We start from the raw sequence: 57,671 nt of genomic DNA on the forward strand, positions 1-57,671 counted from the left end.
ACGGTCCGCATCCTTCAGCCCGCCGCGGCCGAGCGCCTCGATGAGCGCATCGGCCACGGCGAAACCGGTCGCTGACGACGTCCGGCGCGTCAACATGATGCAGGTCAGAAGGTGTCTTCACTGGTCGGCCTCCGTGTGTGCGAGTGCACTCCGACACGCGGCACGAAAAAGTGTCACATCTGACGTGAATCTGTGCGCGAGAGGGGACTTGAACCCCTACGTCCGTGGACACCAGAACCTAAATCTGGCGCGTCTGCCAATTTCGCCACTCGCGCTTGATGGTACGACCGTCCAAACTCTACCGGGCTTGACCGGGATCGCGAAGCTTCTGTGAGGAGTGTCGTACTCACCGGTAACCCGACCTGGGACTATAACGGTTTGATAAAGCTCAATATGAGGAGCACTCATGTTTCGTACGTGTTGGTAACCGAATGGACCAGCGGGTTCAAACATGAGGAAGCGTCATGTTTCCGAATATTCTGGTACTAGCGTACTGAAATACCGGTTGGTAAGTGCCCGACCGCAACCCAAACGTGAGGATTTCCTCATGATTTTGTGGAATCCTCGCCCACATCAGGCCTAGAGGTTGCGGAGTAGCTGCGAACCGGAGGGAGCGGCGTGTCCGTGCCGGGCATGTCGCCAGGAGAAGGAAGTCGAAGCGTCTTGACGATCAACGAGAGCACCGAGACCGGGACCGGACCGAGCGCGAAGGTGACTGCCCAGCGAGATGGGGTGCGGGCACCGTTGTTGGATCGTCTACTGAACGGTGCGCCGTATGCACTCGCGTTCGGGGGGCAGGGCGCGCAGTGGCTGGGTGAGCTGGAGGAGATCGGGCGCGACAGCGCGCTGGAGCCGGAGTTGACCGCGCTGGTCAACGAGGCGGCCGCACTGCTGGAGCCCGTTGCACGCCAACTGCTGGTGGTACGGCCGGTCGGCTTCGACCCGATCGGGTGGATGCTCGAAGAGGAACTGGTCGACGCGGAGAAGGGCGAGACCTCGGCCGCGCCGTCCGACGCGGTGCTGCGCTCGGCCGCGGTGTCGATGCCGGGCGTGCTGCTGTCCCAGCTGGCGGCGCTGCGCGCGCTGCGGCTGCAGGGCCTGGATCCGGCCGAGCACGCGCCGGTCGCGGTTGTCGGTCACTCGCAGGGGCGGCTGGCCGCCACCGCGGTGGAGGCGGGCGGCACGCGGGACGCCGAGCTGCTGGCCATCGCGCAATTGATCGGTGCCGCGGCGGGTTTGGTGGCGCGCCGGCGTGGGCTGATGCCGGTCGGTGAGCGCTCCTCGATGGTCGCGGTATCGAATGTGGATCCCGAGCAGCTGCGCGCGGTGGTGGCGGAGGTGTCGGTGGGTGTGGATCCCCATGCGGCCGCGGTGATTTCGATTCGCAACGGACGCCGCCGGGTGGTGCTCTCCGGTACCCCGAACCAGCTGGATCGGGTGCGTCAGCGCTGCGCGGAGATGCACGATGAGCAGAGCCGGGCGCGCGATGCCAAGCAGCGCGGCGGCGCGGTGTTCGCGCCGGTATTCGAGGATGTGCTGGTCGACGTCGCCTTCCACCATCCGGCCCTGGCCGACACGGTGGATGTGGTGACCGGCTGGGCCAAGCAATGTGGGCTGGATACCGCACTGGCCGAGTCGCTGACGCGGGATATCCTGGTCGACCCGGTCGACTGGGTCGAGGCCGTGGACGGCGTGATCGCCGCGGGCACGCAGTGGATTCTGGACCTGGGCCCCGGCGACCTGCTGAGCCGGATCACCGGCGGTTCGCTGAAGGGCACCGGCGTCGGCATTGTCGCGGCCGCGACCCGCTCGGGGCAGCGCAGCCTGCTGACCCCGGGCGCCGCGCCGGAGGTGGCGCAGCCGTGGTCGGCGTACGCGCCGCGCCCGGTGCGTCTGCCGAACGGGCGCATCGTCGTCGAGACCGCCTTCACCAAGCTGACAGGCCGTTCGCCGATTCTGCTCGCCGGGATGACCCCGACCACCGTGGACGCGAAAATCGTTGCGGCCGCGGCGAATGCGGGCCACTGGGCGGAGCTGGCCGGTGGTGGTCAGGTGACCGAGCAGATCTTCGCCGACCGGGTGGCCGAGCTGAAGCGACTGCTGCACCCGGGTCGTGCGGTGCAGTTCAACTCGCTGTTCCTCGATCCCTACCTGTGGAAGCTGCAGTTGGGCGGTAAGCGGCTGGTGCAGAAGGCGCGCAGCGCGGGCGCCCCGTTCGACGGTGTGATCGTCACGGCGGGCATTCCCGAACTGGAGGAGGCCGTCGCGCTGATCCAGGAGCTCACCGAGGTCGGCATCTCACACGTCGCGTTCAAGCCGGGCACGGTGACCCAGATCCGCGCGGTGCTGCGCATCGCCGACGAGGTCCCGGACTACCCGGTGATCATGCATATCGAGGGCGGCCGGGCAGGCGGGCACCACTCCTGGGAGGACCTGGACGACCTGCTGCTGGAGACCTACGCCGAGCTGCGCAACCGCGCCAATGTCGTGGTGTGTGTCGGCGGCGGTATCGGAACCCCGGAACGCGCCACCGAATACCTCACCGGCGTGTGGTCGACCGGGTACGGCTACCCGGCGATGCCGCTGGACGGTGTGCTGGTCGGCACCGCCGCCATGGCGACGCTGGAGGCGACCACCGCCCCCGAGGTGAAGCAGCTGCTCGTCGACACCCCCGGCACCCCGGACTGGGTCGGCGCGGGCACCGCGACCGGCGGAATGGCCTCGGGCCGTAGCCAATTGGGCGCCGATATCCACGAAATCGACAATGCCGCCTCGCGCACCGGCCGTCTGCTCGACGAGGTCGCGGGCGACACCGACGCGGTCGCCGCGCGCCGGGACGAGATCATCGCGGCGCTCGACGCCACCGCCAAGCCCTACTTCGGCGATCTGGCCACCATGACCTACCTGGAGTGGCTGGAGCGTTACGTCGAGCTGGCCGTCGGCCTGGACCGCCGCAAGGATTTCGACTGCGGCAGCGATCTCGGCGACGCCATTCTCGACGCCACCCGGTCGGTCTGGCTCGACATCACCTGGCGTGACCGATTCGCGGAGATGATGCGTCGCACCGAATCCCGGCTCCACCCGGCCGACCGCGGCGAGATCGCGACACTGTTCGACTCCGACGACCGGTTCGAGCATCCGGTCGAGGCGATCTGCGAGCTGAAGAAGCAGTACCCGGCCGCGGAGCGGACCCTGCTGCACCCGGCGGATGTGCCGTTCTTCGTCACACTGTGCAAAACCCCCGGCAAGCCGGTCAATTTCGTACCCGTGGTGGACGGCGACGTGCGCCGCTGGTGGCGCTCGGATTCGCTGTGGCAGGCCCACGACCCGCGGTACTCGGCCGACCAGGTCTGCGTCATCCCCGGCACCGTCTCGGTCGCTGGCATCACCCGGGTCGACGAACCGGTCGGTGAACTGCTCGACCGCTTCGAGCAGGACACCGCCTACTCGCTGGTGCGTTCGGGTGTGGTGCCGACGGCGGTCGACGCGCGCCGCGCCGCGGACGTGACGAGCGGCCCGCTCGCCGCGGTGCTGGCCGCGCCCGATGTGGAATGGTCCGGCCGCACCACCATCAACCCCGTGCACCGCCTCGGCGATCTCGCCGAATGGACCGTCGACGGCAAGGGCGCGGTGCACCCGCGCACCGGCGCCACGCTGGTCGAGACCACCGGCCCGGAGGCCGAGGACTCCTATGTCGAGCTGACGGTGCCGCTGCTCGGCCGCGATGCGGTGAACATCCGGATCACCGTCCCGGTGTCCGTCTCCAACGGCGGCGCCCCGGTCATCACCGAGGCCGACGCCGAGACCGCCATGTCCGCCCTGCTCGCGGTCGCCGCGGGTCAGTCGCTGCCGGAGGTGAAGGGCGGGACCGCGCACCTCAATGTGGCGTGGACCCCGGACCTCATCGCCGACCATGCGGGTGTGACCGGCTCGGGTCTGCCCGCGTCGCTGAGTACGCTCGGGCGCACCGTGCCCGATGTGCTGGTCGGCGCCTGCTGGCCCGCCGTATTCGCGGTGCTCGGCGCCACCCGTACTGCGGACGGTGCGAGTGTCATCGAGGGCATGCTCGACCTGGTGCACCTCGATCACCAGATCGAACTGGTCGGCGAATTGCCCACCGACACCAGCGTGCTCGTCGTTCGCGCCACGGCGGGGGAAACCGTCGACACCGATATGGGCCGGGTCGTCGAGGTGCGGGTGAAGATCACCGGCATGCTCGACAAGCCCGAGACCGGGCTGTCCATGCCCACCGTCGCGACGCTCACCGAACGCTTCGCCATCCGCGGACGCAACGGCGCGGGCGAGCTGGCCGACCCGCCGCGGGCCGCAGGCGCCGTCTCCGAGACCGCGAGCGACACCCCGCGCCGCCGGCGCCGCGACGTCACCATGGTGGCGCCGCGCGCCATGCACGCCTTCGCCGCCGTCTCCGGTGACTACAACCCGATCCACACCAGCGAGGCCGCCGCCAAACTGGCCGGGCTCGGTAGCCCGATCGTGCACGGCATGTGGCTGTCGGCCGCGGCCCAGCACGCGGTCTCGGCGGTGGATCCGGCCAGCTCGATCCCGGCGCGCACGTTGACGGCCTGGACCACCCGCTTCCTCGGCATGGTGCGCCCCGGCGCGGAGATCGACGTGCGTGTCGAGCGCATCGCGGTCGACGCGGGCGCCGAGATCATCGAGGTCTCCTGCCGCACCGGCGGCGACCTGGTGATGACCGCGACCGGCCGCACCGCCGCCCCGAAAACCGTCTACGCCTTCCCGGGCCAGGGCATTCAGCGCAAGGGTATGGGCCTGGACGCCCGCACCCGCTCGAAGGCCGCCAAGGCGATCTGGGAGCGCGCCGACAAGCACACCCGCGAGGCGCTCGGCTTCTCCATCCTGGCCGTGGTGCGAGACAACCCGACCTACCTCAAGGCGCGCGGCGTCGAGCACCGGCATCCGGACGGCGTACTGCACCTGACCCAGTTCACCCAGGTCGCGATGGCAACCCTCGGTGTCGCCCAGGTCGCCGAGTTGCGCGAGGCGGGCGCCTTCGTGGAAGGCGCGATGCTGGCCGGTCACTCGGTCGGTGAATACAACGCGCTCGCCGCGGTCGCCGGGGTGCTGCCGCTGGAGGCGGTGCTCGAGGTGGTGTTCCAGCGCGGCTCCGCCATGCACGAGCTGGTGCCCCGGGATGCCCAGGGCCGCAGCGACTATCGGATGGCCGCCATCCGGCCCTCGCAGATCGGGCTGCCCGACGACGAGGTCGTCGGCTTTGTCGCGGGCATCGGCGAACAGGTCGGTGAGTTCCTCGAGGTCGTGAACCTGAACCTGCGCGGCTCGCAGTACGCCATCGCGGGCACGGTCACGGGCCTGGAGGCGCTGGAGGCCGAGATCGACCGCCGCCGTGCGGAATTCGGTGGTAAGCGAGCCTTCATCCTGGTGCCGGGCATCGACGTGCCGTTCCACTCCACGGTGCTGCGCAAGGGTGTGCCGGAGTTCCGGCACAAGCTCGAGCAGCTGCTCCCCGCGGATCTGCACCCTGAGATCCTGGTCGGCCACTACATCCCGAACCTGGTGCCCAAGCCGTTCTCGCTGGATCGCGAATTCATCGCCGAGATCGCGGATCTGGTGCCGTCCGAGCCGCTGGCCGCCGTGCTCGCCGACTTCGACAGCTGGTCCGCGCGCCCGACCGATCTGTGCCGTGTGGTCCTGATCGAGCTGCTGGCCTGGCAGTTCGCCAGCCCGGTGCGCTGGATCGAAACCCAGGACCTGCTGTTCACCGATACCGCGCACGGCGGGCTCGGGGTCGAGCGGTTCGTCGAAATCGGTTTGGGCGCGACGCCGACCGTGGCGAATCTGGCCAGCCAGACGCTGAAGCTGCCGAGCTTCGGCACCGCCACCGTCGAGGTGCTCAATATCGAGCGCGAGGCCGGGGTCGTCTACTCGACCGACACCGACCCGGCACCGGTCGACGAGCCGGAAGAGACCGTCGAAACCGCTCCGGCCACCGCGGCTCCCGCCGCCCCCGTGGCCGCGGCGCCGGTGGCGAGTTCGGGCGGCCCCCGCCCGGACGACATCGCCTTCACGGCCGCCGACGCCACCCGCGTGCTCATCGCGCTGTGGACCAAGCTGCGCTTGGACCAGATCGGCCCGGTCGACACCATCGAGGGTCTGTGCGACGGCGTCTCCTCGCGGCGTAACCAGCTGCTCGTCGACCTCGGCTCGGAGCTTTCGCTCGGTGCCATCGACGGTGCGGCCGATGCCGATATGGGCGCGCTGTCGGCCACGGTGGAGCGGCTGGCCCGCACCTACAAGCCATTCGGCTCGGTGCTGTCCGACTCGGTCGGCGACCACCTGCGCAAGGTGTTCGGCCCGTCCGGCAAGCGTCCCGCCGCGATCGCCGAACGCGTCAAGAAGGTCTGGGAGCTCGGCGACGGCTGGGCGCACCACGTGACCGCCGAGGTTTCACTCGGCACCCGCGAAGGCGCCAGCGTGCGCGGCGGCGATCTCGGCGGCCTGGTCTCGGGTTCGCTGGGCGACGGCGCCTCGGTCGATGCGGCCATCGATGCCGCGGTGCAGGCGGTCGCGGCCCGGCGCGGGGTCGCGGTCACGCTGCCTGCCGCCGGTGGTGGCGGTGGCGGCACCGTGGACGCGGCGGCGCTGGGTGAGTTCACCGAGCAGATCACCGGCCGCGACGGCGTGCTGGCGAAGGCGGCCCGGGTGATCTTGGACGAGCTCGGGCTGACCGAGCAGATCTCCGCGGCCGAGGCGAACGACGAGTCGCTGGCCGATCTGGTCTCCGCCGAATTGGGTTCGGATTGGCCGCGTTTGGTCGCGCCCGCCTTCGACGCCAAGAAGGCCGTGCTGATCGACGACCGCTGGGCCACCGCCCGCGAGGATCTGGCCCGCCTGTGGTTGCTCGACGACACCGCGAGTGCTGTTTCGGCCGCGGAGGGTCCGGTGATCACCTTCTTCGGTGCGGGTGAAGCCGTGGCCGCGCAGGCCAACTGGTGGCGCGAGCGGGCCAAGCACGAGGCCCGTTCGGTGCTCGCGCGGCTCTACGAACGCATCGCCGAGGCGGCGCTGAGCACCGAGGAGCCCGGTCTGTGGTCCTCCGATGTCGCGGTGATCACCGGTGCCAGTAAGGGTTCCATCGCGGCGGCCGCCACCGGGCGACTGCTCAGCGGCGGCGCGACCGTCGTGGTCACCACCTCGAGCCTGAACGACGAGCGCCTCGCGTTCTACCGGAAGCTGTACCGGGACAATGCCCGCCACGGTGCCGCCCTCTGGGTGGTGCCCGCGAATATGGCCTCCTACACCGATATCGACGCGCTCATCGACTGGGTCGGCAACGAACAGGTCGACAGTGCGGGCGGCGCCAAGGTCAAGACCAAGGACGCGATGACGCCCACCCTCCTGCTGCCGTTCGCGGCGCCGCGGGTGGCCGGTGACCTCTCCGATGCCGGCGCGCGCGCCGAAATGGAGATGCGGGTCCTGCTCTGGTCGGTGGAGCGCCTCATCGGCGGGCTCTCGGCGCTGGGCGCGGACCATGACGTGGACGCGAAACTGCATGTGGTGCTGCCGGGTTCACCCAACCGCGGCATGTTCGGCGGCGACGGCGCCTACGGTGAGTCCAAGGCCGCACTGGACGCGGTGGTCGCCAAGTGGCGAGCCGAGAAGTCCTGGTCGGCGCGGGTCACCCTGGTGCACGCGCTGATCGGCTGGGTGCGCGGCACCGGTCTGATGGGCCACAACGACCCGATGGTCGAAGCGGTCGAGAAGGCGGGTGTGCACACCTGGTCCACCCTCGAGATGGCCGACGAACTGCTCAAGTGGTGCACCTCGCGGGCCCGTCAGGTGACCGCGGCCGGACCGCAGCAGATCGACCTGACCGGCGGATTGGCCAGGGCCAAGCTGGATCTGCCCGCGCTGGCCAAGCAGGCCGCCGAGCAGGCCGCGGCCGAATCCGAGGAGACCGCCGTGGCGGCCACCATCTCGGCCCTGCCCGCGCCGCCGACCATGAGTTCGGCGCTCCCGGTTCCCGAATGGGGCGAGGTCACCGCCGATCTCGCCGATATGGTCGTCATCGTCGGCGCCGGTGAACTCGGTCCGTACGGCTCCGCGCGCACCCGCTTCGAGGTCGAGGTCGAGGACGAACTCTCCGCCGCGGGCGTGCTGGAACTGGCCTGGACCACCGGCATGGTCACCTGGGAGAACGACCCCAAGCCCGGCTGGTACGACGCCGAATCCGGTGACTACGTACCGGAATCCGAGCTGGCCGAGCGCTATCACGACGCGGTGGTCGCCCGCTGCGGTGTGCGCCGCTACGGCGACGACGGCGCCATGATCGACAATGCCGCGCCGCTGATGACCTCGGTCTTCCTCGACCAGGACCTGTCGTTCACGGTGGGCGGCGAGGCCGAGGCCCGCGCCTTCCACACCGCCGACCCGGAGCACACCGTCATCACCCCGGTCCTCGATTCGGGCGACTGGACCGTGACCCGCAAGGCGGGCACGGAGATCCGGGTGCCGCGCAAGGCGAAGCTCTCGCGCACCGTCGGCGGTCAGATCCCCACCGGCTGGGATCCGACGATCTGGGGCATCTCCGCCGATATGGCGGCCTCGGTGGACCGGGTCGCGCTGTGGAATATCGCCTGCACGGTGGACGCGTTCGTCAGCTCCGGGTTCAGCCCGGCCGAGTTGATGAGCTGGGTGCATCCGAGCCTGGTGGCGAATACTCAGGGCACCGGTATGGGCGGCATGTCCTCGATGCGCTCGCTCTACATCGACAACCTGCTCGGTGAGTCGCGCCCGAACGACATCCTGCAGGAGGCGCTGCCGAATGTGGCGCTGGCGCATGTGGTGCAGTCCTACGTCGGCAGCTACGGCGCGATGGTGCACCCGGTGGCGGCGTGCGCGACCGCGGCGGTCTCGGTCGAGGAGGGCGTCGACAAGATCCGCCTCGGCAAGGCCGACGTGGTGGTCGCGGGCGGCTTCGACGATCTCGGCATCGAGGGCATCGTCGGCTTCGGCGATATGTCGGCCACCGCGGACTCGGCGGTTATGAGCGCCAAGGGCATCAGCGACCGGTACTTCTCCCGCGCCAACGACCGCCGTCGTGGCGGGTTCGTGGAATCGCAGGGCGGCGGCACCGTGCTGCTGGCTCGCGGCGATATCGCGCTGGAACTCGGTCTGCCGGTGCTCGGTGTGGTGGCGTTCGCGCAATCCTTCGCCGATGGCGTGCACACCTCCATTCCGGCGCCCGGCCTCGGTGCGCTCGGCGCCGGTCGCGGCGGCCGTGACTCCCGGTTCGCCAGCGAACTGCGCAAGCTCGGCATCGGCCCGGACGATATCGCGGTCATCTCCAAGCACGACACCTCGACCGCGGCCAACGACCCGAACGAGTCCGAGCTGCACGAGCGGCTGGCCACGGCCATCGGTCGCACGGAAGGCGCTCCGCTGTTCGTCATTTCGCAGAAGAGCCTGACCGGGCACGCCAAGGGCGGCGCGGCCGCGTTCCAGCTGATCGGCCTGTGCCAGGTGCTGGAACACGGTGTGGTGCCGCCGAACCGGAGCCTGGACTGCGTGGACGAGAAGATGCAGGCCTACCCGCACCTGGTGTGGGCGCGTGAGCCGCTGCGTTTCGGCGATCGGTTCCCGCTGAAGGCGGGTCTGGTGACCTCGCTCGGATTCGGGCACGTCTCCGGTCTGCTGGCGGTGGTGCATCCGGAGGCCTTCATCCAGGCGATCGAGCCGGGACGGCGCGAGGAATACCAACGGCAGGCGCAGCAGCGTCAGCTGGCCGGACGGCAGCGTTTCGCCGAAGCCATGTGCGGCGGCGCACCGCTGTACGAGCGGCCCGCGGACCGCAGGCTCGGTGGCGACGGCACGCCCGCCAAGAAGATTCGCCAGCTCGAGGCGGATATGCTGCTCTCGGCCGAGGCTCGTCTCGACGCGGACGGTACCTACCGGGCGAACGGCTTCGGCTGCAACACCGGGCAATTGCCCGTGGACGGTTCGGCCCCGGTCGGCCCCGCCGCGCCGTAGGCTGCCGGTTTGTGACGATCCTCGGTATCGGTTTGGACTTGGTGACAATCTCCGAGTTCGCCGAACAGCTCGAACGTGCCGGAACCACCATGCTCCGGGAGAGTTTCACCGCTGGTGAACGGCGGTACTGCCAGAGCAAGGGAACCGACCCGGCGCGGAGCTTCGCGGCGCGGTGGGCGGCGAAAGAGGCGGTGCTCAAGGCCTGGGCATCGTCCCGGTTCGCCCGCCGCCCGCAGATCGGTGACAATCCGTATCCGCTGATCGAGGTCGTCAACGACGCATGGGGCAGGCCGAGTATCAAATTGCACGGTCTGGCCGCGGAATTCCTGCCTCGCGCACGGGTTCACCTGTCGCTGACCCATGACGGCGATACCGCCGCGGCCATGGTGGTGTTGGAGGACCCGGGCGAGCTGGCCGATCTCATCGAAGGCCGCGAAGCAACCAAATGAGGTAACCGTTTCTGTCGTCCGGCCCGGCCGGGCGGCGGATCGACCCGCCGGTGCGCGACGCTTACTTGTGCGCGGACCCGGGATGGCGGGGGAGACTGGCAGAGCGGGATTCCTTCTCCGCGACCAGCAGATACGCGACCATCAATCGCTTGAGTTCGGAAACTGCTTCGGCATGGCCCTGTTCGTCCTGGACCGAGAAATTCAGCATCGAATAGACCACGTGCACGAGCACTTCCGCCATCATGGTGCGGCGCGCGCGCGGGGTCCGCGGGGTCAGCGGCCGCAGCATCTGCGACACGACCTCGGCGAACTCCTTCTCGTGAATGGCGCCGGTGGCCCGCGTGGACGGGGTCGACTGCATGGCCAGCCAGACCTCGCGCCGGGACGGGTCGGTCATCCACAGACTGGCCAGGTGATCCACGAACTGGTTCATATGTCGCAGCCAGTCCAGCGAGGGAACCTCGCCGTGAAAATCGGCCAGCTCCTGGGAAACCGCAACCAGGTCTTGGCGATTCAGCTCGCAGACGATGACGTATTTGTTGGCGAAGAACTGATACAGGGTGCCGATCGGCACCTCGGCGCGCGCGGCCACCTCTTCACAGGTGAACGATTCGAACCCTACTTCGACCAGAAGTTCCCTGGACGACTGCAGCAGCGCGTCGAACTTGCGCTTACTGCGTTCCTGCGTCGGTCGGCGCCGCGGCATGAGCTCCTGCGGGTCGTCCTGCAGCTCCAACGCGGGGTCCAGGTGACGCTTCGCCCTGGCCTGCGTGTGTACATCCACGCATCAAGGCTAGCGGTACCGACATGCACGCGACACGCGCACTTGGTTCGCGTGTCCAGTTCTGTCACATTTCATCACCCATCCTGAACCGGTGTGGCACCGAACACATAACCGAGCGTGCGTGGATCCGCACGGACGTTTCGGCAGTGTGCTCCCCGTGCACTCGGGGACGATCCGGCCCTGAGGCAGGGCATAGGCGCGGGCGGATGACGTCCGGAAGTCGCACCGGGAAGGCGTATCTGTGGTAGCTCGATCTGTGGTCACCCTTGGCGTTTCCACCGAACGTGGCGCCGTTCACGTGGTAGCTCTGGCCGAATCCGGCGAGCAGATAGCGGAACGTGTTCTGGTCCACCGGGTGAAGAAGACGCACGGCGATAGCAAGGCGGATGTGGCGGCGGCGGTGGAGACGGCGATGGACGAAGTCGCTGCCGAGATCGGCCCGGATCGGGAGATCGGAGGTACCGCGGTGGCCTACCGCGACGCCGCCGAGCGCCGGGCCATCGTCACCAGGCTGGCCTCCGGTCCCTGGCAGAGCGCCTCGCTGGTGTCGACGAAATCCGCGCACCTGAGTGCCGCCGGGGTGATGACCTGGCTCAGTGAGTTCGACGACCTGCTCATCGGTGAAGTGGTCCCCGGACATCAGGCGTTCACGCTCGTCGATCGTGGTCGCAACCGGGTGCTGGCCGCGACCAGCCAGGCGGGTGACGCCACCAAGGAGTCGCTCGGCGCCGCGGTTGCCGCGGTGTGGGATCAGCTCGAGGCGGCCGCGGTGCGTCCGGACGCGGTGGTGCTGATCGGTTCGGGCGCCGCTGCACCCGCGGTGCGCGCCGCGGTGGACGGATTCGGCGCGCCGGTGCTGCCGTGCAGGATCGCGGCGTCCGCGCCTGCCATCGGCGCCGCCCTGTCCGCGATGGCGGATGTGGCGGCGGTATCCGAATCGGTCGAGCAGGCGCATCGCGGCCGCGGGATGGTGGCGATGGTCGCGGCGGCGAGTGTGGTGGCGGGCGGTCTGGTCGCGGGCGGCCTGTACGCCGTGGGCCATGCGTCGGTCACGAATTCGGCCGTGGTCGCAGACGCCCGCGTCACCGCGGATTCCCGTGCGGTCGCCGACGGTGGGCCCCTCGGCGTCGACAGCGGATCGGCGAGCGGTTCCACCGCTGGTATCACGGTGCAGCCAGGATGGGATCCCGGCCGCGCACCGGTGGCGGGCACGGAACCGGTGACCGACCAGCCGACGATGGCGAACTTCGGCACCGGTATGTGGTCCGGCCCCGCGGTGTGGGGTAAGCAGGATCGCCCGCTGACGCTCGATCCGGCCGAGCCGATGCACGAGTCGGAGAGCCCGGCCTCGGCCCCGCTGCTGCCAGGCACCGGAATCCCCGGGCCGACTACCAGGGTCGGCATACCCGACGGCCTGATGCTGTTCCCGGGGGAGACCCTGCCGCCGCCTGCGGGCACCCCGGAGTCCTACACGTGGTGGGACAACCATGTCCGCCTGATGATGCAGTGGGCGGCACAGCAGTTCACTTCCGTCTGATCCGATCGACAGCGGTAACCATGAGGTCCGGCGCCCGTGTGGCGCCGGACCTCACGGTTCTCAGTCGGCGGTCCGCCGCCGGAATATCCGGCCTGCCGCGATATAGCCGACCACTGCGATCCCCACGCACCAGCCGACGGCGAGCGATGCGTTATCCCCGATCGGGGCGCCCATCAGCAGCCCGCGCATGGTTTCGATCACCGGCGTCACGGGTTGGTTCTCGGCGAACCAGTGCAGCCGGCTCGGCATCGACTCCGGCGGCACGAACGCGCTGCTGACATACGGCAGGAACATGAAGGCGAAGGTGAATCCGTTGGCCGCCTCCGAATTGCGGGCCAACAGACCGAGTGCGGCGGCGAGCCAGGAGAGCGCGAGTACGAATATGGCGATCACCCCGAGCGCGGCGAGCCAGCGCAGCGGATCGGCCGTCGGCCGGAAGCCGAGCGCGACGGCCAGGCCGATCACCAGGCAGGTGGTGATCATATTGCGGATCAGGCTCGCCACGACGTGCCCGGTGAGCACCGCGGAGCGGGCGATATCCATGGTCCGGAACCGGTCGACGATGCCGTCGGTCAGATCCGTCGAGATGCTCACCGCGGTAGACGCGGCCCCGAATCCGGCGCACAGCAGGATGATGCCCGGGACTACGTAGTCGATGTAGGGGCCGGGTCCGACGTCCATCGCGCCGCCGAAGACATAGACGAACATCAGCAGGATCAGCAGCGGCAGCGCGACGATCATGATCATGGTGTCGGGGCTGCGCAGGGTATGCCGGACATTGCGGTCCAGCATGGCGGCGGAGTCCTGGGCGGCGCGGAGGGTGCGCAGGGCGGGGGATGGTGTGGTCATCGGAATTGTCCCGTTCATGCGGCGGGTTCGGTCAGGGTCGGATGTCCGGTCAGGGCGAAGAAGACATCGTCGAGATCGGGGGTGTGCACGGTGAGCTGTTCGACGCCGATACCGAGACTGTCGAGGCGGTCGAGCACACTTTTGATATCGCCCGCATTGCCGTTCGACGGCACCTGCACGGTGAGCTGCGCCGGATCCGTTCGACTGCGCCCGGCGGCCGGGAACAGATGGTCGTCGAGGGCGCGGGCGGCGGACGCCAACTGTTCGGCGTCGGCGAAACGCAGTTGGATGTGGCCGCCCGGCGCGAGCTGTTTGAGTTCGGCGGGCGTGCCCTCGGCCACGATGGTGCCGTTGTCCAGCACCGCGATGCGATCGGCGAGCTGGTCGGCCTCCTCCAGATATTGGGTGGTGAGGAAGACGGTCGCGCCGTCGGCCGTGAGTCGCTTGATCACCTGCCACAGTTCGCGGCGGCTGCGCGGGTCCAGGCGGGTGGTCGGTTCGTCCAGGAAGATCAGGGCGGGGCCGCCCATCAGGCTCATCGCCAGGTCGAGGCGGCGGCGCAGCCCACCGGAGTAAGTCGCGGCCCGGCGGTCGGCGACCTCGGTCAGACCGAAGCGGTGGAGCAGTTCGGCGGTGCGCTCCTCGATCCGCCTCCGGTGCAGATGCAGCAGTCGGCCGGTGAGCCGGAGATTCTCGGTTCCGGTGAGTACGCCGTCGACGGCCGAGTACTGACCGGTGACGCCGATGCGGCGCCGCACCGTCCCCGGCTCGTGGATCAGGTCGTGTCCGAAGACGCGGGCTCGGCCGCTGTCGGGTTCGCTGAGGGTGGCGAGAATGCGGACCAATGTCGTCTTGCCCGCGCCGTTCGGCCCGAGAAGGGCGAAGACGCTGCCTGCGGCGATGGTCAGGTCGATGCCGGACAGTACGACGTGCTCGCCGAATGCCTTGCCGAGTCGGTGCACCGCGAGTGCGGGAGGTGGTTCGGGGGTCATGGGTTCTCCGATGAGAGAAACTGTTTATCTAGTCGCGGCCCCAAGCGCGCGCTGACCCTGGACCAGATCATCGAGGCCGCGATCGAGGTGGCCGATGCGGAAGGTTTCGCGGCGCTCTCGATGAATCGGGTCGCCCAGCAACTCGGATTCACCGCGATGTCGCTGTATCGCTATGTGGACAGCAAGCAGACGCTGATCGAATTGCTGCTGGATCGGGTGATCGGGGCGCCACCGGAGATCCCGCGGGGGACGCACTGGCGGGAGGGGCTACAGCGCTGGGCGCTGGCCGAGTACGCGGCCATCGAACGTCACCCGTGGTGGCTCGATATCCCGCTCAATGACCCGCCGATGGGCCCGAACAACATCGCGTGGCTGGAGGTCGGGCTGGGCACCCTCGCGGAAACCGCGGTGCCGGAGCCGATTCGGATGCAACTGGTGATGAACCTGACGTTCTACGTGATGGGCCGGATGCGGATGGCCCGCGGTCTCTCCATCGACGATGCCGAGGACGACGACTACGTCGCGATATCGCAGCGGCTGATCGACCCGCAGCGCTTTCCCAACGTGGCCGCCGCCCTCTCGGTGAACCCGTTCGACGACGAAATCGACTGGAATAAGGCCGATTTCGAATTCGGCCTGGCTCGGATGCTGGACGGCTACGAGAACTTCGTCCGCACCTTCGAGTGAGTTAGACCGACAGATCGCGGCGCAACTTGGCGACGTGGCCGGTGGCCCGCACGTTGTACTGGGCGACCTCGATCCTGCCCTGCTCGTCCACCAGGAAGGTGGAGCGGATGACGCCGGTGACGGTTTTGCCGTACATCATCTTCTCGCCGAACGCGCCCCACTCGGCGAGCACGCTCTTATCCGGATCGGACAGCAGCGGGAAGGTGAGCTGCTCGGCGTCCCGGAACTTGGCCAGCTTCGCGGGTTTATCGGGCGAGACGCCGAGGACGGCGATGCCCGCGTCGTTGAGTTCGGCCAGGTTGTCGCGGAAGTCGCAGGCCTGTTTGGTGCAGCCGGGCGTACTCGCGGCGGGGTAGAAGTAGACGATCACCTTGCGGCCGCGGTAGTCGGCGAGCGAGACCTCCTTGCCGTCGGCGTCGGGCAACGTGAACGCGGGGGCGGTATCGCCCGGGGAGAGTCGTTGGTTGTCGGTCACGCTCTGCACGGTAACCGAAGATCCCGGCATTGAGCGGGCGGATACACTCGTCCGCGAGCCCTGGTGACTCGCGGACGGCCTGCACTTCGCGCCTTGTCCGCGCCCGGCGGCACGCCAATCCGACAGGAGGACATTTACGTGGCTAGGGATACCGAGCGGATCGAGCGGGATATCGAGCAGGCCCGCACCCGGCTCGCGAGCACACTCGACGAGATCGCGGTGCGCGCCGATCCGCAGCGGATCGCGGACGACACCAAGCATATGGTGCTGGCCAAGCTGAACGAGCCGAAGGTGAAGTACAGCCTGATCGGCGCGGGCGCGGTGGTCGTCGGGCTGGTGCTGCTGAAGATCTTCCGCTGACTCCGGCAAACGAAAACACCCGGTGTGGCTCGGCCACACCGGGTGTTTTCGTTTTCAGCGGTATCAGACCGTCGGGCAGGCGAATCCGTCGCCGTCGGGATCCAGGTGCGGACCGTAGCCCGGCTCCCCACGGAACAGGGGTGCGCGACCGGCCCGCTTGGCGTCCTCGCAGTTGTTGAAGGCGCCCCCTGCTGAACCGGTCTGCGACAGACCGGCCGAACCGGTTGCGGCCGAGCCGGTATCGATGGCGGACGAGCCCGTCCCCGCCGACCCGGTGGGTACGGCCATGGCGGCCGGAGCCGCAAGGAGGGTCAGGCCCGCGGCGGCGGCGCTGACGGTGAGCCGGCGAACGTTCATGTATTCCTCTGTGTCTGCTGGGGTGGATGTGGCGTCTTGTCGGGTGACGCCGCATCCACCTTCGTGACGCTCCGGCCAGTTGTCAACCGCATCGGTCCCGAACTAGGGCATTAGGGGGTGCCCCGATGGGCTTGGAATCAGCCGAGCCGAGTGCCGTTCAGGTGCTCCGCTGGAATGTTGCCCATCCGTCCTGACTGGTAATCCTCCACCGCTTGGATGATCTCGGAACGGGTGTTCATCACGAATGGTCCGTACTGTACAACCGGCTCGCGGATCGGTTGTCCGCCGAGCAGCAGTACCTCGAAATCGCCCGTCGGACTATGTTGCTGAGAATCAGCTGAAATGGTGATCGCGGCCCCTGGGCCGAACACCGCGAGCTGCCCTTCGGTGTATGAACGTCGCTGCGCACCCACCGCGCCACTGCCGGATAAAACGTACGCCATTGCTGTAAAGTGTTGCGGCCATGGCATTTCCAGTTGCCCGCCCGGAGCGATCGAGGCGTGCGCGTAGGCGATCGGTGTGTAAGTCGAACCGGGACCGCTGAATCCGCCGATCTCGCCCGCGATGATGCGCACCAGCGCGCCGCCGTCATGCGAGCTGACCAGGGTCAATGTCGAACTGTCCAGATCCTGATAGCGCGGCGCGGCCATCTTGAGCGTCCGCGGCAGGTTCACCCAGAGTTGGATGCCGTGGAACAGGCCGCCGGTAGCGACGAGCTCCTCCGGCGGAACCTCGTCGTGCAGGATGCCGGAGCCCGCCGTCATCCATTGGGTGTCGCCTTGGCCGATGGTGCCGCCGCCGCCGTGGGAATCGTGGTGGACCATGGCGCCGTCGAGCATGTATGTGACGGTCTCGAAGCCGCGGTGCGGATGCCACGGCGCACCCTTGGCCTCATGCGGTTCATACGTCACCGGACCCATCTGATCCAGCAGAATGAACGGATCCGCCGAACGTAGATCCACGCTCGGGAACGGCCTGCGGACCTCGAATCCCGCGCCCTCGAGCTGTTTGTGCGCGGTGACGAGCTGCTTGACCGGGCGTTCCCGCAGGGTCCGGTCCGGTCTGGGCAGACGCGGCAGAACTGTGATGTCGTCAACGGTGATGGCGGGCATGGGCACCTCCTGGAGGCAGTTAGTGTCCATGTCAACCAAATGGAGACTAGGATCATTCCCGTGGTGCAGTGGTTGAGCGATGACGAGCAGGAGACCTGGCAGGCCTATGTGCGGCTGCGCCAGCGGCTGGACGCGGCCCTGGCCGCCGGACTGGCCGGTGACGGACTCTCCCCGGCGGATTACGAATTGCTGGTCGCGCTCTCGGCCGCGCCCGAGGACTGCCTGCGCGCCAAGGAACTCGCCGCGGAGGTCTGCTGGGAGAAGAGCCGACTGTCGAAACATTTGGCGCGCATGGCAACTCGCGGACTCGTCGATCGCCGCCCGGCGGCCGACGATGCGCGCGGCATCATTGTGCGGCTCACCCCGGCGGGGCGGCGGGCCATCGAACGCGCCGCGCCGAACCATGTGCAACTCGTGCGCAAGCTTTTCATCGAGCCGATGACGGCGGGGGAGGCCGAGGCCGTGCGCTCGCTGGCCGACAAAGTGGTGCCGGAGGCGGAACGCGTGACGGACGTGGGCACGGCCTGAGGTCGGTTATTCCGCATGCCACCCTTTGACGGGTGGTTTCACCCAGAGGATCTTCTCGTCGGTATGGCCGCGCCGGGCCGCGGGGTGGTCGGGGTGTCGAGCCGCCCAGGCGTCCTTGTCATCGAGCAGTCGCGCCACGACCGACCATGTTTCGTCGGTACTGGGCGGGTTGATACCCGCGGCGCGCGCCAGTTTGCGGCGAACCGCGGCGGGCAGGTCTCCGAGTTCGGCGGCGGTGACGCCCCGATCCCAGAGGTAGGCGGCCACACGGCGCGCTTTCTCGGCACGGCGGCTGACCGACGCATCGGTATGCGCGTAATCGGCCACCCGAGCATCGTACGCCGAGAAGTCCGGGCCCCGATCGGTGTCGATCGGGGCCCGGACTCCGGTATGCGTCAGAGGATCAGTACGCCGAGTTGACGTTGTCCATCGAGCCGTAGCGGTGGGCCGCGTAGTTGCAGGCCGCGGTGATGTTCGAGACCGGGTTCCAGATGTCGAACGGTGTGCCCTCGACGTGGTACGCGGCGAAGGTCGGGTCGATCACCTGCAGCAGGCCCTTGGAAGGGATGCCCATGGCGGCGTTGGAGTCCCACAGGTTGATGGCCTGCGGGTCGCCGCTGGACTCACGGATGATGTTGCGGTAGATGCCGTCGTAGCTGCCCGGAATGCCGTGGGCGGCCATGATGTCGAGCGACTGACGGATCCAGCCGTCCAGGTTGTCCGCGTAGACAGGCGGGGCGGGCGGCGCGGGCGGGGCCGGCGGCGCGGGCTCGGGCTCGGGCATCGGCGCGGGAGCGACCTCGGCTACGGCTACGGCCACGGGTGCCGGTGCCGGGGCGGGTTCGGCGATGGGGGCGATCGCCTCATTGGCGGCGGCGATCGGCTGCTCGTCGGCGACGATCGCAATGCGAGCGGGGACGCTGTCATCGGCTACCGACACCGCGGACGAGGCTGCGACGGCCACGATGCCCGCTGCGGCGACGGCGAAGGTGAACGCTTCGCGGAGTGTGGTGCGGCGGATACGAGAGATGCGTCGATCAGGCATTGCGTAGATTCCTTCTTCGGGGACAGGACCGATCCGGCTGCCTCGAGGCAGTGCGAATCCATGGCGGGAGCCGTGTGGGCCACTCGCCGGATAAAGAGATGTGCTGTTGTGTGGTTTGGTTGTGAGGGACACTCGGGTCCCCGGACACGACGCGGATCAGGTGTGCGGTGCCGTGGAACGCGCTCTGGCGTGGTCCCGGCCCGCGGCGTCGCGCGGAAGCGGTCGGACTTTCGTCCGGCTGCGCTCATTGGGCGGAAGGTTGGGGATTACGATTCCGTAACCGGATTCGCTCTCCGCCGACTGGAACGGGATCAGATCCCGCCACTGCGGCCGTTTCCCGAAGTGTGTACGTCACTCTTCGGTCTTGCTGAACCTCTGGTCTGTTTGCGACCTGATTGCAGAATGGTCACGAAAGGTGAACGGAAGGTGAACGAAGAGTGAATGGAAGGCGATACCGATCTTGAAAACCCCAGGCCGCGATCGAAATCATGGACATGAGCTGGGAGTTTGCTTCTAAACCGCCTGTGCGCTAGCTCACATAATTTTTCGGCTAACAAACGCGATTTTTGTGCCCGAACCCCGATTTCCGTGTCCGAACCGTGACCGATGGACCCCATAGATCACGACCTCGTGACAATCGAAACCGCCCGAATTGTCCGATCTCAGCGCATCTGCCGAGGCCGTGGCACGCGCCACGCCTCCGCCGCACCGGATGGCCGTTTTCGTGAAAGGTGACGAAACGAACAAGGCCCACGCCTACACGGGCATGGGCCTGGTATGAGTGAAGGTGCGCCATCAGGGACTCGAACCCCGAACCCGCTGATTAAGAGTCAGCTGCTCTGCCAATTGAGCTAATGGCGCTTGCTCCGTGTTCCGGTGCGGGACAAACATTAACAGGAGGAGGCCGCAGAAGTGAAATCGCCTGTTGAGCGGGGTGATCGCGGGTCGTCGGCCGGTGTTAACACGGGGCGGGCTCGCGTGGATCTATCCGGTGGAACCTGATCGTGTGGGGGAGTCTTCGCGTTGGATCGGTCCTGTCGGGCTGGCAGAATGACAGGACGTGGTCTCGACCGATCCCGCCTGCGCGGTGGGTTGAGCAGTGCAATCGGTTGGATCCGAAGCCATCGGCGTGTTCTCCAGGAGCGCCGAGACTTGAAACGGGGTTGAGAATAATGAGTGTTGGTCGCGGTCGTCGTCGGTCGATACGGAAACTAGCCGGACCAGTGGCCATGCTCGCTGTACTCGCTTTCGGGCTTACGGCTTGCTCGACATCATCGGGAAGTACCGGTTCGCCCATGGCGATCGACCGTAACCCGATCACCGAATTGATCAAGCCGAAGTTGCTCTCGCCGGTCAAGGACGGCGATGTGGGCGTATCACCGGGTGTACCGATGACCTTCAAGGTCGATGACGGCAAATTGACCGCTGTGAAATTGGTCAATGCGCAGGACCGCCCGGTGACCGGCAAGCTGGCCGCGGACGGTCGCAGCTGGGAGACCACCGAGGTACTCGGCTATGGCAAGACCTACACATTGACCGCCGACGCGATCGGGTTGGGCGGCGCCAACTCCACCAAGCTGCGCTTCACCACCAGCTCCCCGGACAATCAGACCCACCCGTATCTGATCCCGGGTGAGGGGGAGGTGGTCGGCATCGGTCAGCCGGTGGCGGTGCAGTTCGACGAGAACATCCCGAACCGCAAGGCGGCCCAGGATGCGATCAAAATCACCACCAACCCCCCGGTGGAGGGCGCGTTCTACTGGGTGAACAACCGCGAGGTGCGGTGGCGGCCCGAGCATTTCTGGGCGCCCGGCACCAAGGTCACCATTGATGTGAACGTCTACGGCAAGGATCTCGGCAACGGTCTCTACGGTCAGGACAATCTGCACTCGTTCTTCACCGTCGGCGATGCGGTGATCTTCACCGCGGACGACAACACCCATCAGGTGACCGTGGAGCAGAACGGTCAGGTGATCCGCACCATGCCGACCTCGATGGGCAAGAGCAGCACGCCGACCGATAACGGCGTCTACATCGTGGCCGACAAGCACGAGAAGATCATCATGGACTCCTCGACCTACGGTGTGGCGGTGAATTCGCCGGACGGTTACAAGACGCCTGTCGATTTCGCGACCCGTATCTCCTACAGCGGCATCTTCTTCCACTCGGCGCCGTGGTCGGTGGGCGCGCAGGGGTACAGCAACACCAGTCACGGCTGCCTGAATCTGAGTCCCGCGAACGCGCAGTGGGTATTCCAGAACGCCAAGCGCGGTGACGTCACCATCGTGAAGAACACGGTGGGCGGCACCCTGTCGGGCACGGATGGCTTGGGGGACTGGAACATCGCGTGGCCGGAATGGAAGGCGGGTAACGCGGACGCCCGCTGATTCCCGGATGGACAACGAGAACGGCCCCCAGCGGACACGCTGGGGGCCGTTCTCGTTCGAATGGGGTTCCCCGGTCAGGGAATGTTGGGTCCGGGTGTGCCCGGGCAGGTCAGGTTCGCGTTGAACGCGCTGCCGACCGCGGCGCAGATCAGCGGTCCACCGAAGAGGAGTCGCTCCAGTCCGGCGCCGGATCCGGAGTCGCCGGATCCGGTGGTGGTGGCCCCGCCGGAGGATCCGCTGGAGGACCCGGTGGTCGCCGCGCCCGATCCGGAGTCCACCGGCACGGTGGGTAATGCCGCGGCCGCGGCGGCGGTGCTGGTGAGCAGGCTGGCCCCGACGAAGGCTGCGATTACCGCGGAACGCATCACTAGCTGTTGTCTTTCTGGTCGACCGGTGGTGTCCAGGCGACACCTCCCCATAGTGTTCGCAGTCTACGGATCGCCGTGCGATCTGTACCACAATCAGGAGATGATGCGTTTCACAACACATTTCTCGGGGAAAGCTTCTGCGCCGCAAACAAAAGGCCCAGGAGATCCGATTGCTCGGGCCTCCTGGGCCTTGTGGGGTGAGTGACGGGACTCGAACCCGCGACAGCCAGGATCACAACCTGGTGCTCTACCAACTGAACTACACTCACCATCACCGGTGAATCACCGGCGCGCTCGATATTAGCGTGTAACCCCCCCGACTCCCTAATCGGACTCTGGTGAGCCGTTGAGCTGGGCCGTTCCCGCGGTCTGTGCCGGCTCATCCGTGCCGCTCAGTTCGGCGGCGACGGCGGCGATCTCCGTGGTGGACGGGCCCGGCGCGGCCACGAACGCGGTGCGCCGGTAGTACTCCAGCTCGCGAATCGACTCCTTGATGTCGGCGAGCGCACGGTGCGTCAGGCCCTTCTCCGGCTGGCCGAAGTAGATGCGCGGGTACCAACGCCTACACAGCTCCTTGATGGAGCTCACATCGATCATCCGATAGTGCAGGTGGCTATCGAGCGCGGGCATGTCGCGGGCGATGAAGCCGCGGTCGGTGGCGATCGAATTGCCCGCCAGCGGAACCGTTCCCGCGGCCGGGGCGAACTGACGGATGTAGTCGAGCACCTGCTGCTCGGCCTCGGCGAGGGTGACGGTGGAGCGGCGCACCTCCTCGGTGAGCCCGGAGCGCGCATGCATATCGGCCACGACCGCGGGCATGGCGGCCAGCGCCTTGTCGTCGGCGTGGATCACGATATCCACGCCCTCACCGAGAATATTGAGGTCGCTGTCGGTCACGAGCGCGGCCACCTCGATCAGCTTGTCGCTGTCCAGGCGCAGGCCCGTCATCTCGCAATCCATCCACACCACAAGTTTGTCGGACACGCAGGCAACCTTACTGGTTCCTATTTACCGGACGTCGCAGGTTGTCGGCGACGCCATCGAGCATGCGACCCACCGAATGTGATCTGCGGGGATAGGCTTTCGACAGAGATCGGCACAAGCGTTTTCGGTACGACAGCGAACCCTGCCTGCGCGGGAGTCAGACCAGACGGAGGACGTGCGTGAACGAGGCATCGCGGAGCGATTCGACGAGGGGTGGCGGCCGGGAGGCGGGTGGGTCGAGCCCCCAGGAGAAGGCGGCCGCGGCCCGCAAGGCCGCGGAGGAGGCGGCCCGGGTCGCGGCGGAGGCGCAGGCGGCCGCCGAGGCGGCCGAGCGGGAATTGCTCGAACAGGAGGCGGCGGCCGCGTCCGGGGCAAGCGGCGCGCATGCGGTGACGGCGGCCGCGGGGGCGGCGGCGAAGGCCGATCGGACCGCCGAGGCAGCCTCGGTGGCAGCCCAGCAGGAAACGTCGACGACGGCGGCCGCCGCCGTCGCGGATGAGTCGGTCGCGCGGGAGATCGCCGCCGGGTACGCCGCCGAGGGCGCGGCGCTGGAACTCGGCGCGGTGGTGGTCGACGGACAGGTGGATCCCGCCGCGCTGGTGCGGATTCCGATGCGGACCATGAACCGGCACGGGTTGGTCGCGGGTGCCACCGGCACCGGTAAGACGAAAACGCTCCAGGGCATCGCCGAACAGCTCTCTCGCGCAGGCGTTCCCGTGGTGCTCGCCGATATCAAGGGTGACCTGTCCGGGCTGGCTCGACCAGGTGCGTCCAACGAGAAGATCACCGCGCGGGCCGCCGAGACCGGCGCGAGAGACTGGGCGCCTGCCGGATTCCCGACCGAATTCGTCTCGCTCGGCACCGGCGGCATCGGGGTGCCGATCCGGGCCACCATCACCGCCTTCGGGCCGGTGCTGCTCAGTAAGGTGCTGGGGCTCAACGAGACCCAGGAAAGTACGCTCGGACTGATCTTCCACTGGGCGGACAAGCAGGGGCTGGCGCTGCTGGATCTGAAGGATCTGCGCGCCGTCATCACACATCTGACCAGCCCCGAGGGTAAAGAAGACCTGAAGGGGATCGGTGGGGTCTCCGCCGCCACGGCGGGCGTGATCCTGCGCGCGCTGGTGAATCTGGAGGCCGACGGCGGCGACACTTTCTTCGGTGAGCCGGAACTGGATCCGGCCGACCTGGTACGGACCGCGGGCGGGCAGGGTGTCATCACGCTGTTCGAACTGGGTGCGCAGGCCGCGCGGCCGGTGATGTTCTCCACCTTCCTGATGTGGGTGCTCGCCGATCTGTTCCAGACCCTGCCCGAGGTCGGCGATATCGATGAGCCGAAGCTGGTCTTCATCTTCGACGAGGCGCATCTGCTCTTCGCGGACGCGTCCAAGGCGTTCCTGGATCAGGTGGAGCAGACGGTCAAGCTGATCCGTTCCAAGGGGGTCGGCGTCTTCTTCTGCACCCAGCTGCCCACCGATATCCCGAATCCGGTGCTCTCCCAGCTGGGTGCGCGCATCCAGCACGCGCTGCGTGCCTTCACCCCCGATGACCAGAAGGCGCTGTCCAAAACGGTGCGCACCTACCCGAAGTCCGAGGCCTACGATCTGGAAGAGGCGCTCACCTCACTGGGCACCGGCGAGGCGATCGTGACGGTGCTCTCGGAGAAAGGCGCGCCGACGCCGGTGGCGTGGACCAGGATTCAGCCACCGCGCTCGCTGATGGACACCATCGGCGACGACGAGATCGAATCGCGTGCGCTGGTCAGCGCACTAGCCGCGAAGTACGGCCAGACCATCGACCGGGAATCGGCCTACGAACTGCTCACCGCCAAGATCGAGGCGGCGGCCCGGAATGCCACGGAGGCCACGGCCGCACCGGGTCGTCCAGCGAAGCAGGTCGAGGAGGAATCCGCCGCCGAACGCATCATGAGGAATCCGGCCGTCATGAGCTTCCTGCGTTCCGCGGCGTCGGCGGCCGGTCGGGAGATCAGCCGGAGTCTGTTCGGTACGCGCCGCCGCCGCTGATCCCGACCGCCCGAGGCGCGATCCTCGAGGGGAGGAATCGCGCCGGTGGCCATCTGTGCGGGTAGAACCGCCGGTGCGGAGGCCGGACGGGGTGGTGGGCGGACCGACTTCGAGTACCTCGGTACTCGATACTCCACGTCGGGTCGGCGCTAGATTCACCGTGGTGTTCGGGCCAGGTGACGAAGGGAATCATAGTGCCGACCGTGAATTTCGGGACGAAGGATGAGCCCGGTTTCGAATTGCAGCAGAGCGCGGATCTGATCGTGGTCCGGGCACAGGAGGGGCGGGGGATCCCGCGCAGGTCCGGATCGGTTCGCACCGCGGTGAGCGGGCAGATCGATGACGTGACCCTCGTGGTGAGTTATCCGGAGGCCGGTGTCGAGGTCTATCGGCTGCCGCCGGGATCCGGACCGGTCGAGGAGCGCAAGGCGGCGTTGAACGCCGCGCCGGAAGTACGGTTCGCGGGGCGGGTACTGGTGGATCCGGGCACCGAGGAACCGGTGCTGTACACCGAGAACATCTTCGTGAAGTTCGTCGACGACGCCGATCCCGCCGAATGCCTCGCCACCCTGCGTGAGAGGGGCCTGCATATCAAGGAGCAGGTGACCTATGCCGCCAACGCGTACTTCACCGCGGCCGAGGAAGGCACCGGCCAGCGGGTCTTCGATATCGCGAACGCGTTGCTGCGCCGCGCGGATGTGCAGTACTGCCATCCGGAACTGATCCGGCGCCGTTCACGCAAGGCGGTCTTCGCCCAGCAGTGGCATCTGAGGAAGACCGCGATCGGTGGCGTCGTGGTCGACGCGCACGCGAATGTGGAAGCAGCCCACGCGATTACGCGTGGCACGGGGGTGACGATCGCCGTCATCGACGACGGTGTGGACATCGATCACCCGGAATTCGCGGGCGCGGGCAAGGTGATCGCGCCGCGCGATGCCACGCTGGGGACCAGCGATCCGCGCCCGAAGGATACCTTCGGCACCGGACCCGACAACGGCGACAACCACGGCACCGCCTGCGCGGGCGTGGCGTGCGCGAGCGGCGTTCTCGGCGCGTCGGGAGTGGCGCCGGACGCCCGGCTGATGCCGATCCGACTGGCCTCCGGGCTCGGATCGCAGGCGGAGGCGAAGGCCTTCGAATGGGCCGCCGACCATGGCGCCGATGTGATCTCGTGCAGTTGGGGTCCCGCGGACGGTGCGTGGTTCCGGCCGGGCGATCCGGCCCACAACCGCGTGGTCGCGCTGCCCGCCAGCACCCGCCTCGCCATCGAACATGTGGTCACCACCGGGCGCAACGGCAAGGGCTGCGTCATTCTGTTCGCCGCGGGTAACGGCAACGAATCCGTCGATAACGACGGTTACGCCTCCTTCTCGAAGGTGATCGCCGTCGCAGCCTGTAACGACACCGGGAAGCGCAGCGTCTACAGCGATTTCGGCAAGGCCGTGTGGTGTGCGTTCCCGAGCAACGATTTCGGGCATCGGCCGTTCGGACATCCGGATGCGCTGACCTCCGGTATCTGGACCGTCGACCGGCACGGCGGTCGTGGGTACAACCCCGGCGATACCAACAGGGGTGATCAGGCCGGGAACTTCACCAACAGCTTCGGCGGCACCTCGAGCGCCTGCCCCGGTGCGGCCGGCGTAGTGGCGCTGGTTCTCTCGGTGCATCCGGACCTGGCGTGGAACGAGGTCAAGGAATTGCTGAAGGGCACCTCCGACAAGATCGATCCCACGGGCGGTGGGTACGGCCCGGACGGACGCAGCGACAAGTACGGCTTCGGCCGACTGAATGCGCTCGCCGCGGTGCGGGCGGCGCGATCCGCAGCGCAGAACACGGTGCCGGTCAGCTGAATTCGCTCGGCAGGAAGGGGGGGACAACCATTGGTAATCGATGATCCACATTGCAACAATGGAAGGTTCTGCTGCTGCCGACGACCGGGGAATGGGTAGTAGTCCAATGAAACTGCTGATCGCGGATGACAGTGCTCTTTACCGTGAAGGACTTGCCACGATTCTGGCCGGGGAGTGGGGTCCGGACGCGGTGTGTACCGCCTCGGACCTGGCCTCGATGAATGCCGCGATCGGCCGGGGCAGTCCCGACATCATCCTGTTGAACCTGGCCTCGGAGGAGAGCCGGGCCCTACTACTGGCCGCCCGCGAGGCAAGTCCGGCCTCGCGGGTGGTCGTGCTCGGCGTTCGCGAGCACGACCGGGACGAGATCATCGAATGCGCCGAACTCGGCGTGGCGGGCTATCACCTGCGCTCCGAGCCGCTGGATCAGTTGCTGAAGCTGATCGTGGCGGTCGCGGCCGGGGAAAGCCTGTGCTCACCGCGAGTGACTGCGATTCTGTTGGCGCGCTTGTCTTCCAATGCCGCGCGCGTGACGCCGACGGCACGGGTGCTGGGACTTTCACCGCGGGAGACCCAGATCCTCGAGCTGGTGGATCTAGGCCTGTCCAACCGGGAGATCGCGGATCGGCTCTGCATCGAGGTGCATACGGTGAAGAACCACGTGCACAACCTGCTCGCGAAGCTGGGGGTACGGCGGCGCGCGGAGGCGGCGGCGGTACTGCGTCGACGCGGCGTACCCCCGTCCTTGGCGGACTGACCGGAAGTAGGACCAATCCGCTCCGCTCCGAAGATGGATCCGTCGGTTCATTTACCGCGGCTGTCCGGGCGAACATGCTGATTGCATGGCTGTTCGGTTGGCGCTGGTGGGGATCCCGCGGCTGCTCGCCGACCTCATCGGTTCCGCCTTCACCGAGGCCGACGATGTGGTCGTCGAAAGGTTCGACGAGGAGGCCGCCGCTGGGCGCGGCGAGTTCGGTGCGTGCCGCCACGATGTGCTGATCGCCGGCGTGGACGACCCGTGGGACGACGGACTGCGTGCCGAGTTCGGCCGCATCGATGCGGTGGTGCTCGGTATGCGACCCGACGGACGCGTCACCTGGATCTACGAGATGCGGCCCTGCCCACGGGCACTCGGTGCGCTCGACCCGCGGCAACTGCGTCGGGTGGTGCTGGATTCGATGCGCTCGGCGGGCCCGCCCGCCGGGGGTGAATAGGAGTATCAGATGGCTGTCACGATCACGAATCTGCTGGTATCGGGGCCGCTGACCATACCGCTGGCCACCGGTCGGGCGGTACGGCTCGGCCCGGGTGAACAGTCGCCGGAGTTGCCGGATGCCGAGGTGACCGGCAACGCCAAGGTGGACAAATTGCGGAGTCGGCGGCTGATCGAGGTCGTAACGGTCAGCGATGCGTCCGAGGGGTCGGCGGTGGAAGCGCCCGCAGAACCGCTCGCGGCGGCGAATCCGGCCGAACCCTCGCGACGTCGAAAAGGCGCGTAATGCGACGGCTTCGAGCACTGGTGCTTACCCACCCCGCCGGTTTCGCCGGCTGCCACCCACCGCGTTGAGGAGACATTCATGCCTGCACTGAGCTATCCGGGCGTGTACATCGAGGAGGTATCGAGCGGGGTCCGGCCGCTCGATATCGCGAGCACGTCGACCGCCGCGTTTGTCGGTCTCGCCGAGATGGGGCCGAATGCGGCCACCAGGGTGACGAACTGGACGGAATTCCAACGCCGCTACGGCGCATTCTTCGCCGACAGCTTTCTGGCGCACAGCGTGTTCCAGTACTTCAACAACGGCGGCAGGCAGTGCTATGTCGTGCGCGTTACCCGGTCGGACGCCGCAATCGCCACCGTGACGATCAACAATCGCGCGGCCACCGCGGTGCCGGGGTGGACGTTCGCGGCGAAGAACAAGGGAACGTGGGGCAATTCGCTGCTCCTGCAGATCGAGGACGGCTCCGTCAATCCCGGCGACGAGTTCAAGGTGAGCATCCGTCGGCAGACCGATCCGGCGGTAGTTCCGGCCGATGTCAACGAACTCGCGCCATTGGAGGTATTCGACAACCTCAGCGTCGATTCCGCCGCGGCGAACTTCGTCGAAGCGGTGCTCGGCCGGGAGTCGATGCTGATCGACGCGCGCATGTTGGCCGGCAACACCAGTGTTCAGCGCGGTGTACATCGCGGTGGCGTCGGACCAGCCCTGCCGCTGGCGGGGAATCTGAGTCTGCAGATCAATCTGGACGGTGACGGATTCCAGGTCGTCACCTTGCCCGCCGCGGCAGGCGCCACCAATGATCCGGCGGCCGTCGCGACGGCGCTGCAGGTCGCGGTACGCGCGTTGACCAAGCGCAAGACCTCGACCGACGTCGCCGCGTTCACAGGTTTCACCTGCACGGTCGAAACACCGGCCGGACAGCCCCGGCTGGTGTTGCAGTCGGGGACCTCGGCCGCGACCTCGTCGGTGCTGGTGCAGCCGGCGTCGGCGACCGACGCCACGGTCGCGCTGCGCCTCGGTGCGGGTAGCGGCGGACGCTCGGAATCCGGATCGGCGGTGCGCCGTCCGGCCACGATCGCGGTGGCACAGATCGGGGACGCGGCTGTCGCTGCGCCCATTTCGGCACCCGTGCCGGGCTCCGACGGCATCGCCCAGGTCACCCCGCAGACCTTTGCCGCGGCCTTCGCCGAACTGGACGCGCTGACCGATGTCAGCTTGCTCGCGGTTCCCGGCGAGGGCAGCACCGCGATGTTCGACCTCGGCATGGGCTACTGCGCCAACCGGCCGCTGCAGGACATGTTCTATATCGGTGAAACCGCTTCGCACGACGACACCGACGACGAGGCGGCGTCCTTCCGCCGACAGCTCACCAAAGCCAACTCCTATGGGGCCGTGTACTTTCCGTGGGTCAAGGCGCTGGATCCGAGCGGTCGTTCCCGCGAACCCGTCCTACTGCCGCCCTCCGGATATGTCGCGGGGCTCTACGCGCGCATCGATGCCACTCGTGGTGTGTGGAAGGCGCCGGCCGGTGTGGAGGCCAGCCTGAACGGCGTTGTCGGGTTGGCCACCGAACTCACCGATATGCAGCAGGGGAACCTGAATCCGATCGGGGTCGATGTGATCCGGCGGTTCGCGGGTTCGGGTGTGGTGGTCTTCGGTGCCCGCACCATCACCTCCGATCCGGCGTGGCGGTACGTGCCGGTGCGCCGCACCGCGATCATGCTGCGGGTCAGCATCTACAACGGGATTCAGTGGGCGGTATTCGAACCGAACGACGAGTCGCTCTGGTCGCAATTGCGGCTCAATATCGGTGCGTTCATGACGACGCTCTTCCGGCAGGGCGCATTCCAGGGCGCCACGCCCACGGAGGCGTTCTTCGTCAAATGTGATGCCGAGACCACCACACAGCCCGATATCGATGCGGGGGTCGTGAACATCCTGGTGGGCTTCGCGCCCCTGAAGCCCGCGGAATTCGTGGTCGTGAGAATCAGCCAGAAGGCTGGGCTGGCGTCCGGGTAACCGATACGGCCACAGTCGATAAGGAGTGCCGCACATGGCAAAGTTCACTGTCAACTCCACGCGATTCGATCCCTATCTGGGGTTCCGGTTCAAGATCGTGGTCGACGGCCAGCCGGTGGCCGGTCTGAGTAAATGCAGTGCGCTCAAGCGCACGACGGAGGTCACCGCGTGGTACGAGGGCGGTGATTCCAGTGGGCCGCATCAGATTCCGGGCAAGACGAAATACGACCCGATCACGCTGGAGGCCGGTGTTACCCATGACACCACCTTCGAGGCATGGGCCAACAAGGTGAACAACTTCCAGGGGGATCCGGCGATGTCGCTGGCGACCTTCCGCAAGAACATCAGTATCGAGGTCTACAACCTCCAGGGGCAGAAGGTGCTGGCCTACAACGTCTTCCGCTGCTGGGTCTCGGAATATCAGGCGCTGCCACAGCTGGATGCGGCCGGCAATGCGGTGATGATCAGCACCATCAAGCTGGAGAACGAGGGCTGGGTTCGCGACACCTCGGTGGCCGAACCCCGGGAGACCTAGGGATGTTGGTGGACGAGTTGCCCGGCGGCTATTGGGACAGCGATGGCAGGTTGCATCGCGGCTTCGAGCTGGTGCCGCTGACCGGCCGCGACGAGGAGTCGCTGGCCGGTGCGATCGGCGCGCGACCGGCTACCTTCGTCACCGAGGTACTCAGTCGCTGCGTCGGCCGGATCGGAGCCATCAGCCCGGTTTCGGCGCAGGTCGCGCGGGAACTGCTCGTCGGAGATCGTCAGTACCTGTTGCTTCGGTTGCGTGCGGCGACATTCGGGGAGCGGGTCCGCGCGCATCTGATCTGCCCGTGGCCGGACTGCGGTAAACCGGCCTCGCTGGATTTCTCGATCGCGGATGTTCCGGTGACGTCGGTGGCCGAGCGCGCGCCCCGGCACACCATGACGGTTTCGGACAACTCGGAGCCGCTCGAGATCGAGTTCCGATTGCCCAACGGTGCTGATCAGGAGGCGGTTTCGGGATTGCTCGGGACCAACGAGGCGGCCGCGTTGACCGCATTGCTGGCGCGTTGTGTGGTCCGGATCGGATCGCGCACGCCGCCGGACGAGCAGCAGATCGCCGCTCTATCCCCGCGAGCCCGGTTCGCGATCGAGGAGCGAATGGCCGCACTGGCGCCACGAGTCGACCAGACCATGCACACCGCATGTCCGGAGTGTCATCGAACATTCGTGGCGCCGTTCGACATTCAGCACTTCTTCTTCGGCGAGTTCCGCACCGACAACGACACGCTCTATCGGGAGGTGCACTACCTCGCCTACCACTACCACTGGAGTGAGCACGAGATCATGGGGCTCACCCGCGACAAGCGGCACAGGTATATCGATGTGCTGGCCGGAGCGCTGGAGGAGTACGACGATGGCGGGTGAGGGATACCTCCGCGGCGTGCTCGCCGATGGGGCGCGACGGTTCCGGTATCGCAATGAGGTGCGTACCCTGCTCGGGCTGCCCGATGAGGTGGGCGAGCGGGTCAGCTTCGCGCCGCCGATGCGCGGTGGATTCGTCGGTGTGGCGCGCTCGGGGGAGTTCGCGGCGGAATCGGGGGCGGCACCTGCGGCCCGGCGTAGTTCGCTGCCCACGTGGATTTTCGACGTGGACACCGCGGTTGTCGATAGTGATGCCTCGGCACGCGACACGGTTGTGTCGCGTTCGGCCGAGTCCTTCGACGCGTGGGCGGCGGTCCCGATAACCGAAATCCCACCCCGCGTAACCACCTTCATCGAGCATACGGATAGGCAGGACGTACGGCGGCACGGATCAGGGGTGCCGTCGACCGACGGTGATGCCGGAAGCAGTGCGATCCCATCGACTGCCCCGCCGACCGCCGGTGACCGTGGAACTGATGGTGGTGCCGTGTACTCGACTGTTCCGCAATGGATCTCACCGTCCGCGCCACCCGCGGGCCTGGATCGATCGCAGCAGGATCCGGTGCCTGTCACACCGGAGTATGTCGCGGGAATTCGGCATGTCGATCGGATACCGGGAGACAGTGCGCCGGTGATCTCTCACGGCAGTGCCCCGGAGACGACGGAGTTACCCGGCCGTGCGGCGTATGACATGGGACGTACGATGCCGGATGCTCGTGCCATCCCAGCAACGGTGGCGCCGCCTGTCCGCGACGCGGCGGCGGCACCAATGGTGCGACCCGGCGGATCGGCGGCGGCCGATCCGGGGGAGGCGGACACTCCGCCGATGCCTGATTCTGCGGTGTCACAGGGTGATTCGCCACGACGGAACCGTTCCGCAGTCGGCTCGGTGCGCCCGTCCGAACACCGACCGGCCTCCGCACGCACCGTATCGCCGCGGCCGGTGCGTGGTCCGGCGACGGGTACGTTCCCAACCGTCGACGATGCCGACATGCCGGAGTGGTCACACCCACCGAACCGAGCGAGTGAGGATCCGGCCGCAGCCCCGCCCCCGGTCGTGCGGGATATCGTCGTCGCCCGGACGGCCTCGGCGCACGACGGCGCCATCGCCTTCTGGGAGCGCCGTTATCTCAGCCTGCTGCGATTGCGGAGCCTCCGATGAGCGCGTCGACGGCGATCGGCACGGTCAGTACGTCGCTGCGGAATCTGCTCGTCGGCGAGATGCAGCTGCGACCCGCGGTGGAGGTCACGGTGTTGGCCCCCGACGAACCGGGTGGAAGCCGCCGGATCAACCTGTTCCTCTACCGGATCGCGGAGAACCCGTACCTGAGGAATCAGGACTTCACGGTGCGCCCGGGTTCGCCCGATCAACTGGTACCGCCGCCACTTTCGCTCAACCTGTACTACCTGCTGACCGCGTACGCACCCAATGACCAAATCAATGGCAACGCGGCCGCGCACCAGCTCCTGGGCGAGGCCATGCGGGTGTTCTACGAGCACCCCGTCGTCCCTGCCGTGCACCTCGATCCCGAGTTGTCGGCGGCGCGCGAAAACCTGCAGATCGCCGCAACGACACCGGATCCGGAGGAGATCAGCCGGATCTGGACCACCTTCGCCAAGCCCTTCCGGATCTCGGTGTTGTATCAGGTATCCACGGTCCAACTGGATCGGCTGCCCGGCGCGGCACAGCCGCTGCCCACGCGCGTGCGCCGTATCGGTGTGGGGGAGGTGCGCGCACCGTTCCAGCCGCCCGTGGTCACCGGCATGACGCCGTCGGGAGGTCTGGCGGGCACCGAAATAACCTTCACTGGAACATATTTCGCTGGTCGAAAAGCTCACGTTGTCATCGCCGAGCGCACGATCTTCGCCGAACAGCTCACCGGTGATTCGTTCACGGCCATACTGCCCGCCGATCTCCCTCCCGGCCTATACGACATGCAGGTCGACGTCTCCGGACTGTTCCGCCGCACGTTCCTCTTCGAGGTGCGGTCATGACCGGCACCGTATATCGAGAGAATTTCGATCACCTCGCCGACGAACTGCGGCGCCTCGACCTGATGATCCGCATGCGCGCGAGCACTCTACGGCTGCGCAACCGCGAATTCGCCGAGGAACAGATGGCTCGCGCGGTGTACATCAGCGAACAGGAAGTCGATTGGCTGCTCGCGACCGATTCGGACACCGGGACGACCGCGGTGCCCGAGAGTCTGCTCTCGCGGCTGCGCGCCCTGTCGGAAGATATCGAGACCGGGGTTCACGGCAGTCTCGAGCAGGGGATCTGGCTCGCGCTACCGATGCTGGGGCGGCTCTTCGGGCTCACTTCGCTCGAACTGGAGGCCGTGGTGATCTGTCTGGCCCCCGAACTGCGCCGCAAGTACGACCGGCTGTATGCCTATCTACAGGACGACATCACACGCAAGCGTCCCAGTGTCGACCTGATCGTGGAGTTGCTGTGCGCGAGCGAACCGGAAAGGTGGCGCGCCCGTATCTGTTTCACCGAGGCCGCCCCGCTGTTGCGGGCGGGCATCCTGCGGCAGATCGATGACCCGGGCAGCCCGTCCGGATCGTCGGGGCTGGCGCAGTTCCTGGCTCTGGACCCGCAGATCTGCCAATTCCTGCTGGGCACGGCCGAATTGGATCCGCGCCTGATAGATGTCGCGGAACTGAACCGTTCCGCGCCGCAGCCGTCGCCGCCCGTCGTGGATCCAGAACTCGTCGACGGCGTCGCCCGGCTCGTCGAGCGCCGACTGGACGCCGCGGGACCGCGGCATAAATCGGTGTTCTACCTCAGTGGTCCCGCCGGTGTCGGCAGACGTGAGCTGGCGCGACAGGTCTGCGATCGATGCGGCATAGCGTTGCTCTCGGTGGAGGTCGACGCGCATGCCGCCGAATCGGCGCGGTTATTGCGGCTGGCGATGCGCGACGGTCTGCTGCACCAGGCGGCGGTGTTGATCCTCGGTGCGGATGCGTTGGTGCACAACGAGAACCATGCGCTGCGTACGGCGCTGTCGACCGCAATCGCGGACTTCGGCTGGCTGGTATTCCTGATCGGCTCGTCGGAATGGGCGGGCGGTGACGAGCTGGGTGGTGTCGTGGTCCAGCCGATTCCCTTGGAGTTGCCGGATATCACGCGGAGCGCGGCGATCTGGCGCTACCACCTGTCCGGGCAGTTCACGGATACCCCGGGCTGGGCCGAGCAATTGGCATCGCGGTTCCACCTGCCGCCGGCGCGCATCAAGGCGGCCGCGGAGCTCGCCGAGAACGACCGTCTCCGATCCGCCGCGCCGCGGGAGTTGGCACTCGCCGACGTCTCCGCCGCATGCCGTCGGCAGTCCGACCGGAAGCTGGGAGACCGGGCGGCCAAGGTACGCCCGGTGTGCGGGTGGTCCGATCTGGTCCTCCCACCCGACCGCATCGGCTTGCTCCGGGACCTCTGCGCACAGGTTCGCCACCAGCATCGGGTCTACCTCGACTGGGGATTCGGCCCGAAACTCAACCGCGGCAAGGGCATCAGCGCGCTTTTCACCGGACCGCCCGGTACCGGCAAGACCATGGCGGCCGAGGTGATCGCCGCCGACCTCGACCTGGACCTGTACAAGGTGGACCTGTCCGGTGTGGTGAGCAAATACATCGGCGAGACCGAAAAGAACCTCGCACACATCTTCACCGAGGCCGAGGCCGGTAACGCCATCCTCTTCTTCGACGAGGCGGATGCGCTGTTCGGTAAGCGCACCGAGGTATCCGACGCCCACGACCGCTACGCCAATATCGAGACCAGTTACCTGCTGCAACGCATGGAGGACTACGACGGCGTCGTCATACTGGCCACCAACTTCCGGCAGAATATGGACGAAGCGTTCACCCGCCGCCTCCGCTTCATCGTGGACTTCCCGTTTCCTGCGGCAGACAGCCGGAAGCGCATCTGGCAGCAGCTGTTTCCACCGCGAGCCCCGCTCGCCCCCGACCTCGATTTCGAGGCACTCGCGCGCGAACTCCCGGTGGCGGGCGCAACCATCAGAAATATCGGCCTGAACGCCGCCTTCCTCGCCGCCGCCGACGGCGGCACCATCGACCGCGGTCACGTCCTGCGCGGAGCCCGCCGGGAATACGAGAAGATCGGCAAGCTCTGGCGGGAAGCCGATAGTGGTACCCCGGATTCCGTGGGGGGACAGCAATGTTGATCTACGAACACCCTCGGCAAGTCCGGCGCACGGCGCTGATCCCCGGCGCGCCGGCTGCCCCGGTCACCCGCGATTCGGGGCCGTTCACGCACCGCGATCTCGGCAACGACTATGTCCAGCGAAGCGCTGCCCCGGCGTCGACCCGGCCACTCATACAAAGACAACCCGCCAACAAGCCCACCGAGAAATCGACGGCGCAACCGGCATCCGAAGCCTCGGGTGCGCCGAAGTCCACGGACTTCCGCAGGATCACGATGGAATTCGACGGTGCGGATCTGATCGTATTCGGCGATGGTCGCGAGATCTTCCGATACTCGGGCCAATCGGGACGGCCAGGACCGCTGTCGGAGAAGGACGCCAAGGAATGCGGGGCCGACCCGGTGACCGACTCGTATATGAACGACAAGCGGTTCGTCGGCGTCAAGGACCACGGCCCGATTCCGGAGGGCACCTACGTTTTCGCGGGCAGCCAGATCGAGCGATTCGACTTCGGCGAGCGCCTGCGTCTCGGTCTCGGCGGCATCGTCGGACAGCAGAACGTGACGGTGCACGGTCGGCCGGTGCACGCCGGTGACTGGGGGACCGGCCGGGTTGCATTGCGCCCACTGGGCAAAGTGCGACCGGGTCCCTGCGGCGACCCGAACGCCCGCGGCGACTTCTTCCTGCACGGCGGAATCCTGGCGGGCAGCTCGGGATGTATCGATATCGGCAACAGCGGATTCGATCGCGTGACGGAATTCCTGGCCGGGGATCGCAGAGCGGTCACGGTCACCGTCGAATACAAGCGGCCCGCACCCTCGATCGGAGTCTTCACCGGCCTGTCCGGCGCGATCGCCTACGGCAATGTGCGCATCGGCCAGGGACCCTCGCTACGCCTCGGCGCCGAATTCGCGCCGACGGGTACGCGCGGTGTGCTGTCGCCCGGCTATGACCTCGTATTGCAATGGGCCGGTGGCGCATTGACCGCTGGGGCGCGGCTCGATATCCCGTTCAGCGATAAGGAAGCCTTCGTCCGTGCCGGTCTCAGCGGCGGTCTGGACTTCCGGGTTTTCGGTCCGCTGTTCGGTCGTTTGTTCGGCGGCTACGACTGGGACCTCACCGGTGCGACCCGTACCCGAGGCCCCGAAGCGGGCGCGGCCCTGCGCCTCGACCTCAACCGCTACCAGCTCGAAGTGATCTACAACGTGCTCCGTCCAGCGGCGGATGACGAACGAGTCCACCAAGCCCTGGTCGGGCTCGGCTTCAAGTTCGGTCGATGAAAGGGGTGTGCAATGTTGACCAGACAGCAGAATCGGATGTCGCAGCGATCGGTCGATTCGCCCACCACGACGCATGATTCGAGGCATGCGGGCGGCACATCGACAGCGCCGGATGCGGTGTTGCGGCGCAGCCTCGGCAATGACCACTTGCGGAGTACCGACCCCGATCGAGAACCCTCGGCCGCACGCAATCCGGACCGTTCCGCGAGCGGCGGTTGCGGGATGGGCAGTTGTGGCGGCTGTGCGGTGGGTCGAATCCAACTGAAGCTGATGGCCGGACCGGTCGATGACGAATACGAGCGGGCCGCCGACAAGGCTGCCGACGAGGTCATGAGCGGGGAAGGCCGACGACCGGTGCTGTCACGGCTACGCGATCCACAACCGCTCGATCCACCACTGCAACGTGCCTGTCACGGCTGTGGTCCGACCGGTCACGGCCGACTCGACGACGAATCCGAGGAACGCGTACAGCGGCGCGCCGATACGCCGGACCCGTCCCTGACTTCGGGTGGCCCGATTGCCGAATCCGCCCAGGCCGAGATCAGCGCACTGCGCGGTGGCGGTGCGCCGCTGGCTGCCGCGGATCGGACCTACTTCGAGACTGGCTTCGGGAGCGACTTCAGCCAGATCCGCGTGCACACCGGCGCTCAGGCCGGTGCCGCTACCCGCGCGATCGGCGCCCGGGCCTTCACATCCGGGCACGATGTGGTGTTCGGTGATGCGGAATATCAGCCGGGCACGGCATCGGGCCGATGGCTTATCGCCCATGAACTGGCGCATACCCTTCAGCAATCCGAGATGCCCGGATATCTCCAGCGACTGACGATTACCCGGCACACATTGACCTCGGGCGCATGCGGTGAACGCAATGTCGAGTGGGTGTTCAGTCTCGATGCGGCCGCGCCCGCGGACGGCTACATCGTGCAGCAGGTCGAGAATTTCGAGTTCGTCCGCGCCTGTCCGGAACCCGCGATCGGTCCGTCCGGCCCGATCGGAAAGTTCTGGGAGGCGTGGCCGGTCCGCCAAGGCGCGAAGGTGGATTGGACGACCGTGCGCGACAGGTGGACCGATGGGAGCACCCGCCCCGGCAGGCCGGGGCGTAATGGCAGAGATGTCGCCGTCGGCACCGTGAAGTTCTTCACCAAGGCGGTGACCGGAGATCTGGGTGACTTCAATGTGGCTCCGGCCGATCCGAGTAGCGCGTGGGGGCCCGGGAAGGTGCGCACTTCCGGCGCACTTCCCTCGACTCCGACCGAGCCCTCGTGGTGGAGCAAGAAGCCGACCGAAGGTCCGGCCACCAGATCGGCCTCGTCGGAATGGGATTGCTGTGGCACGGACGCGTCCAAGCATATGAGCACGGTGAAGGCGACGCCGTGATCCGGCGAAAGGATGAACGACGATGACCGATGGATTCCCCAATAAACCGAAGATTCTGCGGGGTGCGTTCGTGGAGTTCGGGTTGAGTCTGCCGCCGCTGATTGTGGTGTTCCAGTTCAATCCGGTTCAGCTGACGCGCAATCGGGGGCTGACGTTCAGTTTTCCCGGGGCGTCGAACGGTGCCGGGAGCGGCGGGTCGGTGGAGCGGACGTTGCGGAAGTTCCACGGGGACAAGGCCAATGCCAATCTGCTGAACTTGCAGAAGAACCAGTTGGTGACGGTGCAGGAACAGACGATCGGATTCGATATCCGGCTGGACGCGACCGACAAGCTCGACGACGGGGATGGGATCACCGAGGAGTTCGGGGTGGCGCCGCAGATCGCCACGCTCGAGTTGATGGTGACGCCGAAGGCGGAGAGTCTGATCGGGGCCGCGGTCAGCGCGCTGTTCGGGAAACCGAAGGGGTTCAGTTTTACTCGCGGCGCCAATCCGCCGCTGGTGCTGTTCATCTTCGGTCGCAAGCGGGTGCTGCCGGTGAATATCAACAGCATGAATATCACCGAGACGGAGTTCAGTACGCATTTGAATCCGGTTCGGGCCACGGTGGCGGTGAGTCTGACGGTGATCGAGGGCGGCAGTGTGCCGTATTCGTACACGCGAGCGCTGACCGAGGTGATGTCGGTGCTGAATCTGGCCAACATCGCCGATGTCGCCGATGTCGTCATACCGGGGTGAGCGCATATGTTCGGTACGAGTTCGCGTTATCGGAAAGTCCCGGATGTGGCGGTGCCCGATGCCACGGGTCGGGTGGTGCCCGCCAAGGGGATTCGGCCGTTACCCGAGGTAGCCGGTCGGCTCGACCACACGCTCGCGGCGGGTGACCGGCTGGATCAGCTGGCGTTCACCTACTACGGCAGGGCGCTGGATTACTGGCGCATCTGCGACGCCAACCCCGAATTCCTCTCGCCCCTCGCTCTGATCGGCATGGAACCCATTGGCACGACAGAGTTTCCGGTGAAGTCGGCGGTGGCCGATCCGCCCTGGGCGCGACTGCTCGCGGCATTGGCCGACACGGTCGGGGTGGAGGGAGTCACGCTGGTGACCGAGGCGACGAGCGTGCCCGGGCGACATACGGTGGCGGTGACACACAATCGGGCCACCATCGATGTACCGCGGCTGGCATCGGCGATCGACAAGGCCGGTTTCGAGCCGGGCCCGCCGGTGCAGCGCGGACAACTCGGGCGGTCGATCGCCATTCCGTCTCCGGTCGGTGAGTAGGTGATGGCGATGAAACACGACAGTCTGCGCGTGGAAATCGACGGGGCCGAGATCGAGGACCTGTACCGGGACCTGATGAGCCTCGAGATCGAACTCGACGATCAACTGGCGGCGATGTTCCGGATCACCGTGGCGCTGTCACAAAGTCCCGACGGGTCGTGGCCATATCTGGACGACCCTCGGTTCTCGCTGTGGCGCCGGGTGGTCCTCACCGCGGGCCTCGAGGACGACGAGCAACAGCTGATCGTCGGTTACATCACCCATCTGCGCCCGACCTTCGGGACGGGCCTCGAGCAGTGCCGCCTCGATATCTGGGGGATGGACGCCACCGCGCTGATGGACCGGGTGGATCGGCTGAAGGATTGGCCGAATAAGACCGACAGCGATATCGCGACCGAGATCTTCCAAACCTATGGACTCACCCCCGAGGTGACCGGCACCGATATCGTCCACGACGAGGAACTGTCCACCATCATCCAGCGCGAGACCGACATTCAGCTGCTTCGGCGGCTGGCGCTACGCAATGGCTTCGAATGTTTCGTCGACGGCGACACCGGTTACTTCCGCACACCGGCCGTGGACACCGCGCCGCAGCCGGTCCTCTCGGTGCTGTTCGGCGCCGAGACCACAGTCAACCGGTTCGAGCTGGAGGTCAACGCGCTGGCGCCGGCCGATGTGACGATGTGTCAGCTGGATCATGTCAGCGGCGAGGTGCTGACGGCGCAGGCGCAGCGGGGGCGCCAGCCCGGTCTCGGCGCCGAACCGGCCTCCAGCTACCTCGGTCCGGGCATGGAGCCCGGACTGGTGCAGATCGGACGGACCGTCACCACCGGGAATCCGGAGATGTCCGCGCTGTGCGACGGTCTGCTCGATCAGGGCTCCTGGTTCGTGACCGGCCGGGGTGAGGTGGCCGCGAACCACTACGGCAGCATCCTGCGCCCGCGCGCCACGGTGACGATCAAGGGCGTCGGCGAGGCGCACAGCGGGGTCTACTACGTCACGCACGTGACCCACCGATTCACGGATGCGGGCTATCTCCAGTCGTTTCAGGTCAAGCGAAATGCGCTGATGCCCACTGGGGACGAGGATTTCGCGGGCGAGGCGGGCGGGTTGCTCGGCGATCTGGTGGGAGGGCTGTGATGGTGGAACTGGAACGTATCGTCGCTGATCTGGTCGAGCGGTCCGAACGGCGCTTCTACGGTAAGTACCGGGGGATCGTGGTCGATAACGAGGATCCGGCTCGCCTCGGCAGGCTCAAGGTCATGGTACCCAGCGTGCTCGGTCCCGATGTGGTGACCGGCTGGGCCACGGCGTGCGTTCCGTACGGCGGCTCGGCGGGCAACGGCTTTCTCTTCATCCCCGAGTTGCGGGCCGGAGTGTGGATCGAATTCGAGGAGGGCGATCTCGAATTCCCGATCTGGGTCGGTACCTACTGGTGCAAGCCCGGCGGGAACAGCCAGGCGCCCAGACCTCGGTTGGACGACGGCACCGAAGCCGGTGATGTCCAGCAATCCCCCACCCGCAGGATCATCACGACCGTCAAGGGGCACACGTTGCAGTTCGAGGATGCCGACGGCTCGGAGACGGTCGTGGTGCGCGAAGGCACCCGGGGGCATTCGATCACGATGAACAAAGACGGCGTCAAGATCGTCGACGCCACCGGCAATGCTCTCGAAATGTCCGCCGAATCAATGACATTGACCGCGAAGGTGCCATTGACCATCGACGCGGCCGGACAGCCGGTCAGCATCGTCGCCGACTCCATCGACCTGAGGAAGGGGTGAGCCATGGGCAAACTCGTCATCGTCGAGAAGGACCCGGTGCGCGGCACCGACACCCACACGGTGTCGGGCACCGACAGTAGCGCCCCGCCCGTTCCGTACGCGGGCACCGGGGATTTCGAGTACAACGGCGCGATCACCGATCGGCTGAGCGACTTCGTCAGCATCGATGGCACCCCGGTCGCACTGCTGACCAGCGCAAGCACCCTGAACGCCGGGGAGGATCAGCCGCCCGCGGGCAAACACAGCGGGCCACAGGGCGGCAACTTCACACCGCCCACACCGGCGCCGAACAAGGCGACATTGCAGATCACCGACAAGCCGCTGGGCGCGGGCAGCCCGAGCGCGGGCGCGGGCAGCTCGGTCCTCTCGGTCGACGGCACCCGAGTCCTCCTCGACGGTGACCACATCGATACCTGCAGCGGCGTCGGCGCGACGGCGGGCTCGTCGGTGACCGCTGCGGGCCAGAGCTTCGTGACGGCGTCCTGAATCACGAGAACGGAAGTGCGATATGGCAACCGGAACGGGATTTCCCTTCGACGTCAACGCGGACGGCGTCATCGATCTGGAGCGCGATGAAGCCGCCGGTCTGCGCGGGAAGATCATCCAGGTGCTCTTCACCACCCCCGGTGAACGCGTCAATCAGCCCGAATTCGGCTGTGGTCTCCTCAATCTGGTCTTCGACCCGAACAACGAGATCATGGCGGCGGCGATCGAGTTCACCGTCGGGCAGGCACTGACCCGGTGGCTCGGTGACGAAATCGTGGTCGGCGGCGTCGACGTCCGGCCGTTCGATGAGACGGTGACGGTCGAGGTGGCCTATCTGCGCCGCCGCGACCTCTCCCCACAGCGCGTCCGGCTGCGGTTCGGATAGGGGGCGATCATGGCAGAGATCGAACAGGTGAACGGGCGACCCGTCATCGACTATATGGCACGCGACTACAACAGTCTGCTGTTCGCGATGCGAGAGCAGATTCCGCGGTTGTTGCCCGAATGGCGGTCCTACACCAACGAAGCCGATGTCGGCAATGTGCTGCTCGAGCTGTTCGCCTACCTGGGTGACATCCTGAGCTACTACCAGGACCGGGTCGCCAACGAGAGCTTCCTGGCGACCGCTCGTTCCCGCCGCAGCGTCATCGAACACCTCCGCCTGATCGGCTACGAGCTGGGCACCGCCGCGCCCGCCGCCGCGGCCTTGGATGTGACTGTGCCCGCGGCGGTTACCGCGACCGTCACGATTTCGAAGGGCGATGCGTTCGCGACCAAGAGCCGACCCGGGCGTCCCAGCACCCGCTTCGAGTACACCCGTGAGGTACCCATGACGATCGACTTCGGCACGCTCCCGGTGGACGCGTCCGCGCACCGGACCTTTCCGGGTGTCCCGGTGGAAGAAGGGCGGCTGATCCGTGACGAACTACTCGGCACCTCGGACGGATCCGCCCGCCAACGCTTCGCCCTGGTGCATCCGCGCGTGCTGCTGCGTCCACCGGGTCCCACCACCGACGGCGGTGGGGATGTGGTTGTGGTGACCGACCTCGCGGGCACCAAGACTGTCTGGACCCGCCGGGACAGTCTTGCCTTCAGCCGGGCCGACCGATTCGACATCGTGATCGAGGTCGACGACGAGGACCGGGCCACCGTCGCATTCGGCGACGGCATGCTCGGCGCGATTCCACCGGCGGGCGCGCGCATCGTCGCGTCCTATCGCGTCGGGGGCGGACAAGCGGGCAATGTCGCGGCCGGGGCGATCCAAACCCTCGTCGACGCTCCACGTCTCGCGCTGCTCGGTGCCACCGTGACCAATCCGGTGTCGGCGAGCGGCGGGGCGGAGCGCGAGAGTATCGAGCATGCGGTCGAGCACGCGCCCGCGGTGTTCCGATCGCTGCGCCGCGCCGTCACCGCGGGCGACTACGAAGCGCTGGCCCGCAATTTCAAAGGCGTCGCGAAGGTTCGCGCGGTCAGCTCCGCGTGGAACGTGGTGACGCTGTATGTCGCGCCCGATGGGCGAGGCAAGGTCAGCGATGTACTCGAGGCGGGCCTGAAGGGCTACTTCGAAGACAAGCGGATGCTCACCCAGATTGTCGAGATCGCCGATGTGGACTACGTCCCGATCTATGTGACGGCCGAAATCGGCGTGCAGGGTTTCTATGTGCGCGCCGAGGTCGTGGCCGCCGTCCAGTCGGCCGCCGCCGAGCTACTGCGGTTCGACCGCGTCGATTTCGGACAGACGGTCTATCTCAGCAAGTTCTACGAGCAGAGCCAGGAAGTCCCCGGCGTGCAGTTCGTCAATATCGTCGAGTTCGGGCGGGACCGGCCCGGCGCCATCGTCGATCCGCAGGGCACGATCGAGCTGGGTCCCGACGAACTCGCCATCACCCCGTCCGAGAAGGACTACGCGGCGGGCATGCGTGTCGTCGTGATCGACCGGAGCGGGGGCTGAGATGCGTCTCGTCCATATCGCCGCGACCGCCGATCCCGCGGGCAATCGCATCAACTTGAGCTGGGACTTTCCGGAATCCGCGCCGCCGGGTGCCGGTGTGCGAGTGGTCCGCGCGACGATCGGGTATCCGCTGACACCGGATGACGGCGTCACGGTGGCGGAGGGCGCCGGACTTCGTACGGCGCACGACTCCGCGCTGCACGGGGAGCAGACGTACTACTACGCCATATTCCCCTTCACCGGGACCCCGGCGCGGTTCGAACCGGATCCGGGTAATCGGATCAGTGCCACGGCAACCGCCCGATACGACTTCGCGCATCAGATGTACGACCTGCTGCCCTCCATCTACCGGCGCTACGATGCGCGCTCCGATCGGCTGCGCCGCTTTCTCGACCTGCCGGGCGCGCAATTCGATCAGCTCTACAGCCTGACCCGCGCGGCCTTGCGGCTGACCGAGGTGGATAGCGTCGATGCCGCACTGCTGCCGCTGCTGGCCCAGTGGATCGGGTGGCGGACCAACTTCGGGCTCCCGATCGATCGGCAGCGCACCGAGATTCGGCACGCGCCGTGGCTCTATCGGATCAACGGTGTGATTCCGGCGCTCGACGCGACCGTGACCAGGGTCACCGGCTGGCCGAACCGCACCAAGGAATTCGTGCACAATGTGGCCCGGACGAATCGGCCCGAGCGGTTGAACCTGTGGTCCGTCCGGCGTGCGGCCGACGGTACCTGGGCCGCACCGGCACTGCTGTCGGTGAACGACGCCTACGAGGGCCGCCCGGTGGTGGTGTCGCTGCCCGATAGCTCCCGGCTGCTGATTTTCCACACCCACCGCAGGCACGGCTGGGATATCTGGGGCAAGCGTTTCGTGGACGACTCCTGGCAGCCGAGCGAGCCGATCGTGGACCGGCCCGGCATCGATCGGCATCCGAGCGTGGCGCGGCAGGGTGATCGGATGTGGCTGTTCTGGGAGACCTATATCGATTCGGAACAGAATGCCGTCGAGGGGATTTGGCGCATCGCCTCGAGTATCGGCACCGATCGTGGGTGGTCGCCGGTGGAACTTTTCGGCGATCCGGCAACCGAACGCAGACTGCCCGCGACAGTGGCCGACAATGCGGGCGGGGTCTGGCTGAGCTGGCTCGAGCGCGACACGGGCGGTTGGTCGGTCCGATACAACCGGCACGACGGCACCCGATGGCAATTGGCCGAGCCGGCCACGATGCCCGCCGATGGCGGCGATCAACCACGGGTGCAGGAGGATCCGGTACTGCTGTTCCACCCGAGTAGCGGCGCGGGACGGTTGTTCCTGTTCTGGACACGGCGGGAGCCCGGTGGTCCGGCAGGCGGAACGCGGTGGACGGTGGCGTATCGAAGCAAGCAGAGCCTCGATCCCGCGGTCGCGGACTGGTCGCCGATTCGCGTACTGCCCCGGGCCGGTGCGGGCGAATTCCATGATCGCGAGCCTGCGCCGACGGCATTGGCGGGCAATGAGATCGAGTTGTTCTGGAGCTCGACCCGCGCGGGTGGTTGGTCGGTCTTCCGCAGCGTGCTCGACACCGGCGCGTTCACCTGGGCGCCCGTGGAACGGGTCACCGCCACGCCGTTTTCCGAGCGTGCCCCGGTAGCCGTCGGATCCGGCTCGAATACGACGCTGGTCTTCCGGTCGAATGCGAGTCTGCGCCCCGACGACCTGCTGGTGTCCGACAATACCTTCGACGGCGCACGCACCCTGGACCAGCGTTACGCGGGCACCACCACGGTGGACACCGGAAATGCCGGAAAGCTCTCGCTACAAGGCAGTTTCGAGGATTTCCAGACCTACACCAACGATTCGGGCGTGGCCGGGGTGCGCAGCGACGGCGACCGCATCGCCCGCGACACCGTCGGGCTCTTCCTCACCCCGACGGTCGCGGAGTCGGAGCAGATCGACCTCGCGATATCCCGGTTGCGCAGCGTGCTGGGTGAATTCCTGCCGGTCACCACGCGCGCCGTCATCGCCAAGGAGCTTCCCGATGAGTGACTTTTCCCGGCCGCCGCTGGAACTGTTGCAGTCCAATCTGCAGAAGGGTTACGTCGGCTTGCACATCGAGCAGGGCGTACCGATCCTCGACCGCGATCTCAATCTGCTGCACGACCTTTTGGCCGCCGGGCTGCGCAATCTGTTCGCCCGATATATCGGTGACGGCGTCGCGGCCGGTGCCGACGGGTTTGCGGTACAGGCACTGCCCAGCGGCCAGAACCGGCAGGACTTCCGGATCGCCGCCGCCGAAGGCGGGGCGGGTTCGCTGCTGGTCGGAGGAGTCGAGGCGAGTATCGCGCAATCGATCCGATACGGCGAGCAGACCGGCGTGCCCGCCTTGACGACACCCGGAGCCGCACCGGCGGATCCGAGGGTCGACACGGTCTACCTGGACGTCTTCCTGACCGACGTGGACGCCACCACGGATCCGGATCTGAGCAATGCGCTCGATGTCGGCATACAGACCGCGATCAGGCTCAAACCCGCCTGGACGGTCCGGGTCGCCGAGGGTGCCGCGATTCCGAAACCGAAGGCGGGACACAATTTCTCCCCGCTCGCGCAGCTACGCCGACCTCGCGGTGTCGACACCATCGAACCATCGATGATCACCGACCTGCGCCAGCGCGGACTCGGCTTATCCGATCTGCTGCGCCGCCTCACGCTGATGGAACGGATCCTGATCCTGCCCGCGTTCACCGCCCCCGCATTCACTCCGCCGCGCGGCATCATCAACCAGTTGATCACCATCAACGGCACCAATTTCACCGTCGGGGGCGCCGCCAATGTCACCGTGCTGTTCGGTGATCGTGCCGTCACGCCGACCACGGCGTCGGCGACCCAGTTGCAAGCCCGGGTTCCGGCCGAATTGCTCCCGACCGGAACAGCATTCGTCGACGTCAAGATCACGGTGCGCACCGCGGGTGGCTCGGCGGTCAGCGATGAGACCTTCCGGGCCGCCAGAGTGGTGCCGATGCCGGCCTTCGATACCCCGCCCTTCCCGCCCAATGGTCTTGTCGGTCAGAACATCCGCATCACCGGAACCAATTTCGGCTGGGCGCCGGTCACGGTGAAATTCGACAGCACCGAAGCACCGGTGATCGGCACCCCGTCCGATACGCAGATCGAGGTGATGGTGCCGCCCGGCCTGGTGCCCGCGGGACAGGTGCGCGATGTCCGCATCAGGGTGACCACGGCGGGCGGCGGCATCCTGAGCAACGAGTCCTTCCGAGCCATCGGCGCCTAGCCGAGACCACCGGCGGATATACGAAAACAGCAGCGACAGTTCGTTGATCGAGTACAGAGGAGTTGATCATGGCATCACTGATCGGACAGGATTCGACGAGTAGCGGCTTCGACCCGGGGTTGCAGACTCCGCCTATATCCTTCGGGGTGTGGGGCGACAGCGGCGACGGTGACGGCGTCATCGGCAGCAGCACTACCGGGAGCGGGGTCTTCGGCCGATCCGTCGACGCGAACGCCGCCGCGGTCCGCGGCATCAGCCTGCAGGGCACCGCGGTCGACGCCGCCAGCTCCGCCGGGACCGCCGTACACGCCAAGAGCGGACCCGCGGCAGGCGGTACCGAGGCATTTCTGGCCAGCCCCAGCCACTCCGGGGATTTCCGGGGTCCGGTGCGCGCCTCCGGTCCGCTGGAGGTAGCGGGTTCGGCGAGCTTCGGTGGGAATGTCAGAGCGACCGGTACGGTCGAGGCCGGGGCGGGGGCCTTCACCGGCAATGTCACGACGACCGGTGCGCTCGGGGTGAGTGGTGCGGGTACCTTCGGCGGGAATGTCAAGGTAACCGGCCCGCTGGATGCCGGGTCCGGTTCTTTCACCGGAAATGTGAAGACGACCGGTGCGCTCGAGGTGGGCGGGAACCTCAAAGCGAAGGGTTCTCTGGAAGCCACCGGCGTCGGATCCTTCGCGAGTGATGTCCACATGTCCGGCGGGCTCGATGTTGCTGGGAAGCTGGGGGTGGGCATCACCGATCCGACCCATCCGCTGCAGGTCGCAAGGGTTCGCGGGATCCGCCAGAACGAGCTCTACCTCAGTGGCGGCGTCGGCTGGAGCAGCCTGAGCTACAACGCCTTCCACAACAGCGCCAACAACAACTGGGAGTTTCCGGATCCCAGCCGCAAGGCGGTCACCATCGAGATGGACGACAACGGCGGTACGCCGCGCTTCCAGGTGTGGAGTACCACGAGTGGGAACACCACCGGATGGCAGCCCCGGCTCATGGTCGACGGTGAAACTGGGGTGGTGAGCATTCCACACAGCCAGCTGTCGGTGAACAATGACAAGCCGGCGACCGACTTCTCCTCCGCGAACGCGATATGCGCGATGAGTACGCACGGGAACGGCGTGTTCGCGAGTGGCGGCAATTTCGCGATAGTCGCGAGCGGCAAGTCATCGCTCGGTGGCGATACCGATGTGCGTGGTGTCCTCACCGCGAATGACAAGCAGTTCCTCATCGACAGCCCCGCCGATCCGGAGCGCAAGACGCTCAGCCATGCCTGCGTCGAGTCCGATGAGCGCTGCAATGTCTACTCCGGCAATGTCGTCCTCGATGACGACGGCACCGCCCAGGTCGAACTGCCGGACTGGTTCTGCTCGCTCAACACCGATTTCCGATATCAGCTGACCTGCATCGGGCAGTCCGCCCCGGTGTATGTTGCCAAAGAGGTCGCCGCGAACGCTTTTTCGATAGCGGGCGGATGTGCCGGCCTGAAGGTCTCCTGGCAGCTGACCGGAATCCGTGACGATGCCTGGGCGCGGGCGAATACCCTGCGGGTCGAGCGGGAGAAGCCTGCCGAAGAGCAGGGGTATTACTTGAATCCCGAAGCCTTCGGCCACGACGTGACACGCAGCGTGTACTACAAGCGCTTCGAGGCGCTGGCCGAACAGTATCCGCACCAAGCCGAGCAGGTGCTCCGGAACTTCCGTCGGGGCGTGAACGCTCCGGAGGATTCGACGGGAACCTCATAGATCGGTGGCCGTCAGCCCGCGTCGCGGTCGAGGAGGTTCGGTTCGCGGCGCACCAGTTCCTCGGAACGGCCGCCGCGTACCGCGATGATCGGCAGGCGCGTGTTGCCGCGGCCGGACTGGTATGCGCCGGTGCAGGGGACCGCGAGGAGTTCGCCCGCACGGAGGTCGGCGGGCAGGCGGATGTCGGAGGCGAGGATGTGGTCGCCGGCCATGCCTGCGATGGTGACCGAGCAGAGGGCACCGGTGACGAGGCGGTCGGCGATTGCCGGGGCGGTGCCGATTGCCGCGGTAACGAGCGGATCCGGTCGGCCGCTGTCGATGACGATCGAGGTCTGGCCGCCGTCGTTGCGCTTGACCGAGCGCACCCGATACAGGGTGATGCCCGCGCGGGCCACGATGCCGCGGCCCGGTGTGAGGGCAATGTTGGGGCGCGGGAAGCGGTTTCGGGCGCAGGCGGCGTCCAGGGCGTCATCGATGATGTCGGCGAGTTCGGTGAGGTTCATCTCGGCGTCGCCGCTGCGGTAGGCGACCGCATGACCGCCGCCGAGGTCGAGAGCGGTGAGGACGCGGCCTGTGTCACGGCGTATCTGGGCCATCTCCGCGACCATGCGGCGGATCGCCTCGCCGTAGTAGTCGGGGTTGTAGAGCTGCGAGCCGAGGTGGCATTGCAGGCCGATCAGCTCGAGCATCGGCGACTGCGCGATCCGTTCGATGGCGGCGGCGACCTCGTCGATCGGGATGCCGTGTGGGCCCTCCCCGCCCGTGCGCACGGCGGGGTCGACTCGGAGCAGCACTCGTTGCGGGCGGGTGGCGACCCCACCCAGCAGGTCGATCTCGGCGCCCGAGCTCACCGCAACTCGCCCGACGTGGCACGCGACCGCGGTCTCCAGCGCGTCCAGATCCTCGCCGCTGCCGTGCATGATGATCCGATTCGGGGCGACTCCGGCGGCGAGCGCCACCGCCAGCTCACCGGCGGAGCGCACCGCGATCGAAAGACCTTCCTCGGCAACCCAACCGGCGACGGCGCGAACCGGCAGCGCGGACCCGGCGAACACGATCTCGGCCTCCGGGAACACCCGCCGGTAGGCGCGGCACCGGTCGCGTACCTCCCGCTCGTCCAGAACGCAGCTTGCGGTGCCGAACCGATCGGCGATCTCGGTCAGCGCGACGCCGCCGACGGTGAGCCGCCCATCCGCCGCGTAACGAGCACTGCGCGGCCAGATCGCGGCGTCCAGACGTGTCGTCGATCCCGGCCGCGGTGACGAGAAGAAGTCCAGCAGCGTCACGAATGCCTCCTGATTCCGCATCCCGCTCCGGTGCGCGCGAGATCCATCCAGGACTACCCGCCGCGCTCGGACGGCGGCCGTCGCTTGGCGCAACCTTGACCACTGCCGCGCCGATTTTTACGTCCCGCTGATGCCGGCATCCGCCCACGCCTACGTCCGGCCGGGATCGATCAGCAGCCGATATCGCGGCTCAGCAGATCGTCGGTGGTTTCGCGGCGGACGAGTTCGCGGCATTGGCCGTGGTTCACCGCGACGATGGGGGGACGGCCGACGCTGTTGTAGTTCGAGGCGAGGCTGTGATGGTAGGCGCCGGTGCAGGGCACCGCGAGTACTTCGCCGGGGCGCAGGTCGACCGGGAGGCTCACGTCGGTGGCGAGGACGTCGCCCGCCTCGCAGAACCGGCCCGCGACGGTGGCGGTCATCTGCGCGCAGGTCGGGTGTCGATTCGCGACGACAACGCTGTACCGCGCGCCGTAGAGGGCGACGCGCACGTTGTCACCCATGCCGCCGTCCACCGTGACGTAGGTGTGGCCGCCCTCGATATGTTTGACCGACAGCACTCGGTACAGGGTCACACCGGATCGAGCGACGATGGAACGGCCCGGTTCCATGGCGATATTGGGGCGTGGGAAGTGGTGCCGGGCGCAGGCGGCATCGAGGGCGTCCTCGAGGACGTCGGCGAGTTCGGTCAGATTCATCTCGGCGTCGCCGCCGCGGTAAGCGACCGCGTGGCCACCGCCGAGGTCCAGATCGGTGAGTACGATGCCGTGATCGGCCCGCACGCGCGCCATTTCGGCGATCATCCGGCGCACGGCCTCACCGTAGTGGTCCGGGTCCCAGATCTGTGAGCCGAGATGGCAGTGGAAGCCGATGAGGTTCAGCCGCGGCTGGCGCAGGATCCGCGTCACCGCCTCCGCCGCGGTGTCGCCGCCGATCGGGAAGCCGAACTTCTGATCGGTGACACCGGTGCGCACCGCGGGGTGACCGTGCACGTCGATGCCGGGGGACAGGCGCAACAGAACATTCTGCGAATCGGTGACCAGCGCCGAGAGCAGCGTGATTTCAGCGAGGGAGTCCACCACGATGCGGCCGACCCCGGCCTTGACCGCGGCCTCCAATTCGTCGAAGGACTTTCCGTTGCCGTGCATGACGATTCGGTGCGGTGCGACCCCGGCGGCCAATGCGATGGCCAGTTCGCCCGCCGAGCATACGTCCACCGACAGCCCCTCCTGGTATACCCAGTTCGCGACCGCCCGGATCATCAGCGCCTTGCCCGCGTAGATGATCTCGGCCTCCGGGAAGGCCTTGCGGTAGGCCCGGCATTGCTCCCGGACCTGGCGTTCGTCGAGGACATAGGTCGGAGTGCCGAACTGATCGGCAATATCGGCGAGGGCCACCCCGCCCACTGTTACCCGGCCCGCATCGTCGTAATGCGTGTCGCGCGGCCAAACAGCCGAGTCGAGGCGCGAGGGCATTCCCGTCCGCAGCGACGGGAAGATTTCGAGCAGCGTCACGGTGTCTCCTGCAATGCGTCCCCGCCGTTCGGTATGCGAGGTCAAGATCAGGACTACGCCGCCTTTCGCCCCGTGGGTAAATCGTTTGCGCATCCCTGACCAGCGGAGATTCGATCTTGACGCACTTTTGACCCCGGTGTGGTTGCTGCCGCCGCCACCGTGCGTGTGGCCTCAGTTACCCAGTTTTTTGTAGACCGCGCCCGCGATGGGAGCCGACAGCGCGCGCGGCGCGAACTGCCCCGCGATGCTCATGCCCTTGCCGAGTAGACCGGGGACCACGCGCATCTTGTTGCGTGCGAGCGCATCCAGCGACAGTTTGGCGGTGTGCTCGGCGGAGACCCAGATGAACTCGGGCACCTTGTTATCGGAGACGAAGGCTTCGGTCTGCTCCGGGTTGTCGGTGCGCACCGGCCCCGGCGCGAGCAGGGTGACGTGCACCCCGCTGGTCTTCAGCTCGCCGCGCAACGATTCGGAGAAGCTGTTGGTGAAGGCCTTGCTCGCCGCGTAGGTGGCGTTATTCGGGATCGGCATATTTCCGGCCGCCGACCCCGTGATGAGGATGCCGCCGCCCCCGCGCGAGACCATGCCGGGCACCACGGCGAGGGTGAGATCGTGCACCGCCACCGCGTTGAGCTCCATCACGGCGCGTTCGTGGGCGAGATCGAGTTCCGCGACCGGCCCGAAGGTCGCGACGCCCGCGTTATTGCACAGGATCGCGATATTGCGGGCCGCCAGCTCCTCCGCCAGCGGTCCGCGCTGCGCCCGGTCGGACAGGTCGACCGCGCGCACCTCGGCGGTGATTCCATGCGCCAGCGTCAGCCGCTGGGCCAGCTCGTTGAGCAGGTCATCGCGCCGCGCGACCAAAATCAGCGAATAACCGCGGGCCGCCAGTTCGGAGGCCAGTGCGGTACCGATGCCGGACGACGCGCCGGTGACGACCGCGCGATTCTCGGAGGTGGGGGAAGGCAAGCTCACGCTGCGAGCCTAGGCGATGCCGGGCGCTCCTCGATCGGCAGACAGCACCACGGCACCCGGAGCGGGGCCGTGGGTGCAGCGGCGGCCCATCGAGAGCGGAGACGGCGCTGGTCCGGCACCCCGAGGCGGTGCCGGACCAGCGGGTACCGCGTCGCTCAGAGGCGTGCGGCCAAGCGGGTGCCCTGGTCGATGGCGCGCTTGGCGTCCAGTTCGGCCGCCAGCTCGGCCCCACCGATGAGGTGCAGGTTCACCCCCGCCGCGCGCAGCGGCTCCTCCAGCTCACGAACCGATTCCTGGCCCGCGCAGACAATGACGTTGTCGACCGGAATCAGCTGCGGGCGTGCACGCTTCTCGCCGAAGCTGATGTGCAGGCCGTTGTCATCGATGCGCTCGTAGTTGACACCCCCGACATGCTCGACCCCCTTGGCCTTCAGCGCGGCGCGATGCACCCAGCCGGAGGTCTTGCCGAGATCCTTGCCGAACGGGGTCGACTTGCGTTGCAGCAGAACCACTTCGCGGGCGGCCGGAGCCGGTTTGGGGGTGGTGAGCTGGCCGGGGGCCTGCTCGTCGTCGGAGGTGACGCCCCACTCTTCCTTCCACTCGTCCAGCTTCAGCGCGGGATGGCCTTCCACGGTGAGGAATTCGCTCACGTCGTAGCCGATGCCACCCGCGCCGATGACGGCGACGCGCTTGCCGACCGGCCTCTCCTCGCGCACGAGTTCGGCATAGGACAGCACCATCGGGTGGTCGATGCCGGGGATATTCGGGATACGCGGCTTCACGCCGGTCGCGAGTATCACCTCGTCGTAGCGGGCGGCGATGAGTTCGTCGGCGCCGACCCGCTTGTTCAGGTGCAGGTGCACGCCGTGTACCTCGATCATCCGGTTGTAGTACCGGATGGATTCGTTGAACTCCTCTTTGCCGGGGATGCGGCGGGCGATGTCGAACTGGCCGCCGATCTTGTCGTCGGCCTCGAAAAGATCGACGCGGTGGCCCCTTTCGGCGAGGCTGACCGCGGCGGAGAGTCCGGCCGGACCGGCGCCGACCACGGCGATGCGCTTGGTGCGCCGGGTCGGCAGCAACTTCAGCTCGGTCTCGTGTCCGGCGCGGGGGTTGAGCAGGCAGGAGACGGTCTTGTGCTGGAAGGCGTGGTCGAGGCAGGCCTGGTTGCAGGCGATGCAGGTGTTGATTTCATCGACCCGGTTCTGCGCTGCCTTGTTCACCCAATCGGGATCGGTGAGGAACGGCCGGGCCAGCGAAACCAGCTGGGCGTCACCGCGAGTCAGGATCTCCTCGGCGATCTCCGGCATATTGATCCGGTTCGAGGCGCAGACCGGAATGTTCACCTGCTGGGTGATCTTCGCGGTGAACTCCACGAATGCGGCACGCGGGACCGAGGTCACGATGGTCGGCACCCTGGCCTCGTGCCAGCCGATATCGGTGTTCAGGATGTTCGCGCCCGCGGCTTCGAGTTCCTGTGCCAGCGCGACGATCTCGTCGAAGGTCTGGCCTTTCTCGACCAGCTCCGCCATCGACAGCCGGAATACGATGATGAAGTTCGGGCCGACCGCGGCCCTGATGCGGCGCACGATCTCCACCGCGATGCGGCGCCGGTTCTCCGGCGAGCCACCCCACTTATCGGTGCGCTTATTGGTGCGCGGCGCCAGGAACTGGTTGATGAAATAGCCTTCACCACCCATGATTTCGCAGCCGTCGTAACCGGCGAACGCGGCCAGCTTCGCGCAGCGGGCGTAATCGCCGATGGTCTGCTCGATGCCCCTGGCCGAGAGCTTGCGCGGCCGGAACGGGTTGATCGGGGCCTTGATCGAGGAGGCCGACACACTGCCGGGCATGTAGGAGTAGCGGCCCGCGTGCAGGATCTGGATGGCGATCTTGCCGCCCGCGTCGTGCACCGCCTTGGTGATGGCGCGATGCCGGTAAGCCTCGGTCTTATTGGTCAGCTTGGCGCCGAAGGGCAGCAGCCAACCGGTGCGGTTGGGTGCGTAGCCGCCGGTGATGATGAGACCGACCCCGCCGCGTGCGCGTTCGGCGAAGTAGGCGGCCAGCTTGTTGGTGTCCCAGGCGCGGTCCTCGAGGCCGGTATGCATCGACCCCATCACGACTCGGTTGCGCAGGGTGGTGAAACCGAGGTCCAGTGGCTCGAACAGGTGGGGGAAGGAACTCATACCCGCGCCTCGCTCACGCTCAGGACTTCCTGGGAAGCCGTGGCCTTTGTTCGCTCGCTGCGTTCACTCATCGGCGAGTATCAACTTTCTCCATCGGAGACCGCGCGCGGGGCTGATGCGCGCGGTCGTAGGGCTTGCAGAACCTCGTCGCACCATTCGATGAACCCCGACTCCACGCGGATGCCCGCGCGCAGGACGAGGTACTGGTGCAAGGGCGTACCGGAGAGCTGATCCGGTACGGGGAAGTCGCGTTTTTCGATGAGCTGGAACACTTCCAGCCGCTGTGCGTGCTGGTCGCGATGCCGGGCCACCTCGGTGAGCAGCGCGCCGATATCACCGTGCGCGGCCGCGCGGATCTTCACACCGAGCTCATTGCGTGGCATATCGGTATCGGTGGGTGCGGCGATCCAGCGGGCCAGTTCGGCGCGGCCCGCCTCGTTCACCGAGTAGACCTTCTTATCGGGCTTGCCCTCCTGGGCCACCCTCTCGCAGTCCAGCCACCCGGATTCCTCCATGCGCTTGAGGACCCGGTAGATCTGCTGGTGGGTGGCGCTCCAGAAGTAGCCGATGGACTTGTCGAAGCGGCGCGCCAGCTCATAGCCCGAGCCGGCGCGCTCGGTCAGCGATACCAGCAAGGCGTGCTCGAGTGCCATGCCGACAGAGTAGTCGTGACGCCCGGTACTATGCAACTGATTGCATAGCCCAGTCTGATCTCGAGTGTTGCCCCGCTCAGCGGCCGGATCCCCATTAGGCTGCGCGGCATGACCGAGGTGAACGCCGAGGCGACCATTGGGCAGGCCGCCGGGCGCGGGCAGGTGTGGGCATGGGGGCTGTGGGATTGGGGATCCTCCGCATTCCAGGCCGTCATCCTGACCTTCGTCTTCTCGGTCTATCTCACCGATAAGGTCGGTGACGATCTGCCCGGCGGTATCCGGGCGAGTTCCTGGCTGGGCTGGGCCATCGCCATCGCGGGCGTGATCGTCGCGCTGACCGCGCCGATCAGCGGACAGTGGTTCGACGCCGCCGCGAAACGTAAACGCGCACTGGGCATGCTGACCGGGCTGACCATCCTCGCGATGACCGGCCTGTTCTTCGTGCACGACGACTACCACGATCTGTGGCTCGGCCTGGTGCTGCTGGCGTTCGGCTCGACCGTCTTCGAGCTGGCGGGTGTGCCCTACAACGCCATGCTCCGGCAGGTGTCCACGCCGGCCACCGTCGGGCGGGTCTCCGGATTCGGCTGGGCAATGGGCTATTTCGGCGGTATCTTCCTGCTGCTGATCTGCTATTTCGGGTTCATCGCCGGGGACGGTGACAATCGTGGCCTGCTCGGTGTGCCCACCGACGACGGGCTGAATATCCGGCTGGTTGCCGTCCTGGCCGCGGTCTGGTTCGCGGCATTCGCGCTGCCGGTACTGCTCGCGGTGCCCGAACTGCCGCGTACCGACGCCGATCCGGGCGCCGCGAGCGCCGGGTTCTTCGGGTCCTACCGGGTGCTGTGGCGGGACCTACGCGAGTTGTGGATCACCGATCGGCGGACGGTCGGATTCCTGTTGGCCAGCGCGGTGTTCCGCGATGGCCTGGCCGGTGTCTTCACCTTCGGCGCGGTGCTCGCGGTCCGGGTGTACGGCATCGCCGACTCCGATGTACTACTGTTCGGCATCGCCGCGAATATCGTTGCCGCCCTCGGCGCGATCGTCGCGGGGCGGTTCGACGACCGGATCGGCCCGAAGCGGGTGATCGTGGTATCGCTGGCCGGCATGGTGCTCTGCGGCATCGCACTGCTTATCGTCTCCGGCCCGCTGCTGTTCTGGGTATTCGGGCTACTGCTGACCGTCTTCGTCGGCCCCGCCCAGGCTTCGGCGCGATCCTTCCTCACTCGGCTCGCACCGCCCGGCCGGGAAGGTCAGCTGTTCGGCTTGTACACCACCACAGGTCGCGCCGCATCGTTCCTGGCGCCAAGCCTTTTCGGGCTGTTCGTCTGGATTTTCGACGCCGAACGCGCGGGCATCCTCGGCCTGCTGGTGGTGCTGGCCGTCGGCCTGGCGGTGCTGCTTCCGGTGCGTGCGCCGGACCGCGCGCGGACCTGACGCGCGCTGTGGCTGTGGTCGGGCGTGGCCGACGCGGAGTGGGCGTGGCCGTCATGACCTCGACCTGCCGATTCACCGCTCCTTCGGCGGCCACCAGGCGCCCATGCCGAGGGCGATGAGGCGGACCTGCTGCACCGAGCGGTCGATGATGAACTGCTCGTCACGCGGGGTGGCGGAGACATACGCGGCGATGCCGTCGGTGACGGTGCCGACGAGTAGATCCGCGGCGATCTCCAGATCCCGGGGGCTCCAGGCATCGAGGGCAGGCACCCGGGAAAGGTCGGCGACCAGCTCGCGCACGATGAGCTGTAGTTCCATGGCGATGGCCTGGCGCAGGGCCGCGGAACCCCCGTGCCGCTCGCGGGTGAGGAAGCCGAAGAGGTCGCGTTTCGGCACGACCTGATCGAAGACGAACCGCACCGTCGCGGCCAGGCTCGCATCCGGGTTGCGCCGCACCTCGCGCAGCGCGAGGCGCAGTGCGGTCACACCCTCGTCGACCAGGGTCGCGCCGAGATCGTCCAGTGACGCGAAGTGGCGGTAGAAGGCGGTCGGCACG

Annotated in this window: 47 protein-coding genes and 3 tRNA genes (1 of these 50 running past the window's edge); 31 read left to right on the forward strand and 19 right to left on the reverse strand. The window is 67.1% G+C overall.

What is annotated here, in order from left to right:
• Positions 1-193: 193 nt before the first annotated feature.
• Positions 194-275: transfer RNA gene (locus AB0H61_RS09990), tRNA-Leu, on the reverse strand.
• Positions 276-663: 388 nt separating this feature from the next.
• Here AB0H61_RS09990 and AB0H61_RS09995 point away from each other — a divergent pair.
• Both AB0H61_RS09995 and AB0H61_RS10000 read left to right on the forward strand, forming a co-directional pair.
• Complete coding sequence (locus tag AB0H61_RS09995) at positions 664-10,029, forward strand: fatty acid synthase subunit beta domain-containing protein (RefSeq protein ID WP_357301349.1); 9,366 nt, start codon at positions 664-666, stop codon at positions 10,027-10,029.
• An 11-nt stretch (positions 10,030-10,040) separates the two neighbouring features.
• A complete protein-coding gene (locus tag AB0H61_RS10000) occupies positions 10,041-10,478 on the forward strand; it encodes a holo-ACP synthase (RefSeq protein WP_357301352.1) in 438 nt (145 codons plus the stop codon).
• A 61-nt stretch (positions 10,479-10,539) separates the two neighbouring features.
• On the opposite strand, the gene AB0H61_RS10005 is transcribed toward AB0H61_RS10000, so the two are convergent.
• Complete coding sequence (locus AB0H61_RS10005; RefSeq protein WP_357302254.1) at positions 10,540-11,184, reverse strand: TetR/AcrR family transcriptional regulator; 645 nt, start codon at positions 11,182-11,184, stop codon at positions 10,540-10,542.
• 319 nt (positions 11,185-11,503) lie between these two features.
• Here AB0H61_RS10005 and AB0H61_RS10010 point away from each other — a divergent pair, with 319 nt between their 5' ends.
• Positions 11,504-12,799 (forward strand): hypothetical protein, encoded by a 1,296-nt coding sequence (locus AB0H61_RS10010; protein WP_357301355.1) that lies wholly within the window; start codon positions 11,504-11,506, stop codon positions 12,797-12,799.
• Positions 12,800-12,859: 60 nt separating this feature from the next.
• On the opposite strand, the gene AB0H61_RS10015 is transcribed toward AB0H61_RS10010, so the two are convergent.
• Positions 12,860-13,648, reverse strand: coding sequence for an ABC transporter permease (locus tag AB0H61_RS10015; protein WP_357301358.1), 789 nt, complete (start codon positions 13,646-13,648; stop codon positions 12,860-12,862).
• Positions 13,649-13,662: 14 nt separating this feature from the next.
• Positions 13,663-14,640 carry an ATP-binding cassette domain-containing protein gene (locus AB0H61_RS10020; RefSeq protein ID WP_357301360.1) on the reverse strand — a complete coding sequence of 326 codons (978 nt, stop codon included), beginning with the start codon at positions 14,638-14,640 and terminating at the stop codon, positions 13,663-13,665.
• Positions 14,641-14,706: 66 nt separating this feature from the next.
• Here AB0H61_RS10020 and AB0H61_RS10025 point away from each other — a divergent pair, with 66 nt between their 5' ends.
• Positions 14,707-15,327 carry a TetR/AcrR family transcriptional regulator gene (locus AB0H61_RS10025; protein WP_357302257.1) on the forward strand — a complete coding sequence of 207 codons (621 nt, stop codon included), beginning with the start codon at positions 14,707-14,709 and terminating at the stop codon, positions 15,325-15,327.
• Between the two features lies 1 nt (position 15,328).
• Here AB0H61_RS10025 and bcp read toward each other — a convergent pair whose 3' ends face one another.
• Positions 15,329-15,802 (reverse strand): thioredoxin-dependent thiol peroxidase, encoded by a 474-nt coding sequence (gene bcp, locus AB0H61_RS10030; protein ID WP_357301363.1) that lies wholly within the window; start codon positions 15,800-15,802, stop codon positions 15,329-15,331.
• A 138-nt stretch (positions 15,803-15,940) separates the two neighbouring features.
• On the opposite strand from bcp, the gene AB0H61_RS10035 reads away from it, so the two are divergent.
• Positions 15,941-16,162 (forward strand): DUF3618 domain-containing protein, encoded by a 222-nt coding sequence (locus tag AB0H61_RS10035; RefSeq protein WP_357301366.1) that lies wholly within the window; start codon positions 15,941-15,943, stop codon positions 16,160-16,162.
• A gap of 63 nt (positions 16,163-16,225) precedes the next feature.
• Here AB0H61_RS10035 and AB0H61_RS10040 read toward each other — a convergent pair whose 3' ends face one another.
• The gene (locus AB0H61_RS10040) at positions 16,226-16,519 is read right to left on the reverse strand and encodes an excalibur calcium-binding domain-containing protein (RefSeq protein ID WP_357301368.1); all 294 of its coding nucleotides are present in this window, start codon (positions 16,517-16,519) and stop codon (positions 16,226-16,228) included.
• Between the two features lie 137 nt (positions 16,520-16,656).
• Complete coding sequence (locus tag AB0H61_RS10045; protein WP_357301371.1) at positions 16,657-17,631, reverse strand: pirin family protein; 975 nt, start codon at positions 17,629-17,631, stop codon at positions 16,657-16,659.
• A gap of 60 nt (positions 17,632-17,691) precedes the next feature.
• On the opposite strand from AB0H61_RS10045, the gene AB0H61_RS10050 reads away from it, so the two are divergent.
• Positions 17,692-18,159 carry a MarR family winged helix-turn-helix transcriptional regulator gene (locus tag AB0H61_RS10050; protein ID WP_357301373.1) on the forward strand — a complete coding sequence of 156 codons (468 nt, stop codon included), beginning with the start codon at positions 17,692-17,694 and terminating at the stop codon, positions 18,157-18,159.
• A 6-nt stretch (positions 18,160-18,165) separates the two neighbouring features.
• Here AB0H61_RS10050 and AB0H61_RS10055 read toward each other — a convergent pair whose 3' ends face one another.
• From AB0H61_RS10055 to AB0H61_RS10065, 3 genes are all read right to left on the reverse strand, one after another.
• Positions 18,166-18,486, reverse strand: a complete 321-nt coding sequence (locus tag AB0H61_RS10055) for a hypothetical protein (RefSeq protein WP_357301376.1) — start codon at positions 18,484-18,486, stop codon at positions 18,166-18,168.
• 76 nt (positions 18,487-18,562) lie between these two features.
• The gene (locus AB0H61_RS10060; protein WP_357301379.1) at positions 18,563-19,204 is read right to left on the reverse strand and encodes a transglycosylase SLT domain-containing protein; all 642 of its coding nucleotides are present in this window, start codon (positions 19,202-19,204) and stop codon (positions 18,563-18,565) included.
• A 788-nt stretch (positions 19,205-19,992) separates the two neighbouring features.
• Positions 19,993-20,065: transfer RNA gene (locus AB0H61_RS10065), tRNA-Lys, on the reverse strand.
• A 311-nt stretch (positions 20,066-20,376) separates the two neighbouring features.
• Between AB0H61_RS10065 and AB0H61_RS10070 the strand changes: the two genes are divergently transcribed.
• On the forward strand, positions 20,377-21,591 hold the full coding sequence (locus AB0H61_RS10070) for an Ig-like domain-containing protein (protein ID WP_357301382.1): 1,215 nt from the start codon (positions 20,377-20,379) through the stop codon (positions 21,589-21,591).
• Positions 21,592-21,665: 74 nt separating this feature from the next.
• On the opposite strand, the gene AB0H61_RS10075 is transcribed toward AB0H61_RS10070, so the two are convergent.
• The 3 genes from AB0H61_RS10075 to orn form a co-directional block, all read right to left on the reverse strand.
• The gene (locus AB0H61_RS10075; RefSeq protein WP_357301385.1) at positions 21,666-21,956 is read right to left on the reverse strand and encodes a hypothetical protein; all 291 of its coding nucleotides are present in this window, start codon (positions 21,954-21,956) and stop codon (positions 21,666-21,668) included.
• Positions 21,957-22,152: 196 nt separating this feature from the next.
• A tRNA-His gene (locus tag AB0H61_RS10080) sits at positions 22,153-22,228 on the reverse strand.
• Between the two features lie 55 nt (positions 22,229-22,283).
• A complete protein-coding gene (gene orn / locus AB0H61_RS10085; RefSeq protein ID WP_357301388.1) occupies positions 22,284-22,943 on the reverse strand; it encodes an oligoribonuclease in 660 nt (219 codons plus the stop codon).
• A gap of 179 nt (positions 22,944-23,122) precedes the next feature.
• Here orn and AB0H61_RS10090 point away from each other — a divergent pair, with 179 nt between their 5' ends.
• The 23 genes from AB0H61_RS10090 to AB0H61_RS10200 all read left to right on the forward strand — a co-directional run bounded on the left by AB0H61_RS10090 (position 23,123) and on the right by AB0H61_RS10200 (position 49,064).
• Positions 23,123-24,967, forward strand: a complete 1,845-nt coding sequence (locus tag AB0H61_RS10090; protein ID WP_357301391.1) for a helicase HerA-like domain-containing protein — start codon at positions 23,123-23,125, stop codon at positions 24,965-24,967.
• Between the two features lie 203 nt (positions 24,968-25,170).
• Positions 25,171-26,817 (forward strand): S8 family serine peptidase, encoded by a 1,647-nt coding sequence (locus tag AB0H61_RS10095; protein WP_357301394.1) that lies wholly within the window; start codon positions 25,171-25,173, stop codon positions 26,815-26,817.
• Positions 26,818-26,908: 91 nt separating this feature from the next.
• Positions 26,909-27,574: a response regulator transcription factor gene (locus AB0H61_RS10100; protein WP_357301397.1), complete on the forward strand. Its 666-nt coding sequence runs from the start codon at positions 26,909-26,911 to the stop codon at positions 27,572-27,574.
• Between the two features lie 85 nt (positions 27,575-27,659).
• Positions 27,660-28,031 (forward strand): hypothetical protein, encoded by a 372-nt coding sequence (locus AB0H61_RS10105; RefSeq protein ID WP_357301400.1) that lies wholly within the window; start codon positions 27,660-27,662, stop codon positions 28,029-28,031.
• Between the two features lie 9 nt (positions 28,032-28,040).
• A complete protein-coding gene (locus AB0H61_RS10110) occupies positions 28,041-28,316 on the forward strand; it encodes a hypothetical protein (RefSeq protein WP_357301402.1) in 276 nt (91 codons plus the stop codon).
• A gap of 78 nt (positions 28,317-28,394) precedes the next feature.
• Entirely contained in the window at positions 28,395-30,335 is a 1,941-nt protein-coding gene (locus AB0H61_RS10115; protein WP_357301405.1) for a phage tail sheath subtilisin-like domain-containing protein, read from the forward strand.
• Positions 30,336-30,369: 34 nt separating this feature from the next.
• The gene (locus AB0H61_RS10120; RefSeq protein ID WP_357301407.1) at positions 30,370-30,870 is read left to right on the forward strand and encodes a phage tail protein; all 501 of its coding nucleotides are present in this window, start codon (positions 30,370-30,372) and stop codon (positions 30,868-30,870) included.
• Positions 30,871-30,878: 8 nt separating this feature from the next.
• Positions 30,879-31,745, forward strand: a complete 867-nt coding sequence (locus AB0H61_RS10125; RefSeq protein WP_357301410.1) for a DUF6760 family protein — start codon at positions 30,879-30,881, stop codon at positions 31,743-31,745.
• On the forward strand, positions 31,735-32,904 hold the full coding sequence (locus AB0H61_RS10130) for a hypothetical protein (RefSeq protein WP_357301412.1): 1,170 nt from the start codon (positions 31,735-31,737) through the stop codon (positions 32,902-32,904). The genes AB0H61_RS10125 and AB0H61_RS10130 overlap by 11 nt, the downstream gene beginning before the upstream one ends.
• Positions 32,901-33,737: a Pvc16 family protein gene (locus tag AB0H61_RS10135; protein ID WP_357301414.1), complete on the forward strand. Its 837-nt coding sequence runs from the start codon at positions 32,901-32,903 to the stop codon at positions 33,735-33,737. Before AB0H61_RS10130 ends, AB0H61_RS10135 begins: the two co-directional genes overlap by 4 nt.
• Positions 33,734-35,923 (forward strand): ATP-binding protein, encoded by a 2,190-nt coding sequence (locus AB0H61_RS10140; protein ID WP_357301417.1) that lies wholly within the window; start codon positions 33,734-33,736, stop codon positions 35,921-35,923. Before AB0H61_RS10135 ends, AB0H61_RS10140 begins: the two co-directional genes overlap by 4 nt.
• Before the next feature lie 254 nt (positions 35,924-36,177).
• Positions 36,178-37,182 carry a hypothetical protein gene (locus AB0H61_RS10145; RefSeq protein ID WP_357301420.1) on the forward strand — a complete coding sequence of 335 codons (1,005 nt, stop codon included), beginning with the start codon at positions 36,178-36,180 and terminating at the stop codon, positions 37,180-37,182.
• A 36-nt stretch (positions 37,183-37,218) separates the two neighbouring features.
• Positions 37,219-38,559 carry a DUF4157 domain-containing protein gene (locus AB0H61_RS10150; RefSeq protein WP_357301423.1) on the forward strand — a complete coding sequence of 447 codons (1,341 nt, stop codon included), beginning with the start codon at positions 37,219-37,221 and terminating at the stop codon, positions 38,557-38,559.
• Between the two features lie 22 nt (positions 38,560-38,581).
• Entirely contained in the window at positions 38,582-39,295 is a 714-nt protein-coding gene (locus AB0H61_RS10155; RefSeq protein WP_357301426.1) for a hypothetical protein, read from the forward strand.
• Between the two features lie 45 nt (positions 39,296-39,340).
• Positions 39,341-39,838 (forward strand): tail protein X, encoded by a 498-nt coding sequence (locus tag AB0H61_RS10160; RefSeq protein ID WP_357301428.1) that lies wholly within the window; start codon positions 39,341-39,343, stop codon positions 39,836-39,838.
• 9 nt (positions 39,839-39,847) lie between these two features.
• A complete protein-coding gene (locus AB0H61_RS10165) occupies positions 39,848-40,978 on the forward strand; it encodes a contractile injection system protein, VgrG/Pvc8 family (protein ID WP_357301431.1) in 1,131 nt (376 codons plus the stop codon).
• The gene (locus AB0H61_RS10170) at positions 40,978-41,622 is read left to right on the forward strand and encodes a phage baseplate assembly protein V (protein WP_357301434.1); all 645 of its coding nucleotides are present in this window, start codon (positions 40,978-40,980) and stop codon (positions 41,620-41,622) included. The genes AB0H61_RS10165 and AB0H61_RS10170 overlap by 1 nt, the downstream gene beginning before the upstream one ends.
• Before the next feature lie 3 nt (positions 41,623-41,625).
• Positions 41,626-42,108 (forward strand): hypothetical protein, encoded by a 483-nt coding sequence (locus AB0H61_RS10175; RefSeq protein ID WP_357301437.1) that lies wholly within the window; start codon positions 41,626-41,628, stop codon positions 42,106-42,108.
• Positions 42,109-42,130: 22 nt separating this feature from the next.
• Positions 42,131-42,493 (forward strand): GPW/gp25 family protein, encoded by a 363-nt coding sequence (locus AB0H61_RS10180; protein WP_357301440.1) that lies wholly within the window; start codon positions 42,131-42,133, stop codon positions 42,491-42,493.
• Positions 42,494-42,502: 9 nt separating this feature from the next.
• Positions 42,503-44,059, forward strand: coding sequence for a baseplate J/gp47 family protein (locus tag AB0H61_RS10185; RefSeq protein ID WP_357301443.1), 1,557 nt, complete (start codon positions 42,503-42,505; stop codon positions 44,057-44,059).
• A 1-nt stretch (position 44,060) separates the two neighbouring features.
• Positions 44,061-46,082: a hypothetical protein gene (locus AB0H61_RS10190; RefSeq protein ID WP_357301446.1), complete on the forward strand. Its 2,022-nt coding sequence runs from the start codon at positions 44,061-44,063 to the stop codon at positions 46,080-46,082.
• Positions 46,075-47,325, forward strand: coding sequence for an IPT/TIG domain-containing protein (locus AB0H61_RS10195; RefSeq protein ID WP_357301449.1), 1,251 nt, complete (start codon positions 46,075-46,077; stop codon positions 47,323-47,325). The genes AB0H61_RS10190 and AB0H61_RS10195 overlap by 8 nt, the downstream gene beginning before the upstream one ends.
• 68 nt (positions 47,326-47,393) lie before the next feature.
• Positions 47,394-49,064 carry a hypothetical protein gene (locus AB0H61_RS10200; RefSeq protein WP_357301451.1) on the forward strand — a complete coding sequence of 557 codons (1,671 nt, stop codon included), beginning with the start codon at positions 47,394-47,396 and terminating at the stop codon, positions 49,062-49,064.
• An 11-nt stretch (positions 49,065-49,075) separates the two neighbouring features.
• On the opposite strand, the gene AB0H61_RS10205 is transcribed toward AB0H61_RS10200, so the two are convergent.
• The 5 genes from AB0H61_RS10205 to AB0H61_RS10225 all read right to left on the reverse strand — a co-directional run bounded on the left by AB0H61_RS10205 (position 49,076) and on the right by AB0H61_RS10225 (position 55,678).
• Complete coding sequence (locus AB0H61_RS10205) at positions 49,076-50,350, reverse strand: diaminopimelate decarboxylase (protein ID WP_357301454.1); 1,275 nt, start codon at positions 50,348-50,350, stop codon at positions 49,076-49,078.
• 170 nt (positions 50,351-50,520) lie between these two features.
• A complete protein-coding gene (lysA, locus tag AB0H61_RS10210) occupies positions 50,521-51,864 on the reverse strand; it encodes a diaminopimelate decarboxylase (RefSeq protein WP_357301456.1) in 1,344 nt (447 codons plus the stop codon).
• 171 nt (positions 51,865-52,035) lie between these two features.
• Positions 52,036-52,839: a mycolate reductase gene (cmrA, locus tag AB0H61_RS10215; RefSeq protein WP_357301459.1), complete on the reverse strand. Its 804-nt coding sequence runs from the start codon at positions 52,837-52,839 to the stop codon at positions 52,036-52,038.
• Positions 52,840-52,994: 155 nt separating this feature from the next.
• Entirely contained in the window at positions 52,995-55,025 is a 2,031-nt protein-coding gene (locus tag AB0H61_RS10220) for an NADPH-dependent 2,4-dienoyl-CoA reductase (RefSeq protein ID WP_357301462.1), read from the reverse strand.
• A gap of 80 nt (positions 55,026-55,105) precedes the next feature.
• Positions 55,106-55,678, reverse strand: coding sequence for a PadR family transcriptional regulator (locus tag AB0H61_RS10225; protein ID WP_357301464.1), 573 nt, complete (start codon positions 55,676-55,678; stop codon positions 55,106-55,108).
• Positions 55,679-55,786: 108 nt separating this feature from the next.
• Between AB0H61_RS10225 and AB0H61_RS10230 the strand changes: the two genes are divergently transcribed.
• The gene (locus AB0H61_RS10230; RefSeq protein WP_357301467.1) at positions 55,787-57,115 is read left to right on the forward strand and encodes an MFS transporter; all 1,329 of its coding nucleotides are present in this window, start codon (positions 55,787-55,789) and stop codon (positions 57,113-57,115) included.
• Between the two features lie 72 nt (positions 57,116-57,187).
• On the opposite strand, the gene AB0H61_RS10235 is transcribed toward AB0H61_RS10230, so the two are convergent.
• Positions 57,188-57,671: the 3' portion of a TetR family transcriptional regulator gene (locus AB0H61_RS10235; RefSeq protein ID WP_357301471.1), read on the reverse strand. 137 nt of this gene lie beyond the right edge of the window; 484 of the gene's 621 nt are visible here — the last part of the coding sequence; its start codon lies beyond the right edge, outside the window; the stop codon is at positions 57,188-57,190.

Origin of the sequence: Nocardia sp. NPDC050710, from assembly GCF_040654375.1 — a bacterium.
Taxonomy (GTDB): Bacteria; Actinomycetota; Actinomycetes; order Mycobacteriales; family Mycobacteriaceae; genus Nocardia.

Coding starts and splice junctions, on each gene's coding strand:
- AB0H61_RS10150 (WP_357301423.1), top strand. CDS start 37,219: ATGTCGCAGCGATCGGTCGATTCGCCCACCACGACGCATGATTCGAGG.
- AB0H61_RS10190 (WP_357301446.1), top strand. CDS start 44,061: ATGCGTCTCGTCCATATCGCCGCGACCGCCGATCCCGCGGGCAATCGC.
- AB0H61_RS10115 (WP_357301405.1), top strand. CDS start 28,395: ATGCCTGCACTGAGCTATCCGGGCGTGTACATCGAGGAGGTATCGAGC.
- AB0H61_RS10070 (WP_357301382.1), top strand. CDS start 20,377: ATGAGTGTTGGTCGCGGTCGTCGTCGGTCGATACGGAAACTAGCCGGA.
- AB0H61_RS10105 (WP_357301400.1), top strand. CDS start 27,660: ATGGCTGTTCGGTTGGCGCTGGTGGGGATCCCGCGGCTGCTCGCCGAC.
- AB0H61_RS10130 (WP_357301412.1), top strand. CDS start 31,735: ATGGCGGGTGAGGGATACCTCCGCGGCGTGCTCGCCGATGGGGCGCGA.
- AB0H61_RS10185 (WP_357301443.1), top strand. CDS start 42,503: ATGGCAGAGATCGAACAGGTGAACGGGCGACCCGTCATCGACTATATG.
- AB0H61_RS10175 (WP_357301437.1), top strand. CDS start 41,626: ATGGGCAAACTCGTCATCGTCGAGAAGGACCCGGTGCGCGGCACCGAC.
- AB0H61_RS10220 (WP_357301462.1), bottom strand. CDS start 55,025: ATGAGTTCCTTCCCCCACCTGTTCGAGCCACTGGACCTCGGTTTCACC.
- AB0H61_RS10200 (WP_357301451.1), top strand. CDS start 47,394: ATGGCATCACTGATCGGACAGGATTCGACGAGTAGCGGCTTCGACCCG.
- AB0H61_RS10015 (WP_357301358.1), bottom strand. CDS start 13,648: ATGACCACACCATCCCCCGCCCTGCGCACCCTCCGCGCCGCCCAGGAC.
- AB0H61_RS10020 (WP_357301360.1), bottom strand. CDS start 14,640: ATGACCCCCGAACCACCTCCCGCACTCGCGGTGCACCGACTCGGCAAG.
- AB0H61_RS10060 (WP_357301379.1), bottom strand. CDS start 19,204: ATGCCTGATCGACGCATCTCTCGTATCCGCCGCACCACACTCCGCGAA.
- AB0H61_RS10180 (WP_357301440.1), top strand. CDS start 42,131: ATGGCAACCGGAACGGGATTTCCCTTCGACGTCAACGCGGACGGCGTC.
- AB0H61_RS10040 (WP_357301368.1), bottom strand. CDS start 16,519: ATGAACGTTCGCCGGCTCACCGTCAGCGCCGCCGCCGCGGGCCTGACC.
- AB0H61_RS10005 (WP_357302254.1), bottom strand. CDS start 11,184: ATGCCGCGGCGCCGACCGACGCAGGAACGCAGTAAGCGCAAGTTCGAC.
- AB0H61_RS10170 (WP_357301434.1), top strand. CDS start 40,978: ATGGTGGAACTGGAACGTATCGTCGCTGATCTGGTCGAGCGGTCCGAA.
- AB0H61_RS10140 (WP_357301417.1), top strand. CDS start 33,734: ATGACCGGCACCGTATATCGAGAGAATTTCGATCACCTCGCCGACGAA.
- AB0H61_RS10225 (WP_357301464.1), bottom strand. CDS start 55,678: ATGGCACTCGAGCACGCCTTGCTGGTATCGCTGACCGAGCGCGCCGGC.
- AB0H61_RS10110 (WP_357301402.1), top strand. CDS start 28,041: ATGGCTGTCACGATCACGAATCTGCTGGTATCGGGGCCGCTGACCATA.
- AB0H61_RS10145 (WP_357301420.1), top strand. CDS start 36,178: ATGGAATTCGACGGTGCGGATCTGATCGTATTCGGCGATGGTCGCGAG.
- AB0H61_RS10100 (WP_357301397.1), top strand. CDS start 26,909: ATGGGTAGTAGTCCAATGAAACTGCTGATCGCGGATGACAGTGCTCTT.
- AB0H61_RS10135 (WP_357301414.1), top strand. CDS start 32,901: ATGAGCGCGTCGACGGCGATCGGCACGGTCAGTACGTCGCTGCGGAAT.
- AB0H61_RS10165 (WP_357301431.1), top strand. CDS start 39,848: ATGAAACACGACAGTCTGCGCGTGGAAATCGACGGGGCCGAGATCGAG.
- AB0H61_RS10045 (WP_357301371.1), bottom strand. CDS start 17,631: ATGCCCGCCATCACCGTTGACGACATCACAGTTCTGCCGCGTCTGCCC.
- AB0H61_RS10230 (WP_357301467.1), top strand. CDS start 55,787: ATGACCGAGGTGAACGCCGAGGCGACCATTGGGCAGGCCGCCGGGCGC.
- AB0H61_RS10195 (WP_357301449.1), top strand. CDS start 46,075: ATGAGTGACTTTTCCCGGCCGCCGCTGGAACTGTTGCAGTCCAATCTG.
- AB0H61_RS10075 (WP_357301385.1), bottom strand. CDS start 21,956: ATGCGTTCCGCGGTAATCGCAGCCTTCGTCGGGGCCAGCCTGCTCACC.
- AB0H61_RS10120 (WP_357301407.1), top strand. CDS start 30,370: ATGGCAAAGTTCACTGTCAACTCCACGCGATTCGATCCCTATCTGGGG.
- AB0H61_RS10155 (WP_357301426.1), top strand. CDS start 38,582: ATGACCGATGGATTCCCCAATAAACCGAAGATTCTGCGGGGTGCGTTC.